The sequence below is a fragment of the Scandinavium sp. genome, from assembly GCF_036271055.1.
Lineage (GTDB): Bacteria > Pseudomonadota > Gammaproteobacteria > Enterobacterales > Enterobacteriaceae > Scandinavium.
On the sequence record NZ_DATBBJ010000063.1, the window covers coordinates 1 to 57671 of the forward strand.

The window sequence follows — 57671 nt, forward strand, 5'->3', positions numbered from 1 at the left end:
ATAGTGCAGGTTTTACGCTGCCGGAAAACCAGAAACAACAGCTGGTGGACTATGTTGAACTGCTCCACAAATGGAACAAAGCCTATAACCTGACCTCTGTGCGCCGTCCTGAGGAAATGTTGGTGCGCCATATCCTCGATAGCATTGTCGTGGAGCCGCATTTGCAGGGTTCGCGATTTATCGATGTAGGGACCGGACCTGGATTACCGGGCATTCCGTTGGCGATTGTACGCCCTGACTCGCATTTCACGTTGCTGGACAGCTTAGGTAAGCGTGTTCGCTTCCTGCGCCAGGTTCAGCATGAACTTCACCTTGAAAATATCACGCCGGTACAGAGCCGTGTGGAAGAATTCCCGGCAGAGCCGCCATTTGATGGAGTGATCAGCCGTGCTTTTGCTTCTCTGACCGACATGGTGACCTGGTGTAAGCATCTGCCAGCGGAGAATGGCCGTTTTTATGCACTCAAGGGTTTACGCCCGGATGATGAAATAGCCGTCCTGCCAGCGAACTTTAGTGTTGAAGATGTGATTCGTTTACAGGTGCCTGAACTTGATGGTGAACGCCATCTGGTGATGATTAAGACAAACAAAAATTAATATTTATCAAAAAAAAGTGAGAAAGGATTGTTTCTTTAACGTTAAAAATACAGCAGGAAAACGCTGACATCCCTGGTTACATTTAACGTTAATTTAACCTTAAAACACAAAGATGTTAACGATAAGAGCATTGTTGATATTGAAAGTAGTCAACTACGAAAATATAACCCTGCTAAATATTATGCAGAAATGAGATCGGCATACTTGTTAAAATATTAATAAAAATGTCAATGAAATGTTTTTATGATGTTTCGGGTTATTTTAAATAGAGTAGACAATAATCAGCTTACTTATCAGACATCTGTGTTTCGCACTTTATGATGCAGACAAATTCATAATGACTATGAGATGTTTGAATTGTGATCTGGTGCACGCTTTATTATATGGCTATTTCGGTTGTTGAGGCTTTTTAGGAAAATAACCCGTATTCAGCAAAAGTTGAAAAATAAGTGTGCAGGAAAATATTTAAACATTTGTTCACCTTTTTGCTACTTATTGTTTGAAATCACGGGGACGCACCGTATAATTTGCTCGCTTTTTGAGGCTTGACTCAAAGTCCTAAAGGCAGTTTTATACCAGCGCGACATACCCCGAAGGGAGCAGGAGTTAGAATACGCCATGTCTGTGTCGCTATTGAGTAGAAACGTTGCTCGTAAGCTTCTGTTCCTTCAGCTACTTGCAGTGATAGCAATTGGATTGCTGTTTTGCCTCAAAGACCCCGCGTGGGGTGCTTCTGCTTTTGGCGGAGGCCTGGCAGCCTGGTTGCCAAATGCAGTATTTATGAATTTCGCCTGGCGTCACCAGGTGCACACACCGTCAAAAGGCCGCATGGCCTGGACCTTCGCTATTGGTGAAGTGTTGAAGGTGGTTGCGAGCTTTACCATACTGGTGGTGGCGTTAGCTGGTTTTAAGGCGGTCTTATTGCCGCTTATTGTGACGTGGGTTTCGGTGCTGGTTGTGCAGATACTCGCACCAGCTGTAATTAACAACAAAGGGTAAGAGGCATCATGTCTGCAGGAGAAATCTCTACACCGCAGGAGTATATAGGCCACCATCTGAATAACCTTCAGCTGGACCTGACTACTTTCTCGCTGGTGGATCCGCATAACCCCCCGGCCACCTTCTGGACGCTCAACATTGACTCCATGTTTTTCTCAGTGGTCCTGGGTCTCTTATTCCTGGCTATCTTCCGTAAAGTAGCTAAAACCGCTACCAGTGGTGTACCAGGGAAATTCCAGACAGCAGTAGAAATGGTGATTGAGTTTGTTAATGGCAGTGTCAAAGACATGTACCATGGCAAAAGCAAAGTCATTGCTCCGCTTGCCCTGACAGTGTTTGTCTGGGTACTACTGATGAACCTGATGGACTTACTGCCAATCGATTTCCTGCCGTATATCGGCGAACATATCTTTGGCTTGCCTGCCCTGCGTGTGGTGCCGTCTGCGGACGTGAATATCACCCTCTCTATGGCACTTGGCGTGTTCATCCTGATTCTTTTCTACAGCATCAAAATGAAAGGCATTGGCGGCTTCACGAAAGAGCTGACGCTGCAGCCGTTCAATCACTGGGCATTTATTCCTTTCAACTTAATCCTTGAAGGGGTAAGCCTGCTTTCCAAGCCTGTATCACTTGGTCTGCTACTGTTCGGCAACATGTATGCCGGTGAATTGATTTTCATTCTGATTGCTGGTCTGTTGCCGTGGTGGTCACAGTGGATTCTGAGTGTGCCTTGGGCCATTTTCCACATCCTGATCATTACACTGCAAGCCTTTATCTTCATGGTTCTAACGATCGTTTATCTATCGATGGCGTCTGAAGAACATTAATTTTCACACAACACTACTACGTTTTAATTGAAACAAACTGGAGACTGTCATGGAAAACCTGAATATGGATCTGCTGTACATGGCTGCCGCGATTATGATGGGCCTTGCGGCAATCGGTGCGGCGATCGGTATCGGCATCCTCGGTGGAAAATTCCTGGAAGGCGCAGCGCGTCAACCTGATCTGATTCCTCTGCTGCGTACTCAGTTCTTTATCGTTATGGGTCTGGTGGATGCTATCCCGATGATCGCTGTTGGTCTGGGTCTGTACGTGATGTTCGCCGTCGCGTAGTAAGCATTGCTTAATATAATTAGCAATATCAGAACGTTAACTAACAAAGAGGCATTGTGCTGTGAATCTTAACGCAACAATCCTCGGCCAGGCCATCGCGTTTGTCCTGTTTGTTCTGTTCTGTATGAAGTACGTATGGCCGCCATTAATGGCAGCCATCGAGAAACGTCAGAAAGAAATTTCTGACGGATTATCTTCCGCAGAACGTGCTAAGAAAGATTTGGACCTTGCACAGGCCAACGCGACCGACCAGCTGAAAAAAGCGAAAGCGGAAGCCCAGGTGATCATTGAACAGGCAAACAAACGCCGTTCTCAGATCATGGACGAAGCTAAAGCTGAAGCAGAACAGGAACGTAGCAAAATCGTTGCCCAGGCGCAGGCTGAGATCGACGCCGAGCGTAAACGTGCTCGCGAAGAACTTCGTAAGCAGGTTGCGATTCTGGCTGTTGCTGGTGCCGAGAAGATCATCGAACGTTCCGTGGATGAAGCTGCTAACAGCGACATCGTGGATAAACTTGTCGCTGAACTGTAAGGAGGGAGGGGCTGATGTCTGAATTTGTAACGGTAGCTCGCCCCTACGCCAAAGCAGCTTTTGACTTTGCGGTCGAAAACCAACGCGTAGACAGCTGGCAAGATATGCTGGCGTTTGCTGCCGAGGTCACGAAGAACGACCAAATGGCAGAGTTACTTTCTGGTGCTTTAGCACCGGAAACGCTCGCAGATGCGTTTATCGCAATCTGCGGTGAGCAGTTAGATGCCACGGGCCAAAACCTGATTCGGGTAATGGCTGAAAATGGTCGTCTGAAAGCGCTCCCGGATGTTCTCGAGCAGTTCGCGCATTTACGCGCGCTGAGTGAAGCGACCGCTGAAGTCGAAGTGACTTCTGCATCCGCACTGAGTGACGAACAGCTCGCGAAAATTACTGCCGCGATGGAAAAACGTCTGTCACGCAAAGTTAAGCTGAATTGCAAAATCGATAAGTCTGTAATGGCAGGTGTCATCATCCGTACGGGTGATACAGTGATTGATGGTAGCGTACGCGGCCGTCTTGATCGCCTTGCAGACGTATTGCAGTCTTAAGGGGACTGGAGCATGCAACTGAATTCCACCGAAATCAGCGAACTGATCAAGCAGCGCATTGCTCAGTTCAATGTTGTGAGCGAGGCTCACAACGAAGGTACTATTGTTTCTGTAAGTGACGGTGTTATCCGCATCCACGGCCTGGCCGATTGTATGCAGGGTGAAATGATTTCCCTTCCGGGTAACCGTTACGCTATCGCACTGAACCTGGAGCGCGACTCCGTAGGTGCCGTTGTGATGGGTCCGTATGCTGACCTTGCCGAAGGCATGAAAGTTAAGTGTACTGGCCGTATTCTTGAAGTGCCGGTTGGCCGTGGCATGTTAGGCCGCGTGGTGAACACCCTGGGTGCGCCAATTGACGGTAAAGGTCCGGTTGATAACGATGGCTTCTCGCCAATCGAAGTTATCGCACCGGGCGTAATCGAACGTCAGTCCGTCGACCAGCCTGTTCAGACCGGTTACAAATCTGTCGATGCAATGATTCCAATCGGCCGTGGTCAGCGTGAGCTTATCATCGGTGACCGTCAGACCGGTAAAACCGCGATGGCGATCGATGCAATCATCAACCAGCGCGATTCGGGCATCAAATGTGTGTACGTGGCTATCGGCCAGAAAGCGTCCACCATTTCTAACGTGGTTCGTAAGCTGGAAGAGCATAACGCGCTGGCTAACACCATCGTTGTTGTTGCGACTGCATCTGAATCTGCTGCACTGCAATACCTGGCGCCATATGCCGGTTGCGCAATGGGCGAATACTTCCGCGACCGCGGTGAAGATGCGCTGATCGTATACGATGACCTGTCCAAGCAGGCTGTTGCTTACCGTCAGGTTTCCCTGCTGCTCCGTCGTCCACCAGGACGTGAAGCATTCCCGGGCGACGTGTTCTACCTCCACTCCCGTCTGCTGGAGCGCGCATCCCGCGTTAACGCTGAGTACGTTGAGAAATTCACCAATGGTGAAGTTAAAGGTAAAACCGGTTCCCTGACTGCGCTGCCGATCATCGAAACGCAGGCGGGTGACGTTTCCGCGTTCGTTCCGACTAACGTAATTTCGATTACCGATGGTCAGATCTTCCTGGAAACCAATCTGTTTAACTCCGGTATTCGTCCGGCGGTTAACCCAGGTATCTCCGTATCTCGTGTGGGCGGTGCAGCTCAGACCAAGATCATCAAGAAACTGTCCGGTGGTATTCGTACCGCGCTGGCACAGTATCGTGAACTGGCTGCGTTCTCTCAGTTCGCATCCGATCTGGACGAAGCAACCCGTAAACAGCTGAGCCACGGTCAGAAAGTGACCGAGCTGCTGAAACAGAAACAGTATGCCCCAATGTCTGTAGCACAGCAGGGCCTGGTGTTGTTCGCGGCTGAACGCGGTTACCTCGAAGATGTGGAACTGGCGAAAATCGGTAGCTTCGAAGCCGCTCTGCTGGCTTACGTCGACCGTGACCACGCTCCGCTGATGCAAGAAATCAACCAGACCGGTGGCTATAACGACGAAATCGAAGGCAAGCTGAAAGGCATCCTCGATTCCTTCAAAGCAACCCAGTCCTGGTAACGTCTGGCGGCCTGCCTTAGTGCAGGCCGTTAGGCATTGAGGAGAAGCTCATGGCCGGCGCAAAAGAGATACGTAGTAAGATCGCAAGCGTCCAGAACACGCAGAAGATCACTAAAGCGATGGAAATGGTCGCCGCGTCCAAAATGCGTAAATCGCAGGAACGCATGGCAGCCAGCCGTCCTTATGCTGATACGATGCGCAAAGTGATTGGTCACCTTGCCACCGGTAATCTGGAATATAAGCACCCTTACCTGGAAGAACGCGAAGTTAAACGCGTGGGCTACCTGGTAGTGTCCACTGACCGTGGTCTGTGCGGTGGCTTGAACATCAACCTGTTCAAAAAAGTGCTGGCGGATATGAAAGCATGGTCCGATAAAGGCGTTCAGAGCGAACTCGCGATGATCGGCTCAAAGGGCGTGTCCTTCTTTAGTTCCGTTGGCGGCAACGTGGTTGCTCAGGTAACCGGTATGGGGGATAACCCTTCCCTGTCCGAACTGATCGGCCCGGTAAAAGTGATGTTGCAGGCCTACGATGAAGGCCGTCTGGACAAGCTTTACGTTGTCAGCAACAAATTTATTAACACCATGTCTCAGGTTCCGACGATCACTCAGCTGTTGCCATTACCGGCATCAGAAGATGATGATCTGAAGCATAAAGCCTGGGATTACCTGTATGAGCCCGATCCGAAACCGCTGCTGGATACCCTGCTGCGTCGTTATGTCGAGTCTCAGGTTTATCAGGGCGTGGTAGAAAACCTGGCCAGCGAGCAGGCCGCACGTATGGTGGCGATGAAAGCCGCGACCGACAATGGCGGCAGCCTGATTAAAGAGCTGCAGTTGGTATACAACAAAGCTCGTCAGGCCAGCATTACTCAGGAACTCACCGAAATCGTCGGTGGTGCATCCGCGGTATAACCAGGTTAATTCGTAGAGGATTCAAGATGGCTACTGGAAAAATTGTCCAGGTAATCGGCGCCGTGGTTGACGTCGAATTCCCTCAGGATGCCGTACCGCGCGTGTACGATGCTCTTGAGGTTCAGAATGGTAACGAGAGCCTGGTGCTGGAAGTTCAGCAGCAGCTCGGTGGTGGTATCGTGCGTACCATCGCAATGGGTTCTTCCGACGGTCTGCGTCGTGGTCTGGAAGTTAAAGATCTCGAGCACCCAATCGAAGTCCCGGTAGGTAAAGCAACGCTCGGCCGTATCATGAACGTCCTGGGCCAGCCAATCGATATGAAAGGCGACATCGGCGAAGAAGACCGTTGGGCTATTCACCGTGCAGCACCTTCCTACGAAGAGCTGTCAAGCTCTCAGGAACTGCTGGAAACCGGTATCAAAGTAATGGACCTGATCTGCCCGTTTGCGAAAGGCGGTAAAGTCGGTCTGTTCGGTGGTGCGGGTGTAGGTAAAACCGTAAACATGATGGAGCTTATCCGTAACATCGCGATCGAGCACTCCGGTTATTCAGTGTTTGCGGGCGTGGGTGAACGTACTCGTGAGGGTAACGACTTCTACCACGAAATGACCGACTCCAACGTACTGGATAAAGTATCCCTGGTTTACGGCCAGATGAACGAGCCACCGGGAAACCGTCTGCGCGTTGCTCTGACCGGTCTGACCATGGCTGAGAAATTCCGTGATGAAGGTCGTGACGTACTGCTGTTCGTCGATAACATCTACCGTTATACCTTGGCCGGTACTGAAGTATCAGCGCTGCTGGGTCGTATGCCTTCTGCGGTAGGTTATCAGCCAACGCTTGCGGAAGAGATGGGTGTTCTTCAGGAACGTATCACCTCGACCAAAACCGGTTCTATCACCTCCGTTCAGGCGGTATACGTACCTGCGGATGACTTGACTGACCCATCACCAGCCACCACCTTTGCTCACTTAGATGCAACCGTGGTACTGAGCCGTCAGATCGCGTCTCTGGGTATCTACCCGGCCGTTGACCCGCTGGATTCCACCAGCCGTCAGTTGGATCCACTGGTGGTTGGTCAGGAACACTACGACACCGCGCGTGGCGTTCAGTCCATCCTGCAGCGTTACCAGGAACTGAAAGATATCATCGCGATCCTGGGTATGGACGAACTGTCCGAAGAAGACAAACTGGTGGTAGCACGTGCGCGTAAGATCCAGCGCTTCCTGTCCCAGCCGTTCTTCGTTGCAGAAGTCTTCACCGGTTCTCCGGGTAAATTCGTATCGCTGAAAGATACCATCCGTGGCTTTAAAGGCATCATGGACGGCGAATACGATCACCTGCCAGAGCAGGCGTTCTATATGGTTGGCACCATCGACGAAGCTGTCGAGAAAGCCAAAAAACTTTAACGCCTTAATCGGAGGGTGATATGGCAATGACTTATCACCTGGATGTCGTCAGCGCAGAGCAACAGATGTTCTCTGGTCTGGTCGAGAAAATCCAGGTAACGGGTAGCGAAGGTGAACTGGGTATTTTCCCGGGTCACGCCCCGCTGCTCACCGCCATTAAGCCTGGTATGATTCGCATCGTGAAGCAGCACGGACATGAAGAGTTCATCTACTTGTCCGGCGGTGTGTTGGAAGTTCAGCCAGGTAACGTAACTGTACTGGCTGATACCGCCATCCGCGGCCAGGATCTCGACGAAGCGCGAGCCCTGGAAGCGAAACGCAAAGCGGAAGAGCACATTAAGAGCTCTCACGGCGATGTGGATTACGCTCAGGCGTCTGCGGAACTGGCCAAAGCGATCGCCAAACTGCGCGTTATCGAGTTGACCAAAAAAGCGATGTAACACCGGCTTGAAAGCACAAAAGCCAGTCTGGTTTCCAGGCTGGCTTTTTTCTTGCCCGCACGTTTGATGTAACCCGAAAGTATGATGTGTGTCACAAAATTGTTGCGAAGGTCAAAATCCCGGCGTAGACTTTGTTTTGTGAGTTAGATCACATAACAAGACTGCTATGCAGGGAATCAAATGAAACGCTTTCATAAAATCATCGCACTGTTCAGCAACCTGAGCCTCTAAGTCTCTGTATTGTTGTACAAAATGAATTGAAAAAGGTCGCTGAAAAGCGGCCTTTTTGTTTTTCTAGTCAGCTATTGGCTTGATTCATGTGTCAAAAGAATAACTAAAGCAGCAACATAGCGACCCATCTTCAGATTATGGGGCTTTTTTTCGAGACAAAGCAGGTTACGATAGCTGAAAATAGCGTCATAAAGTCCGTTTTAACTTTCACGTTGAGCGTTTTCTCTGCATTCCATTTCATGATGAAAAATATGTAGAAATTTCAATGCGAAAGGTTTTAACTTCTCACTCAAACTACTGTCAGGATGCGTATGTCAAACAGTGCGATGAGCGTAGTAATCCTTGCCGCTGGCAAAGGTACTCGCATGTATTCCGATCTCCCGAAGGTGTTGCACACCCTGGCGGGCAAGCCAATGGTTCAGCATGTCATTGATGCAGCTGATGAATTAGGTTCAACGCAGATCCATCTGGTCTACGGCCACGGCGGCGAATTGCTGAAGCAAACGCTCAGTGAAGGCAATCTGAACTGGGTGTTACAGGCTGAGCAGCTCGGCACCGGTCACGCGATGCAGCAGGCTGCACCGTTCTTCGGCGATGATGAAGACATCATGATGCTGTATGGCGACGTACCGCTGATTTCGGTTGAAACGCTGGAACGTCTGCGTGCCGCCAAACCAAAAGGCGGGATTGGCTTGCTGACCGTTAAGCTCGATGATCCAACGGGTTACGGGCGTATTACCCGTGAAAACGGGCAGGTTACGGGCATCGTGGAACACAAAGATGCGACGGACGCACAGCGTGAGATTCAGGAAATCAATACTGGCATCCTGATTGCGGGTGGCGCAGACCTTAAGCGCTGGCTCGGTAAACTCGATAACAACAATGCGCAGGGTGAGTTCTATATCACCGATATTATCGCCATGGCGTATCAGGAAGGGCGTGAAATTGCCGCCGTGCATCCCGATCGTTTAAGCGAAGTGGAAGGGGTGAACAACCGTCTGCAACTTTCCCGTCTGGAGCGCGTGTACCAAAGCGAGCAGGCAGAAAAACTGCTGCTGGCAGGTGTAATGCTGCGCGACCCACAACGTTTTGATCTGCGTGGCAGCCTGACACACGGGCGCGACGTAGAAATTGATACTAACGTTATCTTTGAAGGGAACGTGACGCTCGGCCATCGCGTCAAAATTGGCGCGGGCTGCGTGATTAAAAACAGCGTCATCGGTGACGATTGCGAAATCAGCCCGTACAGCGTGGTAGAAGATGCCGAGCTGCACGCCGCTTGTACCATTGGTCCGTTCGCGCGTCTGCGTCCAGGTGCAGAACTGCTGGAAGGTGCGCACGTCGGCAACTTTGTCGAAATGAAAAAAGCGCGTCTGGGTAAAGGGTCCAAAGCCGGTCACCTGAGCTATCTCGGCGATGCTGAAATTGGCGATAACGTGAATATCGGCGCAGGCACCATAACCTGTAACTACGATGGTGCGAATAAATTCAAAACCATTATTGGCGATGATGTGTTTGTCGGTTCCGATAGCCAGTTGGTTGCACCGGTCAGCATTGGCAAAGGCGCAACGATTGCCGCCGGAACGACCGTAACCCGCAACGTGGGTGACAACGAACTGGTGATAAGCCGTGTGCCGCAGGTGCAAAAGCAAGGCTGGCAGCGTCCGGTGAAGAAGAAGTAACACAGTGGCGGGTAGAGTTTGCCTACCCGCCCAACCCATTTTGTAGGCCGGATGAGCGTGAGCGACATGCGGCAGACAGGGATGAGGGGATAACATAATCCTCCGCCCACCAGCAGTAACCAAAACAATAACCCCACTCTCTACAAGGCTCGGGGCCCGGAAAATCCGGATATACAGATCAGCGACAACGCATGGCATCGTGCCATATCAGGAAATCTAACTATGTGTGGAATTGTTGGCGCAGTCGCGCAGCGTGATATTGCTGAAATCCTTCTCGAAGGGCTTCGTCGTCTTGAATACCGTGGCTATGACTCTGCCGGTCTGGCAGTGGTCGATAACGAAGGGCATCTGACCCGTCTGCGTCGCCTCGGTAAAGTACAAATGCTGGCTCAGGCGGCGGAAGACCATCCGCTGCATGGTGGCACCGGTATCGCGCATACCCGCTGGGCGACTCACGGTGAGCCGTCGGAAGGTAATGCTCACCCGCATGTGTCCAGTCACATCGTGGTGGTGCATAACGGCATCATCGAAAACCATGAACCGCTGCGCGAGTTGTTGCAGTCCCGTGGCTATGTGTTCGTTTCTGAAACCGATACCGAAGTGATTGCTCACCTCGTTCACTGGGAACTGGAACAGGGCGGCACACTGCGTGAAGCGGTATTGCGTACCATCCCGCAACTGCGTGGCGCTTACGGTACGGTAATCATGGATACGCGTGACCCGAGCACTTTACTGGCGGCCCGTTCCGGCAGCCCGTTGGTGATTGGTCTGGGTATGGGCGAAAACTTTATCGCGTCCGATCAACTGGCACTGTTGCCGGTGACCCGTCGCTTTATCTTCCTCGAAGAGGGTGATATTGCGGAAGTGACTCGCCGCAGCGTGACCGTGTATGCCAAATCCGGCGAACAGGTGAAGCGTCCGGACATCGAATCTAATTTGCAGTACGACGCGGGCGACAAAGGTATTTACCGCCACTACATGCAAAAAGAGATTTACGAGCAACCGAACGCCATCAAAAACACTCTGACCGGACGCATCAGCCACGGTCAAATCGATCTGAGCGAACTGGGCCCGAACGCCAACGAAATGCTGGCGAACGTGGAGCATATTCAGATTGTTGCCTGTGGTACGTCCTACAACTCCGGGATGGTGTCTCGCTATTGGTTCGAGTCTCTGGCAGGCATTCCGTGCGATGTCGAAATTGCCTCTGAATTTCGCTATCGCAAATCGGCGGTACGCCGAAACAGCCTGATGATCACCCTTTCTCAGTCGGGCGAAACAGCGGATACGCTGGCGGCGCTGCGGCTGTCAAAAGAGCTGGGCTATCTCGGATCGCTTGCGATTTGTAACGTGGCAGGTTCGTCGCTGGTGCGTGAATCCGACCTGGCGCTGATGACCAAAGCGGGTACCGAAATCGGTGTGGCGTCGACCAAAGCGTTTACCACGCAGTTAACTGTTCTGCTGATGCTGGTGGCGAAACTGGCGAATCTGAAAGGTCAGGACGCGGCGATTGAGCACGATATCGTTCACGGCCTGCAAGCGCTGCCAAACCGCATCGAGCAGATGCTGTCGCAGGACAAACGTATTGAAGCGCTGGCGGAAGACTTCTCCGACAAGCATCACGCACTGTTCCTCGGGCGTGGCGATCAGTATCCGATAGCGCTGGAAGGCGCGCTGAAGCTGAAAGAGATCTCTTATATTCATGCAGAAGCGTATGCCGCAGGCGAACTGAAACATGGCCCGCTGGCGCTGATCGACGCAGATATGCCGGTAATCGTCATCGCTCCGAACAACGAACTGCTGGAAAAACTGAAATCCAACATCGAAGAAGTGCGCGCCCGTGGCGGCGTGTTGTATGTCTTCGCCGATCAGGATGCCGGTTTCAACAGCAGCGACAACATGCACATTATCGAGATGCCGCATGTGGAAGAAGTGATTGCGCCTATCTTCTACACCGTGCCGCTGCAATTGCTGGCCTATCACGTGGCGCTGATCAAAGGCACCGATGTTGACCAGCCGCGCAACCTGGCGAAATCCGTCACGGTTGAATAATGCTCAAAGGCCCTGCACCCGCAGGGCTTTTTTCCCTTCACTCACTTCCCGCATAAAGATGACAATCTGTCATATTCAGCTAACGTTTGCTGTGTCATAAAAAGAAAATTTTACTGACAAGTAAATGTCATGTTTATATTCAATTTGTTGATATTTATAGAGAAAACAGAAAATACCTAACGCAAATTTTCAGTGTCACAAAACTGTCATAATTCGTACATTTAACTGTCACCTGTTTGTCCTATTTTGCTCAACGTAGCCACTTAAACAACGATTTACGAAATCCTGCAGGAGACATTATGAAAGTTATGCGTACCACTGTCGCAACTGTTGTCGCCGCGACCTTATCGATGAGCGCTTTCTCTGCCATGGCAGCAGCAAGCCTGACTGGCGCTGGTGCAACCTTCCCGGCGCCAGTGTATGCCAAATGGGCGGATACCTACCAGAAAGAGACCGGTAACAAGGTCAACTATCAGGGTATCGGTTCCTCCGGTGGTGTGAAGCAGATTACCGCAAACACCGTGGATTTCGGTGCGTCTGATGCGCCGCTGTCTGATGAAAAACTGTCTCAGGAAGGTCTGTTCCAGTTCCCTACCGTGATCGGCGGTGTGGTACTGGCGGTGAACCTGCCAGGTTTTAAATCCGGCGAGCTGGTGCTTGACGGTAAAACGCTGGGTGACATCTATCTCGGCAAAATCAAGAAGTGGGATGACGAAGCGATTGCTAAGCTGAACCCGGGCAAGAAACTGCCTTCTCAGAACATCGCGGTCGTTCGTCGTGCTGACGGTTCCGGTACTTCCTTCGTGTTCACCAGCTACCTGGCGAAAGTGAACGAAGAGTGGAAATCAAAAATCGGCGCAGGCTCTACCGTTAACTGGCCGACCGGTCTGGGCGGTAAAGGTAACGACGGCATCGCGGCCTTCGTTCAGCGTCTGCCTGGCTCAATCGGCTACGTAGAATACGCTTACGCTAAGCAGAACAACCTAGCGTACACCAAACTGGTTTCTGCTGACGGCAAATCTGTCAGCCCGACCGAAGAGAGCTTTGCCAACGCAGCCAAAGGCGCTGACTGGAGCAAATCTTTCGCGCAGGACCTGACAAACCAGAAAGGTGACGATGTTTGGCCAATTACGTCCACCACCTTCATCCTGGTACATAAAGATCAGAAGAAACCTGAGCAGGGCACTGAAGTGTTGAAGTTCTTCGATTGGGCCTACAAAAATGGCGCGAAAGAAGCGAACGCTCTGGATTATGCGTCACTGCCGGACAGCGTGGTTGAGCAGGTTCGTGCTGCATGGAAAACCAATGTAAAAGACAGCAGCGGTAAAGCTCTGTATTAAATACCCGTCATACTTCGAGCTGCAGGTGTGTTGGCTGCGCATGTTCACCCCAGTCACATAGTTAATCTATGCTCCTGGGGATTCACAAGCTTGCCGCCTTCCTGCAGTTCGAATTATTTAGGGTATGGCATTACGTTAGCGTGGAAGAAAGGTAGAATCCGACCTTCCGGGCCCAAACAAGAAGAGTAATTTATGGCTGCAACCAAGCCTGCATTTAACCCACCGGGTAAGAAAGGTGACATCATTTTCGGCGTGCTGGTAAAACTGGCGGCGCTGATTGTGCTATTGATGCTGGGTGGCATCATCCTGTCCCTGATTATCTCCGCCTGGCCAAGCATCCAGAAATTTGGTTTTTCCTTCCTGTGGACCAAAGAGTGGGATGCGCCGAACGATATTTACGGTGCTCTGGTGCCGATTTACGGCACGCTGGTCACTTCCATTATCGCCCTGCTGATTGCCGTTCCGGTCAGTTTCGGTATCGCCCTGTTCCTGACGGAGTTGGCACCGAACTGGCTGAAGCGTCCGCTGGGTATTGCCATCGAACTGTTAGCCGCCATCCCGAGTATTGTGTACGGCATGTGGGGCCTGTTTATCTTTGCGCCATTGTTCGCGACCTATTTCCAGGAGCCGGTGGGCAATGTGCTTTCCACCATTCCGTTTGTCGGGGCGCTGTTCTCTGGCCCGGCGTTTGGGATCGGCCTGCTGGCAGCCGGTGTTATCCTCGCGATCATGATTATTCCTTACATCGCAGCGGTTATGCGTGATGTGTTCGAACAAACTCCGGTGATGATGAAAGAGTCGGCCTACGGCATTGGCTGCACCACCTGGGAAGTTATCTGGCGTATCGTTCTGCCGTTCACCAAAAATGGTGTTATTGGCGGCGTCATGCTCGGCCTGGGTCGTGCATTGGGTGAAACCATGGCGGTGACCTTTATCATCGGTAACACCTACCAGCTCGACAGTGCCTCACTGTATATGCCAGGCAACAGCATCACCTCTGCGCTGGCGAATGAGTTCGCCGAAGCGGAATCCGGGCTGCACGTGGCGGCACTGATGGAACTGGGCCTGATCCTGTTTGTGATCACCTTTATCGTGCTGGCGATTTCCAAACTGATGGTAAGACGCCTCGCGAAAAACGAGGGGGCACGCTAATGGCTACTTTAGAAATGCAAACCAGCGCCGAGTTGCTTGAATCGCGCCGCAAAATGCAGGCACGTCGTCGGTTGAAAAACCGCCTGGCGCTGACGCTTTCGATGGGCACCATGGTCTTCGGCCTGTTCTGGCTGGTGTGGATCCTGTTTTCAACCGTGACGCGTGGTATCGATGGTATGTCGATTGCGCTATTCACCGAAATGACGCCGCCACCGAACACGGCAGGTGGCGGCCTGGCAAACGCCCTGGCAGGTAGCGGTCTGCTGATCCTGTGGTCGACCGTCGTCGGTACACCACTGGGCATCATGGCGGGGATTTGGCTGGCGGAATACGGCCGCAAATCCTGGCTTGCCGAAGTGATTCGCTTCATCAACGACATTCTGCTTTCTGCCCCGTCTATCGTCGTCGGTCTGTTCGTTTACACCATTGTAGTGGCGAAGATGCAGCACTTCTCCGGTTGGGCGGGTGTGATTGCGCTGGCGCTGTTGCAGGTGCCGATTGTAATTCGAACCACCGAGAACATGCTGAAACTGGTGCCGGACAGCCTGCGCGAAGCGGCTTACGCGCTGGGCACGCCGAAATGGAAGATGATTTCCGCCATCACGCTGAAAGCCTCCATTTCCGGGATTATGACCGGCGTCCTGTTGGCCGTCGCGCGAATCGCAGGCGAAACCGCTCCGCTGCTGTTTACCGCGTTGTCGAACCAGTTCTGGAGCACCGACATGATGCAGCCGATTGCCAACCTGCCGGTGACCATTTTCAAATTTGCCATGAGCCCGTTTGCCGAATGGCAACAGCTGGCCTGGGCCGGGGTATTGATCATTACCCTGTGCGTACTGTTGCTGAACATTCTGGCGCGCGTCGTTTTCGCGAAGCAGAAACACGGTTAAATTTTTACGGTGCGGCTGCGTGCGGCACCGGATAAGGAAGAGATTGAGATGAGTATGGTGAATACAGCCCCAGGTAAAATTGCCGTTCGCGATTTGAACTTCTATTACGGCAAATTCCATGCCCTGAAGAACATCAACCTGGATATCGCTAAAAATCAGGTCACAGCCTTTATCGGCCCGTCGGGTTGCGGCAAATCGACGCTGCTGCGTACGTTCAACAAAATGTTTGAGCTGTATCCGGAGCAGCGTGCAGAAGGCGAAATTCTGCTGGATGGCGATAACATTCTGACTAATACCCAGGATATCGCCCTGTTGCGTGCGAAAGTTGGGATGGTGTTCCAGAAACCAACGCCGTTCCCGATGTCGATTTATGACAACATCGCCTTCGGCGTGCGCCTGTTTGAAAAGCTGTCACGTGCGGATATGGATGAGCGCGTGCAGTGGGCGTTGACCAAAGCCGCGTTGTGGAATGAAACCAAAGATAAGCTGCATCAGAGCGGGTATTCTCTCTCCGGTGGTCAGCAACAGCGTCTGTGTATCGCGCGTGGTATCGCGATTCGCCCGGAAGTGCTGCTGCTTGATGAACCATGTTCAGCGCTGGACCCGATTTCAACTGGACGCATTGAAGAGCTGATTACCGAACTGAAGCAGGACTACACTGTGGTTATCGTGACCCACAACATGCAGCAGGCAGCGCGTTGTTCCGACCACACGGCGTTTATGTACCTGGGCGAACTGATTGAATTCAGCAATACCGACGATCTGTTCACCAAGCCTGCTAAGAAGCAAACTGAAGATTACATTACTGGCCGCTACGGTTGATTTGGAGCGCACATGGATAACCTCAATCTTAACAAACACATTTCCGGCCAGTTCAACGCAGAGCTGGAACATATCCGCACCCAGGTGATGACCATGGGCGGGCTGGTGGAGCAGCAACTTTCCGACGCTATCACCGCAATGCACAATCAGGATCAGGAACTGGCGAAGCGCGTTATCGACGGCGACAAGCAGGTCAACATGATGGAAGTGGCGATTGATGAAGCCTGCGTGCGCATCATCGCTAAACGTCAGCCGACGGCGAGTGACCTGCGTTTAGTGATGGCGATCATCAAAACCATCGCTGAGCTGGAACGTATCGGTGACGTCGCGGATAAAATTTGCCGCACTGCGCTGGAAAAATTCTCGCAGCAGCATCAGCCGCTGTTGGTCAGCCTGGAATCCCTGGGCCGTCATACCGTGCAGATGCTGCATGATGTGCTCGACGCGTTCGCGCGTATGGATCTGGATGAAGCGGTGCGTATTTACCGTGAAGACAAGAAAGTGGACCAGGAATACGAAGGCATTGTGCGTCAGTTAATGACTTACATGATGGAAGATACCCGAACTATTCCGAGCGTCCTGACCGCGCTGTTCTGCGCCCGTTCTATCGAGCGTATCGGCGACCGCTGCCAGAACATTTGCGAATACATCTTCTACTTCGTGAAAGGGCAGGATTTCCGTCACGTGGGCGGCGATGAGCTGGACAAGCTGCTGGCGGGTCGTGATCCGAAAGAGTGATAGTGTGGCGGGCGCGTAATGCTGACCCGCCAGACTTATTTTGCATGCCGGATAAGCCTAAGTAGTATCCGGCATGTTTTCATTAACGTGTTACTTCCCAACCGCGCGCTTTCCACAAACCTGGTAACTGATCCAACGAGGTAAACGTCGTCACCTTCGGGTGGTCTATCGGCTGATTGTGCGGATCGGCGCAGAAATAATACACTTCCATGCCCGCCGCCACGCCTGACATCGCCCCAGCAGTAGAATCGTCCACCAGCACACAGTTCACCGGGTCAACGTTCATCGCCTTCGCTGCGTGATACATCAGCGCCGGATCGGGTTTCCACGCCTGAATGTCATAGCCGCTGAACAGTTTGTCCGGGAAATGATGCAACAGACCGGTGTTGCCTAAAGAGTGCTGCATTTTGCTGACCGGCCCGTTCGACACAATACACATCGGGATGGTCATGGCATCCAGCAAATCATTCGCGCCAGCAATGACTTCCAGCTCGCTGTCGAACAGCCGTGCGACCTCGGCGCGATAGACGGGTTCTAAGGTCTCTTTCACCAGATTCACGCCGTGCTCAGCGTTGATGGTGTCGATAATCTCGTACAGCTTCACCCCTTTAAAGCGCTTAAAAATCTCTTCAAGTTCAAGGGTAATGCCAAATTCCCGGAACATATGAACGTAGGCCCGGGAGCAAATCACTTCACTGTCGACCAGCGTGCCATCACAGTCGAAAAATACCGCTTCAATTCTGGACATGCCGTTTCCTGTTGTCACAAGTTTAACGTTTACGTAAACCAATTTGCCCGACGCAATCGTTGCCGTATAAGCAAAATCAATGAAAAAAAGTGTGTCCTGACTCTCCCTATTGTCGCATTTTGGTATAGGATAGCGACGAATTTTCCCCTCCATAGTTTGGAACCAGAAGATGAGCGAACAACAAACCACCCCGACATCAGGTCAGGGTCTGCTTCAGCGCGTGTTTAAACTGCGCGAGCATGGAACGACGGCACGCACGGAAGTGATTGCCGGTTTTACAACGTTCCTGACGATGGTGTACATCGTTTTTGTGAACCCGCAGATTCTGGGTGCCGCAGGCATGGATACCAGTGCGGTCTTCGTAACCACCTGTCTTATTGCCGCGTTCGGCAGCATCCTGATGGGTCTGTTCGCTAACCTGCCTGTCGCGCTTGCGCCAGCAATGGGTCTGAATGCTTTCTTTGCCTTCGTTGTGGTCGGAGCCATGGGCTTGTCCTGGCAAATCGGTATGGGCGCGATTTTCTGGGGCGCTGTCGGTCTGCTGCTGCTGACCATTTTCCGCGTCCGCTACTGGATGATTGCCAATATCCCAATGAGCCTGCGCGTGGGTATCACCAGCGGCATCGGCTTGTTCATCGGCATGATGGGCCTGAAGAATGCGGGCGTGATCGTCGCCAACAAAGAAACGCTGGTGACCATCGGGAACCTGACCTCTCATAGCGTGCTGTTGGGTGTGCTGGGCTTCTTTATTATCGCCATTCTCGCCTCGCGTAATATCCACGCGGCGGTGCTGGTATCTATCGTGGTGACCACCCTGCTGGGCTGGATGCTGGGCGATGTACACTATGGCGGGATTGTTTCCACGCCGCCGGATGTGACCTCCGTTATCGGTCATGTCGATCTGGCTGGCTCATTTAATATCGGCCTCGCGGGTGTGATTTTCTCCTTCATGCTGGTCAACCTTTTCGACTCCTCCGGCACCTTAATCGGCGTGACCGATAAAGCGGGCCTGACCGATGATAAAGGCAAATTCCCGCGCATGAAGCAGGCACTGTATGTCGACAGTATCTCTTCTGTTGCTGGCGCGTTCATCGGGACATCTTCTGTTACCGCCTATATCGAGTCCTCTTCCGGCGTGTCCGTGGGTGGCCGTACCGGTCTGACCGCTGTAGTCGTTGGTCTGCTGTTCCTGCTGGTGATTTTCCTTTCACCGTTGGCTGGCATGGTGCCGCCGTACGCTGCTGCGGGTGCGCTGATTTATGTCGGTGTGCTGATGACGTCAAGCCTTGCGCGCGTGAAGTGGGATGACCTGACAGAAGCCGTTCCGGCATTTATTACTGCGGTGATGATGCCCTTCAGTTTCTCGATTACCGAAGGTATCGCGCTGGGCTTCATCTCTTACTGCGTGATGAAAATCGGTACAGGTCGCTTCCGCGATCTCAGCCCCTGCGTGATTGTCGTGGCGCTGCTGTTTGTATTGAAGATTGTGTTTATCGACGCGCACTAAAATGCGGTGTTGAACTGAGCACGAGAAAACCCGGTAAGCGCATGCTACCGGGTTTTTTTATTACGCTTTTACACGCTGAATATAATCACCGAAGGCGGTCAACTGGCCGGTGAGGTGATCGAGCGTGCTTTGATCCACAACCTGACCCGACTGTGGGTCTACCTTGTTCTGAATCACACCGCCCATGAATTCCGGCTTGTTCATCACCATCGCGTCGAGGAACACCAGAATCTGACGCAGGTGATACTGGCAGCGTGCGCCACCAATGGCGCCCATCGAACTGGTTTGAATCAGCACCGGTTTACCCGCCAACGGCTGCTCCGGCAGACGTGACAGCCAGTCGATGGCGTTTTTCAGGCCACCTGGCACCGAGTAGTTGTACTCTGGTGTCACAATCACCACGCCATCGGCTTCGCGAATCTGGGCCGCCAGCGCTTCGACGCTCTGCGGGAAACCTTCTTCCTGCTGGATATCCGCATCGTACAGTGGGATGTCACCAATCGACGGCAGGGCAGAAATCGCCATCCCCGCCGGGGCGATATTGGGCAGGGTATTCGCAACCATACCGTTAAATGAACCTTTGCGCAGGCTTCCCAATAACGTAACAACTTTCAACGCTTCAGACATGATTACTCCTTTATTTTTCATCATGATGGGTCAACTCAGTATAAGGGCTTTTTCCGCAGGCAGGCTGGTAAAACGCATCAGGCGTGCTTCGGGTTCGCTGGCGCGGAACGGAATATCGGGTAAGCCCCGCCAGCCGGATTTGCTGTCAAACTCCCACACTTTCAGGCGCTCAATCGCAGGCGTTGCCGCGATGGACCACACCAGCACGTCCTCTGCATCGCAAATGGCTTCTATCTGCATCATTTTTGCGGCGCGCAGGCGGCCTGATCCTGGCAACAACTGGAGAAGCTGGGGTGAATCGCTCTGGATTTCACCCGTGAGTTTCAGAACGCTTTGTCGCAGAGTCAAAAGCTGACAACGGGCTTCGTGCGGGTCGTTCTGATTTTTGATCCACAAATTTTCATTGTTGCTAAAAGGATAGATTTCCGAGGCACTCGGGTTGTGATAACGGCGAGTCAGGCGCTGGAGTTCCATATCCAGACCGCATTCACCTTCAGTGGTTAGCACCACGCCGACAATGTTTCCGGCATAGGCAATAGAAAAGCGCGGTTGGCTGCTGTCACGAAAAGCCGGTTTGCCGTCCTGTTGATGGGTAATTTCCGGAAGCTCACTGATGCCGTAAAGCATAAACAGCAGCTCGGCAAGCAACCCCCGTGAGGCCAGGAAACGCGCCCGGCGATGCTGGGGCATCTGGCGTGCCTCGTTATGACAGGTTGACGAGAGTCGTATCGAGTGAAGATGCCCGTCGTTAAGGATCCCTCTGGCAAAATGTGTCGCCATTATGTCGCTCCGTGATTAATGGTCTATGAAACTGAGGACAAAATACATCATCAGAACGCATTATAGATTGTTCCAGGTAAATAAATGTCTACTCTGCGAGCCCTTTATCCTTTTTTTCGTTGTCAAAATGGATACCAGCGAACACTCGCCTATCATCTGAATATCGTAGATATACGACGTTATTCTATGCATTGATATTTAAAATATCCGCATGCAGAATTTTTAGCGGATTCTTCTTTAAATAATACTAATACAGCATGGTCTGTTGAGTGATGTGATTTGCGTGTCTTATGGTTTCATCCCAAATTTTCTCTTTGGCCATTAATAGAATGATTCAAAAATTTGATTTAGGTCTCTATTTTTCACGTTATGCACAGGAACTGTGCGGTAATTAATAGCCGCCGATCATATTTTGAAACTCATTCTCTTGACTCTATACTATCCGCAAAGTTTACGTCACGTTTACATCTCAGTGATTACCTCTCTTCGGTGAATTTTCGCCGTGTAGTTATTGCTCTGTTTTTATCATTTGATAATTCCTGCCGCATGGACAACACATTAACAAAACAACAGCCAAAGGGCTGTTCTGGATAATATATGATTTTAATGACCTGGTTTTCTAACATAAAAGTGAGCAAAAAATTATTCATCAGTTTTGCTATTATTATTTCCTTGATAATTATCGTGTTGGTTTCGGGTGTTTACGGCTATAAGCAAATTAAAGATAAAGCATACAAAAGTGCTTTAAGCGTCGAACTGTTTCAACAGTTGTCCGATGCCAGGGCTGCCCGTATCAGTTATCAATTTACTATGGACCCTGCGTTTATGATTAAAACGCAGGATACCGCACGGAAAATGCAGGATATTCTGGCTACGTTGAAAACGCTGAGCTGGTCTGGACAAGGTCATCAGACATTGAGTGATACAGAACAGTCCGTGGCTAATTATATCTCCAGCACCGAGCCGTTCATGCAAGCCCTGAAAAGGAAAAATGAAATTGGCAAGGTTATTGAATCAAGCGATCTTTATGATAAATCGGGGATTGCCGATCAGATAAGCCGCAGCACCACAGTCACAACTCAAAATGCTCTGGATGCTTCTCAGGTCGCATTTGTGTTAAGTGATATTGATTCGAAGGTGAGTTATTTTAAAGAAAACCCGACCAGGGAAGAAGAGCAGATACTGATTCAGCGTCTGGCGTCAGGAAAGGTTGATGCTGAACAGGTGAAGTCATTTTTACCCGCCGATCAGCAGACATGGATAGATCAGGTCATTAAAAAGATTGAGGTTATTAATGACGGGCTCGATGATTATCGGGCAGCCTGGGATAATCAGAATATTCAGTCGGCCAATTTAGCGAAAGAAGGGGATGTGTTATCGAAAAACATCAATGCCCTGTTTGATCTTGAGCAGTCGCTGCTGACGGTGGTGGTGGATAGTTCTGAACAACAAATGGTGATTATTTCGTTGATTGGGATCTTACTGGGTATTTCCCTCGCACTGGCAATAACCCGAATGATCACACGTCCGCTTAATGAAACATTGGCCGTGGCGGAGAAAATTGCACAGGGTGATCTTACCTGTGAACTGCAATCTTCTCGCCGGGATGAACCCGGTTTATTGATGCAAGCGGTGTCGGTCATGAATGAGAATCTGAAAGATATTATCAGTCAGGTACGTTCAGGCGTCGACAGCGTAGCGAGAGCGTCGTCGGAAATCGCAGCAGGGAACATGGATTTATCATCAAGGACGGAGCAACAGTCGGCGGCGGTGGTTGAAACGGCAGCGAGTATGGAGCAAATGACCTCTACCGTCGCGCTTAACGCTGAGAACGCTCGCCACGCGCGCCAGCTTTCTGAGTCCGCATCGAATAAAGCCAGCGAAGGCAGCGAAATTTCGAAGCAGGTTATCGACACCATGAAGAGCGTGCGCACCAGTTCGCACCGAATCTCTGAGATCACGACGGTGATTAACAGCATCGCGTTCCAGACAAATATTCTGGCGCTCAATGCTGCGGTTGAAGCGGCCCGCGCAGGCGATCAGGGTAAAGGTTTTGCCGTGGTGGCCGGGGAAGTGCGTAATCTTGCTCAGCGCAGCGCGCAGTCGGCTAAAGAGATTGAAAGCTTGATTCGCGAATCCGTTTCTTACGTCGACAAAGGCTTCGGGCTGGTCGAAGGCGCGGGCGTGGCGATGGCTGAAATTGAAGACTCCGTGACGCAGATGCGCGATATCATGGGCGAAATCGCGGCGGCGACTGATGAACAAAGCCGTGGGATCACGCAAATTGCCCAGGCGATGACGGAAATGGATACCACCACGCAGCAAAATGCGGCGTTGGTAGAAGAATCGTCATCCGCCGCCAATTCACTGGAAGAGCAGGCGGTTCAACTGGAGAAAACGGTCGCCATTTTCCGTATTCCAGGCAACTTCAAGGCCACGGCGGCGCGTCAGTCTAACGTCGGTAAAGTTGTGGTGGGCGCAGCGGTAAGGAAAAGCGGGACGGATAACGATCACGACTGGACCAGTTTCTAGCTTTCTAAAAAACAAAACCCGCATTAACAAGCTGTTAATGCGGGTTAGTTAGTGCTCACCAGGTTGGCTTATTTACCGATACAGAAGCTTGAGAAGATGCGTCCCAACAGATCGTCAGAGGTAAATTCACCGGTAATTTCGCTTAACGCCTGCTGTGACAGGCGCAGTTCCTCGGCCAGCAGTTCACCGGCCCACGCCCCCAACAGTTGGGCTTTACCCTGCTGCAGATGCTCTGCGGCGGTTTCCAGCGCCTGCAAATGACGACGACGGGCGAGGAATCCACCTTCCATATTGGTATCGAAGCCCATGCTCTGCTTGAGATGATCGCGAAGAATATCGACACCTTCACCCTGACGCGCAGAAAGACGAATGAGTGAGTGACCATTCACATCGCTCAGACCCACGTCTTCGCCGGTCATATCCGCTTTGTTGCGCACGACTGTGATAGGTAATTTCGCCGGTAAACGGGCGATAAAGTCGGGCCAGATTTCTGCCGGATCGATGGCGCTGGTGGTGGTGCTATCGACCATGAACAGTACGCGGTCGGCTTGCTCGATTTCCTGCCAGGCGCGTTCGATACCGATACGTTCAACTTCATCGCTGGCATCGCGCAATCCCGCAGTATCAATGATATGTAGCGGCATCCCGTCGATATGAATGTGCTCGCGCAGCACGTCACGAGTGGTTCCGGCGATGTCGGTGACGATCGCTGCTTCACGACCCGCCAGCGCGTTCAACAGGCTCGATTTACCGGCATTTGGGCGTCCTGCAATGACCACCTTCATGCCTTCACGCAGCAGGCTGCCCTGACGCGCTTCGGCACGTACCGCGTCGAGGTCATCAATAACGGTGTTCAGCTGAGCTTCGATTCTACCGTCGGAAAGGAAATCAATTTCTTCATCCGGGAAGTCGATCGCCGCTTCGACATAAATACGCAGGTGCGTCAGCGCTTCCACCAGATGATTAACGCGCGCAGAAAACGCACCCTGTAGTGAGTTCATCGCCGAACGTGCGGCTTGCTCGGAACTGGCATCAATCAAGTCGGCAATCGCTTCGGCCTGAGCCAAATCGAGCTTATCGTTGAGGAAGGCGCGTTCAGAAAACTCCCCCGGATTGGCAATACGAATGCCCGGCAGTGTCAGAATGCGTTTAAGAAGTAAGTCGAGAATAACCGGCCCGCCGTGCCCCTGAAGTTCCAACACGTCTTCGCCAGTAAAGGAGTTCGGCCCGGGGAACCATAAGGCAATGCCCTGATCCAGCGTATTGCCTTCGACATCACGAAACGGCAAATAATCGGCGTAGCGCGGCTTGGGCAGCTTGCCGAGCAATGCCTGCGCAACGTCGCGCGCTTTCAGGCCGGAAATACGCAGGATACCCACGCCGCCGCGTCCTGGCGGTGTGGCCTGGGCAACAATCGTGTCGTTATGGCTCATGGTTACTCTCTTTTTCAAAATATAAAAAAGGCGGTCAGATGACCGCCCTTTCTTTACCGTTCCGTTTGCCGGGTGGTGCTTTGCTTTACCCGGCGTCTACCGAATCAGGACTTTTTCTTTTCGCGGCTATGCAGGCCACGTTTTTCCAGACCACGGTAAATCAGCTGCTGCTGGATAATCGTCACCAGGTTGCTGACGATATAGTACAGCACCAGACCTGACGGGAACCACAGGAAGAACACGGTGAAGATGACCGGCATGAAGGTCATGATCTTCTGCTGCATCGGGTCGGTCACGGTGGTCGGCGACATCTTCTGGATGAAGAACATCGTCACGCCCATCAGGATCGGCAGGATGTAGTACGGGTCTTGTGCGGACAAGTCGTGGATCCACAGAGCGAACGGCGCATGACGCAGTTCAACGGAGCCCATCAGCATGTAGTACAGCGCAAGGAAGATTGGCATCTGGATAACCAGAGGGAAGCAGCCGCCGAGCGGGTTCACTTTCTCTGCTTTATACAGGGCCATCATTTCCTGGCTCTGACGCTGTTTATCATCGCCCAGACGCTCACGCATCGCCGCAATTTTCGGCTGCAGCATACGCATCTTCGCCATGGAGGTGTACTGCGCTTTGGTCAGCGGGTACATGATGCCACGAACGATGAAGGTAATAACGATGATTGAGAAGCCCCAGTTTCCGAGGAAGCTGTGGATAAACTTCAGCAGTTTAAACAGCGGCTGAGAGATGAACCACAACCAGCCGTAGTCAACGGTTAAATCCAGGTGTGGCGCAACGGCTGCCATTTTGTCCTGAATTTCCGGGCCAACCCACAGGGTGCTTGCAAGGTTTGCGGCCTGACCTGGCTGAACCAGAACGGGCTGAGACTTATAACCAATAGCCGCAACGCCGTTACCGAGGTTGGTGGTGTAGAAGTTGTTCGAACCGTCGTTGTTCGGCACCCATGCGGTAGCAAAGTACTGCTGCAGCATCGCAACCCAACCGCCTTTAGAACTGATGTTCAGGTTCTCGTTATCGGCGATTTTGTCGAACTTATACTTTTCATACTTCTCGTCTGGCGTGGAGTAAGCCGCACCACGGAAGGTATGCATTGTAGAGAGACCGCCGCCTTTGGTGTCGAGTGCCGCTGGCAGATCGATAGATTGTTTCAGCTGACCGAAGGTGGAGACTTCCAGTGGTTTATCACCGGCATTCTTCACGTTATAGCCCACGTTCACCGCATATCCACCGCGTTTCAGGGTGAAGGTTTTGGTGAAGGTGTTGCCAGCTTTATCGGTGTAAGTCAGCGGAATAGTCAGTTCATTCTGTCCATCAGCCAGAACAAACGCATCTTTATCAATGTCGTACAGCGGACGTGAGCCATTAGCCGGGTTATCCGGGCCATCACGACCGGTCAAACCGCTCTGAGCCTGGTAGATAAACTGCGGTGAGGTGTCCAGTAACTTAAACGGCTCGTCAGAGTTCTGCGTTTTCGGATACGTTAACAGCAGTGCTTGCTCAACATCACCACCACGGGTGTTGATGACGAGTTCCAGCACGTCGGTTTTCACCGTAATCAGTTTTCCCTGGCCACTGGCCGGAACGCCCTGGTCGGCGGCGCTGCCCGCAGCGGTGGTCGTAGTCTGCGTAATCTGTTGCTTAGGCTGAGGATTATTATCCTGCTCCCATGCCTGCCAGATCATGAAAGACACGAACAACAAAGCGATGATAAAGAGATTGCGTTGCGAATCCATCGTTAGTGTTCTCTGGTATTTGTTGGTCCTGGTGGGACAGGATCGTCACCACCCGGGTGTAAAGGATGGCATTTTAATACGCGTTTCACCGTCAACCAACTGCCTTTTATCACTCCAAACCTGCGCAATGCCTCAATTCCGTATTGTGAACAGGTGGGGGTGAAACGGCAGTGCGGCCCGAGTAACGGACTAATCAGGCGCTGATAGACCCGGATAAGGGCTATCAGGACCCGTGAGCCAGGCGACAGTGACGACGCCATAATTTTTCCAACGCTTCCGTGAGTGCCCGGTTGTCGAGGTCAGCAACCCCTTTCTTTGCCACCACCACGAAATCCATTGCTGGAAGTTCATGTTGACGTAAACGGAAGCTCTCACGCGTCAGACGTTTAATCCGATTGCGTTCATGGGCGCGTTTTACGTTTTTCTTGGCGACAGTAAGACCGATGCGGGGATGCCCCAGCGAATTTAGGCGGCCGAGGATGGTGATTTGCGGCGTGCCAGCCCGTTGCGGCTGCTGGAAGACGAATGTGAAATGATTGGGAGTTAACAAACGTAACTCCCTGGGAAATGCTAGCTTAACCACTCAGGGGTTAGCTTTATTACTTGGAAACGGTCAGACGAGAACGGCCTTTAGCACGACGACGTGCCAGAACCTGACGACCATTTTTATTAGCCATACGAGCACGGAAGCCGTGAGAACGGTTGCGCTTCAGTACAGACGGTTGAAAAGTGCGTTTCATGGCGATTTCTACCTAAACTTGAATAAATTCACTGACTTTTGCGTATACCCGAACGAGTTTCGAACGACTTCCGCTTCAGTGTGGGTGATTAAAGAGGCCGGATTGTAATAATTGTACACTCCGGAGTCAATTCTCTTTACCTTCTTTCCCGCGTATTTCCGCACGATTTCGCATGGAAAATGACCGGTTCCGGTACCTGCCAACGAGTAACACGCACCGGGTGGGGGATTATAAAGCCTGTCGATTAAAGCGCAAGGATCCCCCGGGATCTTTATTAGATCGATTACGCAAAAAATTGTCGCGACGCATTAATTTTTCCAATATGCGGGTGAAATCGGATCTCACTCCAGCCAGGATCGATTACACTTAGCCGGTCTCGATCTTCCTGTGGATAAATCGGGAAGAATCTGTGAGAAACACAAGATCTCTGACTCAGTTTAGGCTATGATCCGCGGTTCCGATCGGGGATCCTGAGACCTGAAAGGAGTAACAACCGCTGATAGCGGTTCGCACGTCACCCTCACCGAGCTGTGGGCTGTCCGACGTGTGCCAACAATCATTAATTCAGTTTCACCTTTTTTTCGTTCGAGTGGAGTCCGCCGTGTCACTTTCGCTTTGGCAGCAGTGTCTTGCCCGATTGCAGGATGAGTTACCAGCCACAGAATTCAGCATGTGGATCCGCCCGTTGCAGGCGGAACTGAGCGATAATACGCTGGCTTTGTATGCACCAAACCGTTTTGTACTCGATTGGGTCAGGGATAAGTACCTTAATAACATCAATGGATTGCTGAATGATTTCTGCGGTGCCGATGCCCCGCAACTGCGATTTGAAGTCGGTGCCAGGCCTGCTGCGACGCAAGTTGTCAGAGAAACCGCCCAGGTCGCCGTTCAGGCACATGCTCAGCAGGTTCACGCCCCGCGCGTTGCCCCTGTAGCGCGTCAGGGCTGGGATAATGTACCCGCTCCGGCAGAGCCATCCTACCGTTCCAACGTCAATGTAAAACACACGTTTGATAACTTCGTCGAAGGTAAATCGAACCAGCTGGCCCGCGCTGCGGCTCGTCAGGTGGCCGATAACCCAGGCGGCGCCTACAACCCGTTGTTCCTTTATGGCGGCACGGGTCTGGGTAAAACGCACCTTTTACATGCGGTCGGCAACGGCATCATCGCCCGTAAACCGAATGCCAAAGTGGTTTACATGCACTCCGAACGCTTTGTGCAGGACATGGTAAAAGCCCTGCAAAACAATGCTATCGAAGAGTTCAAACGTTACTACCGTTCCGTTGATGCCTTGCTTATCGATGACATTCAGTTCTTTGCGAATAAAGAACGATCCCAGGAAGAGTTCTTCCACACCTTCAATGCCCTGCTGGAAGGCAATCAGCAGATTATTCTGACGTCGGATCGCTACCCAAAAGAGATCAACGGCGTGGAAGATCGTCTGAAATCTCGTTTTGGCTGGGGATTAACCGTCGCGATCGAGCCGCCTGAGCTTGAAACGCGCGTCGCGATCCTGATGAAAAAGGCCGATGAGAACGATATCCGTCTACCGGGTGAAGTGGCGTTTTTTATTGCTAAGCGTCTGCGTTCGAACGTGCGTGAGTTAGAAGGCGCACTGAACCGCGTGATCGCCAACGCCAACTTTACCGGTCGTGCCATCACCATTGATTTCGTGCGTGAAGCGCTGCGCGATCTGTTGGCGCTGCAGGAAAAACTGGTCACCATCGATAATATTCAGAAGACGGTGGCGGAGTACTATAAGATCAAAGTGGCGGATCTGCTGTCCAAGCGTCGTTCCCGCTCTGTGGCGCGTCCGCGCCAAATGGCGATGGCGCTGGCCAAGGAACTTACCAACCACAGTCTGCCGGAAATTGGCGATGCGTTTGGTGGCCGCGACCACACGACCGTGCTGCATGCGTGCCGCAAGATCGAACAGTTGCGTGAAGAAAGCCATGACATCAAAGAAGATTTCTCAAACTTAATCAGAACATTATCTTCGTGACGCTATGAAATTTACCGTTGAACGTGAACATTTATTAAAACCGCTGCAGCAGGTGAGTGGCCCATTAGGTGGTCGCCCAACGTTGCCGATTTTAGGCAACCTGTTATTGCAGGTTTCAGAAGGTTCCTTGTCGCTGACCGGGACTGACCTTGAAATGGAAATGGTCGCCCGTGTCGCGCTGTCTCAGCCACACGATCAGGGTGCAACCACCGTGCCGGCGCGCAAATTCTTCGATATTTGCCGTGGTTTGCCGGAAGGTGCAGAAATTGCCGTGCAGCTCGAGGGTGACCGTATGCTGGTCCGTTCGGGTCGCAGCCGTTTCTCGCTCTCCACGCTACCGGCTATCGATTTCCCGAATCTTGACGACTGGCAAAGCGAAGTCGAATTCACCGTTGCCCAGGCGACGATGAAACGCCTGATTGAAGCCACGCAGTTCTCGATGGCGCATCAGGACGTTCGCTACTACTTAAACGGCATGCTGTTCGAAACCGAAGGTGAAGAACTGCGTACTGTTGCCACCGACGGCCACCGTCTGGCGGTCTGTTCGATGCCGATTGGCGAAACATTGCCGAACCATTCGGTGATCGTGCCGCGTAAAGGCGTTATCGAGCTGATGCGTATGCTGGACGGCGGCGAAAACCCAATGCGTGTGCAGATTGGCAGCAACAACATCCGCGCTCACGTGGGGGATTTCATCTTCACCTCGAAACTGGTGGATGGTCGCTTCCCGGATTACCGTCGCGTATTGCCGAAAAATCCGGACAAACATCTGGATGCGGGCTGCGATATCCTGAAACAGGCATTTGCCCGCGCGGCGATTCTCTCTAACGAGAAATTCCGTGGCGTGCGTCTGTATGTCAGCGAGAATCAGCTGAAAATTACCGCCAATAACCCGGAGCAGGAAGAAGCAGAAGAAATTCTGGATGTCACCTACGCCGGAACCGAAATGGAAATCGGCTTCAACGTTAGCTACGTGCTGGATGTACTTAACGCACTCAAGTGCGAAAACGTCCGCATTCTGCTGACCGATTCTGTTTCAAGCGTTCAGATTGAAGATGCAGCCAGTCAAAGTGCGGCCTACGTCGTTATGCCAATGCGGTTGTAGTGAAAAATATCGGGCTATCTTACTTGCCATTTTCAACCTGGGCTGTGCTCGCCCCTGTCACGTACTTCGTGTACGCTCCAGGGTCTGCGCGCAGTCCGCGTTGAAACTGGCTGCGCCGATGACGCCCTGGCCTAAAGAAACCCTGATATGTCACTGACGCGTTTGCTGATCAAAGACTTCCGCAATATCGAGAATGCGGATCTGGCTCTATCCCCTGGCTTCAATTTTCTGGTAGGCGCAAACGGCAGCGGCAAAACCAGCGTGCTGGAAGCTATCTATACGCTCGGCCATGGTCGGGCGTTTCGCAGTTTGCAGATTGGTCGCGTGATTCGCCATGAGCAAGAGTCTTTCGTGTTACACGGGCGATTGCAGGGCGAGGAACGCGAAACATCCATTGGCCTCTCCAAAGACAAGCAGGGCGACAGTAAAGTCCGTATCGACGGCACTGACGGTCACAAAGTGGCTGAACTGGCGCTGCTGATGCCGATGCAGCTCATTACCCCCGAAGGGTTTACTTTACTCAACGGCGGCCCCAAATACAGAAGAGCCTTCATCGATTGGGGATGCTTTCACAATGAAGCCGGCTTCTTTACCGCCTGGAGCAATCTCAAGCGTTTGCTGAAACAGCGTAACGCCGCATTGCGTCAGGTCACCCGCTACGCGCAGCTGCGTCCGTGGGATCTCGAACTGATTCCGCTGGCGGAACAAATCAGCCGCTGGCGCGCGGAATACAGCGCGGGTATCGCCAAAGACATGGCCGACACCTGCAAACAGTTTCTGCCTGAATTTAGTCTCAGCTTTTCTTTCCAGCGCGGCTGGGAAAAAGAGACTGATTATTCTGAGGTGCTTGAACGGAGTTTCGAGCGCGATCGAATGCTGACTTACACCGCTCACGGACCGCATAAAGCGGATTTCCGTATTCGCGCCGATGGCGCTCCGGTGGAAGACACACTATCGCGCGGGCAGCTCAAACTGCTGATGTGCGCCTTACGTTTGGCGCAAGGTGAGTTTCTGACCCGTGAAAGCGGGCGACGCTGCCTGTACCTCATAGATGATTTTGCCTCTGAACTGGATGATGAACGTCGCGGTCTATTAGCAAGCAGACTCAAAGCGACCGAGTCACAGGTTTTTGTCAGTGCGATCAGCGCTGAACACGTAATGGACATGTCGGACAAAAATTCGAAGATGTTCAGCGTGGAAAAAGGTAAAATAACGGATTAACCCAAGTTTAAATGAGCGAGAAACGTTGATGTCGAATTCTTATGACTCCTCCAGTATCAAAGTCCTGAAAGGACTGGATGCGGTGCGTAAGCGCCCGGGTATGTATATCGGTGACACGGATGACGGCACCGGTCTGCACCACATGGTATTCGAGGTCGTGGATAACGCAATCGACGAAGCGCTCGCGGGTCACTGTAAAGACATCGTGGTCACCATCCATGCCGATAACTCCGTTTCCGTAACGGATGATGGTCGTGGTATTCCGACCGGTATTCACCCGGAAGAGGGTGTGTCAGCGGCGGAAGTGATCATGACCGTCCTGCACGCAGGCGGTAAATTCGATGATAACTCTTATAAAGTGTCTGGCGGTCTGCACGGTGTAGGTGTTTCGGTGGTAAACGCCCTGTCGCAGAAACTGGAACTGGTGATTCGCCGCGAAGGCAAAGTTCATCAACAGATTTATGTGCACGGTGTGCCGCAGGCGCCACTGGCCGTTACCGGCGATACCGAAGCTACCGGGACGCAAGTGCGTTTCTGGCCGAGCTATGAAACCTTTACTAACGTCATCGAATTCGAATACGAAATCCTGGCGAAACGTCTGCGTGAGCTGTCATTCCTGAACTCCGGCGTCTCTATTCGCCTGCGTGACAAGCGCGACGGCAAAGAAGATCATTTCCACTACGAAGGCGGTATCAAAGCGTTCGTTGAGTATCTGAACAAAAACAAAACGCCAATTCACCAGAATATCTTCTATTTCTCCACCGAAAAAGACGGTATCGGCGTGGAAGTGGCATTGCAGTGGAACGACGGTTTCCAGGAAAACATCTACTGTTTCACCAACAACATTCCACAGCGCGATGGCGGGACTCACTTAGCGGGCTTCCGCTCGGCGATGACCCGTACGCTGAACGCGTATATGGAAAAAGAAGGCTACAGCAAAAAAGCCAAAGTCAGCGCTACGGGTGATGATGCCCGTGAAGGCCTGATTGCCGTTGTTTCCGTGAAAGTGCCTGATCCGAAGTTCTCCTCGCAGACCAAAGACAAACTGGTCTCTTCCGAAGTGAAAACAGCGGTTGAGCAGCAGATGAACGAACTGCTGGCGGAATACCTGCTGGAAAACCCATCCGATGCGAAAATCGTCGTGGGCAAAATTATTGATGCGGCGCGTGCCCGTGAAGCGGCGCGTAAAGCCCGTGAAATGACCCGTCGTAAAGGCGCACTGGATTTAGCAGGCCTGCCAGGCAAACTGGCCGACTGTCAGGAACGCGACCCGGCGCTCTCCGAACTGTACCTCGTGGAAGGGGACTCTGCGGGCGGCTCTGCAAAACAAGGTCGTAACCGTAAGAACCAGGCGATCCTGCCGTTGAAAGGTAAAATCCTCAACGTTGAGAAAGCCCGCTTCGACAAAATGCTCTCTTCTCAGGAAGTGGCAACGCTCATTACTGCGCTGGGCTGCGGCATTGGCCGTGACGAATACAACCCGGACAAGCTGCGTTATCACAGCATCATCATCATGACCGATGCCGACGTCGATGGCTCGCACATCCGTACGCTGCTGTTGACCTTCTTCTATCGTCAGATGACTGAAATCGTAGAGCGTGGGCATGTGTATATTGCCCAGCCGCCGCTGTACAAAGTGAAGAAAGGTAAGCAAGAACAGTACATTAAAGATGACGAAGCGATGGATCAGTATCAAATCGCTATCGCGCTTGACGGTGCCACTCTGCATACCAACGCCAGCGCGCCAGCCTTGTCAGGCGAAGCGCTGGAAAAACTGGTTGCTGAATTCAACGCGACTCAGAAAATGATTGTTCGTATGGAGCGTCGTTTCCCACGTTCACTGCTGAAAGAACTGATTTATCAGCCAACGCTGGTGGAAGCCGATCTCAGCGACGAGCAGAAAGTCACGCGTTGGGTGAATCAACTGGTTAGCACGCTCAACGAAAACGAGCAGCACGGCAGCATGTGGCAGTATGACGTTCGTGAGAATTCCGAACAGCATCTGTTCGAGCCGATTATCCGCGTACGTACTCACGGTGTGGATACCGATTACCCGCTGGATCAAGAGTTCGTAACCGGGGGTGAATACCGTCGCATCTACACGCTCGGCGAGAAACTGCGCGGTCTGATCGAAGAAGATGCATTTATCGAACGTGGCGAACGTCGTCAGCCAATTGCTAACTTCGAGCAGGCACTGGAGTGGCTGGTGAAAGAGTCGCGTCGTGGTCTGTCTATCCAGCGTTATAAAGGCCTGGGTGAGATGAACCCGGATCAGCTGTGGGAAACCACGATGGATCCAGAAAGCCGTCGTATGCTGCGCGTCACCGTAAAAGATGCCATCGCCGCCGATCAGCTGTTCACCACCCTGATGGGTGATGCCGTTGAGCCGCGTCGTGCATTTATCGAAGAGAACGCCCTGAAAGCAGCGAATATCGATATCTAAGCCGTTTGTTCTCCGGTGGCGCGATGCTTACCGGAACGATGGAACCAAAAAGCCCGGTACAGCGTCAGCTTCACCGGGCTTTTTTTGCCTGCAAAAGAGGACATCCCGCTTCATTCTCCATCCCCCTTTTTCCCCAACGCTTTTGCTGTTTTTTGAGCTAAATCGCGTTAGCATGAGTAAGAACTCACTTATCTCGGGGATCCTATGGCTATCAAACTCATTGCAATCGACATGGACGGAACGTTGCTGCTGCCCGACCATACCATTTCTCCGGCGGTCAAACAGGCCATCGCTGCGGCGCGTGAACGCGGTGTAAAGGTGGTGCTGTGTACCGGTCGCCCTTATGCAGGCGTACATAACTACCTGAAAGAACTGCATATGGAGCAGGAAGGGGATTACTGCATCACCTACAACGGGGCGCTGGTACAGAATGCCAGCGACGGCAGTACGGTGGCGCAAACGGCGCTGAGTTATGATGATTACCGCTATCTTGAACAGCTTTCCCGCGAGGTCGGCTCCCATTTCCATGCGCTCGACCGCAACACGCTGTACACCGCCAACCGTGATGTCAGCTACTACACCGTGCACGAATCTTTTGTGGCAACGATTCCGCTGGTGTTCTGCGAAGCGGAGAACATGGCCCGGGACATTCAGTTGCTGAAAGTGATGATGATTGATGAGCCAGCGATTCTCGATAAAGCCATCGCCCGTATTCCGGCAGAAGTGAAAGAGAAGTATACCGTGCTGAAAAGTGCGCCGTACTTCCTCGAAATCCTCGATAAACGCGTCAATAAAGGCACTGGCGTAAAAGCGTTGGCCGATACGCTGGGCATCAAACCAGAAGAGATAATGACGCTGGGTGATCAGGAAAATGACATCGCGATGATTGAATACGCCGGTATGGGTGTCGCGATGGAAAATGCCATTCCAGCGGTGAAAGAAGTGGCGAACTTTGTTACCAAATCCAACCTGGAAGACGGCGTGGCTTACGCCATTGAGAAGTTTGTCCTGAACTGATCCTGTCCTTTTCCGAACAGAAGCCCGTTGCCTTGTGCGCGGGCTTTTTTGTTGCCTTCAGATTTTTCTCGCACTTTATTTCAATCTGGATTGTCGTTTTTGTGATCTAAATTGTAGTACAACACAATAACGCTGTACTACATTACAGCTCATGGAATGACGAATGGCATCACGTTTGTACTGCAAAATTGAGAGTAATTTCGGCGCGCACGTTAAAATGGTCAGGACTATCTGAGTGAAGGAAACCTTAATGAACCTGACCAAGACCGATCGCATCATCGTGGCGCTAGGCCGCCAGATTGTGAGCGGGAAATACGTTCCCGGTGCGGCGTTGCCCGCAGAAGCCGATCTCTGCGAAGAGTTTGAAACTTCGCGCAACATTATCCGCGAAGTGTTCCGTTCGCTGATGGCGAAACGGCTGATTGAGATGAAACGCTATCGCGGCGCGTTTGTGGCCCAACGCAACCAATGGAATTACCTCGACACCGATATTTTGCAGTGGGTGCTGGAAAACGATTATGACCCGCGCCTGATTGTGGCGATGAGCGAAGTGCGAAACCTGGTGGAACCCGCCATTGCACGCTGGGCGGCAGAACGCGCGACCTCCAGCGATTTGGCGCAAATCGAGGCGGCACTGAACGACATGGTTGCCAACAATCAGGATCGCGATGCGTTTAACGAAGCGGATATCCGCTATCACGAAGCGGTGCTGGAGTCGGTACACAATCCCGTATTACAGCAGCTTAGTGTGGCGATAAGTTCGCTCCAGCGGGCTGTTTTTGAACGAACCTGGATGGGGGATGAGGCCAACATGCCGAAGACTCTTCAGGAGCATAAAGCGTTGTTCGATGCCATCCGGCATCAGGACAGCAATGCGGCAGAGCAGGCGGCGCTCACCATGATCGCCAGCTCCACACGAAGGCTAAAGGAAAGCACATGACATCACGCTACATCGCAATCGACTGGGGATCGACCAACCTGCGCGCCTGGCTTTATCAGGGCGACGAATGCCTGGGTAATCGGCAGTCAGAAGCAGGCGTCACTCGCCTCAATGGGCGTTCTCCCGAAGCGGTGTTAGCTGAGATAACCGATGGCTGGCGCGATGCCACCACGCCGATAGTCATGGCGGGTATGGTCGGCAGTAATGTCGGCTGGAAGATTGCTCCTTACTTACCCGTTCCTGTTCATTTCGCTGCAATTGGCCAGCAGTTAACGCCCGTTGCCGACAATGTGTGGATCATTCCGGGTTTATCCGTCTCGCGTGAAGATAACCATAACGTGATGCGCGGGGAGGAAACCCAGTTGCTGGGTGCTCGCCATTTAGCCCCTGCCCCTTTGTACGTCATGCCCGGCACCCACTGTAAATGGGTGCTGGCCGACAACCAGCAAGTTTTTGATTTTCGGACCGTGATGACCGGTGAATTGCACCATCTTTTGCTGACACATTCGCTGGTGGGCGCAGGCCTGCCAGAGCAGGATGCGTCACCGCAGGCGTTCGCCGCCGGTCTGGACAAAGGGCTTTCTGAGCCTGTGCTGCTGCCGCAGTTATTCGAAGTTCGCGCTTCCCATGTGTTGGGCAATTTGCCGCGCGAACAGGTGAGTGAGTTTTTATCCGGCCTGTTGATCGGCGCGGAAGTGAGCAGCATGTGCGAGCGCTTCCCCGGTGAGCAGGCGATAACGATTGTCGCAGGAAAATCCCTCGCCGACCGCTACCAGCAGGCGCTCAGCGCCGTGGGTCGCCGTTCGACGTTCGTTTCCGGCGACGCGGCATTCCAGGCAGGTATAAGGAGCATCGCCCATGCAGTGGCAAACTAAACTTCCGCTGATCGCCATTTTACGTGGCATCAAACCAGAAGAAGCGCGCGATCACGTCGCCGCCATTCTCAATGCCGGTTTCGACGCGGTTGAAATCCCTTTGAATTCCCCGCGGTGGGAAATCAGTATTGCGGCGATGGTCGCAGAGTTTGGCGATAAAGCGCTGATTGGCGCGGGTACGGTGCTGAAGCCGGAACAGGTCGATACGCTTGCGGCGATGGGCAGCAAACTCGTGGTCACGCCGAATACCAACGCTGACGTGATTCGTCGCGCGGTGGCGCACGGCATGACGGTGTGTGCCGGTTGTGCGACGGCGACTGAAGCCTTCGCCGCGCTGGAAGCCGGCGCGCAAACGCTGAAAATCTTCCCGTCATCGGCGTTTGGTCCTGATTACATCAAAGCGCTGAAAGCGGTGCTTCCGGCAGATGTTCCGGTGTTTGCCGTCGGCGGCGTTACGCCAGAAAACCTTAATGTGTGGCTGAATGCAGGCTGTGCAGGAGCCGGGCTTGGCAGCGATTTGTATCGCGCCGGGCAGACGGTCGAACGTTCTGCACAACAGGCTGCGGCCTTTGTGAAAGCCTGGCAGGAGGCCACCCAATGAAAATTACCAAACTGACGACCTACCGCTTACCCCCGCGCTGGATGTTCCTGAAAATCGAAACGGATGAAGGTGTTTTCGGTTGGGGCGAACCGGTTATCGAAGGTAAAGCCCGCACGGTTGAAGCGGCGGTTCATGAGCTGGGCGAATATCTTATTGGTCAGGATCCGGCGCGCATTAACGACCTCTGGCAGGTGATGTATCGTGGTGGTTTTTATCGCGGCGGCCCGATCTTGATGAGCGCGATTGCCGGTATCGATCAGGCCCTGTGGGACATCAAAGGCAAAGTGCTGGGCGCGCCGGTATGGCAGCTGATGGGCGGCCTGGTACGCGACAAAATTAAAGCCTACAGCTGGGTGGGCGGTGACCGTCCGGCAGATGTTATCGACGGCATTAAAACACTGCGCAAAATCGGTTTCGACACCTTCAAACTGAATGGCTGTGAAGAGATGGGCATCATCGATGATTCCCGCAGTATTGATGCGGCGGTGAATACCGTGGCGCAAATCCGCGAAGCGTTCGGTAAAGAGATTGAGTTTGGCCTCGATTTCCATGGTCGCGTCAGCGCGCCGATGGCGAAAGTGCTGATAAAAGAACTCGAACCGTATCGCCCGCTGTTTATCGAAGAACCGGTGCTGGCCGAGCAGGCGGAATACTATCCGAAGCTGGCAGAACAAACGCATATTCCGATTGCCGCTGGCGAACGGATGTTCTCGCGCTTCGAATTCAAACGTGTGTTGCAGGCAGGCGGTCTGGCGATTCTCCAGCCCGATCTCTCGCACGCAGGCGGTATCACCGAGTGCTACAAAATTGCTGCGATGGCAGAAGCCTACGATGTGTCAGTCGCACCGCATTGCCCGCTTGGCCCCATTGCGCTGGCGGCCTGTCTGCACCTCGACTTTGTCTCCCGCAACGCCGTGTTGCAGGAACAGAGCATGGGCATTCACTACAACAAAGGCGCGGAATTGCTCGATTTCGTGGTCAACAAAGAAGACTTCAACATGGAAGGCGGTTTCTTCAAACCGTTAATGAAGCCGGGTCTGGGCGTGGAGATCGACGAAGCCAAAGTCATCGAAATGAGTAAACAGGCACCGGACTGGCGCAATCCGTTGTGGCGATATGCCGATGGTTCAGTAGCCGAGTGGTAAATGCTCGTCATATTTCGCGCTGCGGGGGTGTTGGCTGCAATTGCGCACCCCAGTCACTTACTGATGTAAGTTCCTGGGGATTTGCAATCTTGCCGCCTTCCCGCAACACGAACTATTTAGAGCATTAGAAAGCTAAAAAATAAATTTTTACACACCCTCTGTATTATTACAGGGCATGGTGGCAGGTATCGCCATGCCCAAAATCTGGAGACAGATGAATGGATATTTCTGTGACTACTGCAAAAACCGGGCGTCGACGCTATGTGACGCTCCTGATGATTTTTATTACCGTGGTGATTTGTTACGTTGACCGCGCCAATTTGGCAGTGGCTTCCGCGCATATTCAGGAAGAGTTCGGTATTTCCAAAACCGAAATGGGTTATATCTTCTCGGCGTTTGCCTGGATGTACACGATTTGCCAGATCCCTGGCGGCCGCGTGCTGGACCGTTTAGGTTCGCGCACCACTTATTGCATTGCGATTTTCGGTTGGTCAGTCGCAACCCTGTTCCAGGGTTTCGCCACCGGACTGCTGTCGCTGATTGGTTTGCGTGCGATCACCGGTATTTTCGAAGCACCTGCGTTCCCGACCAATAACCGCATGGTGACCAGCTGGTTCCCTGAACATGAACGCGCCTCGGCGGTGGGTTTCTATACGTCCGGACAGTTCGTGGGTCTGGCGTTTCTGACACCACTGCTTATCTGGATCCAGGAGGCGCTGAGCTGGCATTGGGTGTTCATTGTGACCGGCGGTATCGGTATTGTCTGGTCATTCATTTGGTTTAAGGTGTATCAGTCACCGCGTAAAACCAAAGGCATCACTCAGGCCGAACTGAGCTATATCGAACAGGGCGGCGGCCTGGTGGATGGCGATGCACAAATCGAAAACAAAGTGCGCACGCCGCTGACCAAAGCCGACTGGAAACTGGTGTTCCACCGTAAGCTGGTGGGCGTTTATCTGGGCCAGTTCGCGATTGCGTCTACGCTGTGGTTCTTCCTGACCTGGTTCCCTAACTATCTGACCCAGGAAAAAGGCATCACGGCACTGAAAGCCGGATTCATGACCACCGTGCCTTTCCTGGCGGCGTTCGTGGGTGTGCTGTTGTCGGGCTGGATTGCCGACAGGCTGGTACGTAAAGGCTACTCGATTGGCTTCTCGCGCAAACTGCCGATTATCTTTGGTCTGTTGATTTCCACCTGCATCATGGGCGCGAACTACACTAACGACCCGGTGTGGATCACGGTGTTGATGGCAGTGGCGTTCTTTGGTAACGGCTTTGCATCAATCACCTGGTCGCTGGTTTCTTCGCTGGCACCGATGCGCCTGATTGGCCTGACCGGTGGCGTGTTCAACTTTGCGGGCGGTTTGGGCGGCATCACGGTTCCGTTGGTGATTGGTTATCTGGCACAGGCGCATGGCTTTGCGCCAGCACTGACTTACATCTCTGTTATCACCCTGATTGGCGCACTCTCTTACATCCTGCTGGTCGGTGATGTGAAACGTGTAGGCTAAATTCCTGCCTTGCTATACCCTGATGCGACCAATGCGCATCAGGGTACTTCCATGAAACAAATCACTTTTGCCTCCCGCCATCACCAATTAACCAACACCCAAACCTGGACACCAGACAGCCAATGGCTGGTCTTTGACGTGCGCCCTTCCGGCGCGTCGTTTACCGGGGAAACCATCGAACGGGTCAATATTCACAGCGGTGAGACGGAAGTGATTTATCGGGCGAATGACGGCGCGCACGTCGGCGTGGTGACGGTCCATCCGCAGGAAGATCGCTATGTCTTCATTCATGGCCCGGAAAACCCAGATGCCTCATGGCAGTACGATTTCCACCATCGTCGCGGTGTCGTGACTTGGCAGGGCGAAACCCATAATCTTGATGCGATGGATATTACGCCGCCGTTCACGCCAGGCGCGCTGCGCGGCGGCAGTCATGTTCACGTTTATAGCCCGAACGGTAAGTTCGTCAGCTTCACCTATAACGACCATGTATTGCATGAATACGATCCCGCGCTGGATTTACGTAACGTCGGGGTTGCAGCACCGTTTGGGCCGGTTACGCCATCAGGGGATCATCCGCGTGAATATTCGGGCAGCCATTGGTGCGTGTTGATAAGTCAGACAACCGCCACGCCGCAGTCGGGCAGTGACGACATCAATCGTGCCTACGAAGAGGGCTGGGTCGGCAACACTCAGTTGGCTTTTATCGGCGATACGTTATCGCTGGGCGGCGAAAAAGTGCCGGAACTGTTTATCATCACGCTGCCCAAAGACGAAGCGGGCTGGAAGCAAGCGGGCGATGTACCCCTGTGCGGAACGGAAAACACAATGCCAGCGCCACCCGCAGGCGTGTTTCAACGCCGCCTGACATTCACCCACGACCGTGCTTATCCCGGCCTGGTAACCGCGCCGCGCCACTGGGTGCGCAGCAATCCGCAGGGCGACCAAATCGCGTTTCTGATGCGTGATGATACGGGTGTTGTTCAGCTATGGTTAATTGCGCCAGACGGCAGTGGGCTGCGTCAGTTAACGCATTGCGACGGCATTCAGTCGGCATTTAACTGGCATCCGTCAGGAGAATGGCTGGGCTTTGTGCTGGAAAACAGAATTGCCCTTTGCGATGCGAAAAACGGTGAGATTCGCTTTTTGACGGCCGATCATGAAAATCCGCCGTCAGGCGATGCGGTAGTATTTTCCCCGGACGGACATGCCGTCGCGTGGATGCAGGAAACGCTTGGCTTCCGTCAGCTTTGGGTCACTCACGTCGTGGGCTGAATTATGGCGCGGGCATCGCCGCAGGCGGAATAACTGCGTTCATGGCCTGTGTTTCCTGTTCGCTCTTTTGTACACGAGAGCGAACGGACGTATCTTTGCGGAAAAAATCCCACGGCAGCAACAGCGTATCCGCCACAGCGGTGAGCGGCATATCGAGCGCCACCAGGGATTTCGTTCCCCAACCGGTGGTGTCGTCGCCCAGCATTTCTGCGCTGGCGCGCGTGCCCGGGTATGTCCCCTCTTTACCGCCAGTATGAGACATCACGCTGGAGCAGCCTGCCAGAACCATCATCCCTGTGGTTAAAACGGGTATCAAAAATAGCTTTTTCATCATGCGTTATCATCGTTGTCGGCACACAGAGTACCTGTCTATCGGGTTATAACGGCCCGCTGAAAAAATAAATAGTCCGGAAACAGCGCTCTGTGGCGCTTGTCGCACTTTCCCTTCCGGTGCAGTACTCCAGTCTAAGCCCTACAGCCGAAAGTGCAAAAAAGTAAGACCGTTACCCTTGATAAACGTTCCACCGATCCCATTTTAAGAATGTAGCCAGTGAGCAAACATGCCTGAGGGGTGTTTGCGGCTACGATGACCTGTCCATTGTGGAAGGTCTGTGTAAATTCTCGCTGATTTCAGGAGCTTTAGATTATGCGTAACTTCGATCTTTCCCCGCTGTACCGTTCCGCCATCGGTTTCGACCGTCTGTTTAGCCTGCTCGAAAACAACCAGAGCCAAAGCAACGGCGGCTATCCTCCGTACAACGTTGAATTGGTGGACGAAAACCATTACCGCATCGCTATCGCGGTAGCCGGATTCGCCGAAAGCGAACTGGAGATCACCGCGCAGGACAACCTGCTGGTGGTGAAAGGTTCTCACCCTGATGAACAAAAAGAACGCACTTATCTGTATCAGGGCATTGCTGAACGTAATTTCGAACGCAAATTCCAGTTGGCAGAAAATATTCACGTAAAAGGTGCAAACCTGGTGAATGGCCTGCTGTATGTCGATTTAGAGCGTGTGGTTCCGGAAGCCAATAAACCGCGCCGGATCGAAATTAACTGATTCTGACGGGCGGCAAGTCGCCGCCCAAAATAACCCCGTGCTCGCCGTAAGGGAGCCACTGCGAGTTCAGTACTTGCAGGCATACACTCGCTTCTTAGAAGGAGAAACACCATGCGTAATTACGATTTAACCCCAATGTTCCGTCAGTGGATTGGCTTCGACAAACTGGCTAACGCCATGCTCAATACCAGCGAAACACAAGGCTTCCCGCCGTATAACATCGAAAAAAGCGACGATAACCACTATCGCATCACCCTGGCGTTGGCGGGATTCCGTCAGGAAGAACTGGATGTGCAGTTGGAAGGCACCCGGTTGACCATCAAAGGTGCACCAACGAAACCTGAAAAAGAGCCTTCGTTCCTGCATCAGGGCCTGGTGACGCAAGCGTTCACTCTGAGCTTCACTTTGGCAGAGCATATGGAAGTGTCCGGCGCGACCTTTACCAACGGCCTGCTGCACATTGATTTAACCCGCAATGTACCGGACGCCATCGCCCCGCAGCGTATCGCCATCAGCGAACGCCCGGCGTTAAACAGTTAATACTTTATTAACGCCAAAGCCCCGCTGAGTCGGGGCTTTTTTGTGCGTAATGATTTCGCTGTGAGTGGCGTTACTGTGCTTCGCTCTGCGTTAACGGATTTTCCGGGTGCAGGCGTCGTAAATGGTAATCCACCTGATAATCCCGCGCATTGCGGAACATAACCGAGTAATTAAGAAACTCCCCACTGTCGCTGTAAGACAAGGATGTAATGCACAGCATGGGCGTCCGCTCTTCCAGGTTCATCGACATCGCCAGTTGTTTGTCTGCCAGTATCGGGGCCAGACTTTCGTAATTGCCGCTGATGGTAATACCGCATTCTTTTTCGATGTAATCAAACTTTGACCCTTCCAGATGCGCCAACGACAGGGTTCGGAAAAGCTTCACTGGCATATAACTGTCCTCGAGCATCAGTGGCTTACCATCGACATAACGGATCCGGCGGGAGAAGTGGACTTGGGTATCAACCGGGATCCGCAACTGGCTGGCAATTGCCGGCGGTGCAGGGATAACTTCAAACGCCAGCACTTTGCTGATCACCGTTTTCCCCTGGGTCATCATCACTTCAACCATGCCCGTTAGATTCGTCGTTTGCTGATAAATATCTTTTTTCAGTACATAGGTGCCGCTGCCATGACGCCGTTCCACCAGCCCCCATTCAATCAACAATTCCACGGCTTTGCGGATGGTCATGCGCGCCACGCCAAATTCCAGCGCCAATATTTTTTCACCCGGCAGCGGATTCCCCACGCTGTAATCGGATGAATTGAGACGAAGACGGAGTTTATCGGCAATGGATTTGTAGATCATAACTAGACCTCTTATGCGCTTTCACCGGAACAATGCCTGCTCAGGATGTCTGATTTTTAAACAAAAAGTAGACATCATGGTTCTTTTTTAAACCATGAACACGGTCACGAATCGCAGCGGCAGATTCTGTTCACAGACCCACAACTTCATATTCTCATCGCAGGCCAGTGCATAACTCTAATAAGGCACGCTTTCGATGAGGATGTAAAAATGCTCAGTCAGATACAACGTTTTGGTGGCGCAATGTTTACCCCTGTTCTGCTCTTTCCGTTCGCAGGGATTGTGGTGGGCATTGCAATTATGTTGCAAAACCCCTTATTTGTAAGTGAATCACTCACTGCACCGGACAGCTTATTTCATCAAATTGTTCATATTATTGAAGAGGGCGGCTGGACGGTATTTCGTAATATGCCGCTGATTTTTGCGGTGGGCCTGCCGATTGGCCTTGCGAAACAAGCGCCGGGTCGCGCATGCCTGGCGGTGATGGTCAGTTTTCTTACCTGGAATTATTTTATCAATGCCATGGGGATGACCTGGGGGCCTTATTTTGGCGTCGATTTTTCCCTTGATACCGTGGCCGGAAGTGGTTTAACGACCATCGCCGGAATTAAAACGCTCGATACCAGTATTATCGGCGCGATCGTGATTTCCGGAATTGTGACCGGTATTCATAATCGCTATTTCGACAAAACATTACCGGTATTTCTCGGCACCTTTCAGGGTACGTCATTCGTGGTGATGATCGCTTTTATCGTGATGATCCCCTGCGCCTGGCTCACTTTATTAGGTTGGCCGAAAGTGCAAATGGGCATTGAGTCCCTGCAGGCATTTTTGCGCAGCGCTGGTGCAACAGGCGTCTGGCTATATACCTTTCTCGAAAGACTGCTAATCCCAACCGGATTGCATCACTTTGTTTATGGACCTTTCATCTTTGGACCGGCTGCGATTGAAGGCGGGATCCAGGTTTACTGGACTCAGCATCTGCTCGAATTCAGCCAGTCTACAGAATCGATAAAAACGCTGTTCCCGGAAGGGGGCTTCGCCCTGTTCGGCAATTCAAAGATATTTGCCGCGCCTGGGATTGCGATGGCGTTGTATTACACCGCCGCACCTGAGAACCGTAAGAAAGTGGCCGGTCTGCTTATTCCGGCGGCATTAACCGCTGTACTGGTGGGCATCACCGAACCGCTGGAGTTTACCTTCCTGTTTATTTGTCCACCGCTGTTCGCGCTGCATGCGGTGCTGGCGGCCACCATGGCGACCGTAATGTACATGGCGGGCGTGTCCGGCAACATGGGCGGCGGTCTTATCGACACTATTCTGCCGCTGGACTGGATCCCGATGTTCCATAACCACGCGACGATGATGTTCACCCAAATTGCCATCGGGCTGGCCTTCACCGTTCTCTACTTCGTGGTTTTCCGGTCGATCATTCTGCGCTTCAACATCAAAACGCCAGGCCGTGAAGAGAGCGAAATCAAGCTCTACAGCAAGGCGGATTACCAGGCTGCACGGCAGAAAACCCCGGCTACGGGAATGAAACAACCCCAACCAAGCCAGGCGGCAGGTTTTTTGAATGCACTGGGTGGAGCTTCAAATATTCTCAGCGTCAATAACTGCGCGACCCGCTTACGCATCACGCTCGCTGACCCGGCGTTAGCGGAAAGCGATGACATCTTCAAAGCGCTGGGCGCTCACGGTGTAGTGCGGCGTGGCGATGCAATTCAGGTGATCGTCGGTCTTAACGTGCCCGTGGTTCGTGAACAACTGGAAACCCTAATGAAAGACAACCTATCCACGCCCAAAATGACATCCATGACGGAGGCAGTATCATGAAGCAATTTTCTGTAGTTGTTGCCGGTGGCGGCAGTACATTTACCCCCGGTATTGTGTTGATGTTGCTGGCAAATCAGCACCGTTTCCCTCTTCGTAGCCTCAAGTTCTATGACAACGACGGGGCGCGGCAAGAAACCATCGCTGAGGCCTGCAAAATCATCCTCAAAGAACAGGCGCCGGAGATCGAATTTAGCTACACCACGGACCCGAAGGAAGCCTTCACCGATGTTGATTTCGTGATGGCGCATATCCGTGTCGGCAAATATCCGATGCGTGAAAAGGACGAAAAAATCCCGCTACGTCACGGCGTGCTGGGCCAGGAAACTTGCGGACCAGGCGGTATTGCCTACGGGATGCGCTCCATTGGCGGTGTGCTGGAGCTGGTGGATTATATGGAGAAATATTCGCCAAATGCCTGGATGCTCAACTATTCCAATCCGGCGGCGATTGTAGCGGAAGCGACGCGTCGCCTGCGTCCAACAGCCAAAATCCTTAATATCTGCGATATGCCTATCGGCATCGAAAGTAGAATGGCGCAAATTGTCGGCCTGAAAGACAGAAAGCAGATGCGCACTCGCTATTACGGGCTGAATCACTTCGGCTGGTGGTCGTCGATTGAAGATCTGAACGGTAATGATTTAATGCCTAAATTGCGTGAACATGTCGCGAAATTTGGCTATGTACCGCCGACTGACGATCCCCACACCGAAGCGAGCTGGAATGACACGTTTGTTAAAGCTAAAGATGTACAAGCGCTGGATCCCGAGACGCTGCCGAATACTTATCTCAAATATTATTTATTCCCTGATTACGTCGTGAAGCATTCCAATCCGCATCACACCCGTGCCAATGAAGTCATGGAGCATCGTGAAAAGCATGTGTTCGGTTCTTGTCACGCAATTATTCAGGCCGGGAAATCGTCGGCAGGAGAACTGGAAATTGACGAACACGCGTCATATATCGTCGATTTGGCGGCGGCCATCGCCTTCAACACCCAGGAGCGGATGTTATTGATAGTGCCGAACAACGGGGCTATCCATAATTTTGATGCAGACGCGATGGTGGAAATTCCCTGCCTGGTCGGTAAAAACGGGCCAGAACCGCTAGTGGTCGGCGATATTCCGTTATTCCAGAAAGGGTTGATGAGCCAGCAAGTGGCCGTAGAAAAACTGGTCGTGGACGCATGGGAACAGCAGTCTTACCAAAAACTGTGGCAGGCCATTACGCTGTCGAAAACCGTGCCAAGCGCCTCGGTGGCGAAAGCGATCCTTGATGATTTGATTGACGCCAATAAGGACTACTGGCCGCCATTGAGATAATAAACATGCTTACCTTGCGTCTTCCTGGTTATGGAAGACGCAAGGCCAAAAGGGATCACCCGACAGGCTGCTGTCTCTGATTAAACCGCGCCGCGAGCGGCAGCCAGCACAGCAGAATCAATATCCCCATCAGGGTCATCAGCAAGCCAAGACTGCTTTGCCCGTTCTGTGGAAGCATTGCGGAAAACCAGGCCAGCGCGCCGGAACCGATGTTTTGCAAGCCGCCGACCAGTGCGCCTGCGGTTCCCGCGAGAAACGGGAAGGGTTCCATTGCCCCGCTGGTGGCAAGCGGGAATAGCATGCCTGCACCGAAGAAGAACAGCGCGGCGGGCACCAGTAGCGTCCAGACGTTCATCACGCCGAGCAGGCCCGGGATCCACATCATTAACCCTGCCAGCAGGCAGCTAATCACCGATTGCCACATCAGACTGGAGAAACGTTTGTTCTGACGTCCGGCAAACCACGCCCCGAAAAACGCGGCCGGAATAGGCAGAATAAACAGAATGCTGACGACCATGCTGCTGAGCCCAAGCCCAGCGCCTAACAGAACGCCGGAGCAGGCTTCAAACACCGCAATACCCGCCAGACCGCCAACGAGCATCAGCAGATAACAGGTGAAGGCGCTATTGCCGAACAGCGTTTTGTAACGGGTGATCAGTCGGGTCGGTGGCGCATTTTCCGGGCGCGTTTCCGGCATCCAGCGCGCCATGCTGAATGTCACGACGATGCACAGCACTAGCAAGAACCCGTAACAAGCACGCCAGCTCCAGACGGTATCCAGCATGCCGCCAATCAGCGGCGCCAGCAGAGGGCTAACCAGAATCCCCATATTCAACAGACTGTTCGCATGACGCAGCTGGGTGCCTTCGTACAGGTCACGTGGGAGCGTTCGCGCCATCACGCCGCCGACGCCAGTACCCATGCCCTGTAACGCGCTGGCGGCAATCAGTATCGTCAGGCTATGAGTGGTCATGGCGATAACCGTCGCCAGCATAAAAATCGTCATGCCAACCAGGATAACCGGTCGACGGCCCACACGGTCCGACAGCGGTCCGTAGAACAGTTGTGACACCCCGTAGGTCAGCAGATAGGCAGCCATCACGCTTTGTACCGCGCCTTCGCGCACGTTAAGCTCGCGAGCCATATCGGCAATCGCCGGAATATAAATGGTCTGCGCCATCTGCCCGACGGCGACCAGCAGCACCAGCATTAACAGCAAACTGACGTTCTTATGCCTTTTCATTCGATGAATACTTTGTAGAAAATGGAAAAGAAAGAATATGTGACTGGCACATCCCTTAAACGAGGGAGGAATCTACCACAGTAAAATGACAGAACAACCGTGAAGAGAAGATTGGCAAAGCGGTGCGGGGCAGGTTTTGTAAACAATTCTCGGCAACAATAGTTGCCAGAGCAGGGGCGCAGAATGTTGGAAAAGAGGGGCGGTTGCCCGCCCCTCTTTGGTACGGCCTGAACCTGATTACCGGAAGGTTTTCAGGACTGCATCAAGCAGTTGCAGCAACGCAACCATGAGTTTCAGGACTAATAAGGCCAGTTCCATTCCACCCATACGTTTCTCCTGTGGTGCAAGGAGAACTTCCGACTGACTTACCTATCCGCTGCCTGTCATCAGCCGTATTGTTGACGTAACACAGTGCGCTCTCCCGGGGGTTAAGGCGCTGACGGCACCACCCGTTTCAGCCAGGACTTTTTGTGCGCCGGTCGAACATGCGGCCCCCAAATGGCTCACTGCGAACAAATCCAGTATAGATAAATACTGTATGCATGAACAGTTGTTTTGTCGACAAGTTCTCGTGACTGCCCCACTCGCAATAACGCCGCAATCCAGGGCTGAAATTGCGCGAACGCCGCCGATCGCGTATACTTTTTCGGTTGACGTAACACAGTGTGCTTGGCGGTTACCCACCGTAAAACCACTGGCAAAACCTCGCTCCGGCGGGGTTTTTTGTTTTCTGATGTTTTGCAACGAAATGTGATCGTTAACGCAGAATTTTACGGAAAATGATAAAGATCTTGCTGTATATGGCTGGCTATGCTTGTATAAATCCAGTCAATCATTCAACGTCATGGTCCCTAATGAACGCTACCCTTAACGCACTGAACCTACTACCAACTGCGCTACCAGCCGCAGTGGTCGTCGTGCGTGTGGTGGTCGTCGTCGGCAATGCGCCGTAGGGTCCGGAACGCACGATTCCAAACCCCGCCGGCGCAAACCGGGCGGGGTTTTTTGTTTAAGCCTCCCCGGAAAGTCGGCCCAGAAGAAGAAGGACTGGAACATGGCAACTTCGGGCAAGGCTATGTCATCACAGGCGCCGTCACAGGCTAAGCGTTTTACCGGCGCGCAGTTAATCGTTCACCTGCTGGAACGTCAGGGCATCACTACCGTGACGGGCATTCCCGGCGGTACGGTTTTGCCGCTGTACGATGCACTCAGCCAAAGCAAACAAATACGCCACGTGCTGGCTCGCCACGAACAAGGCGCAGGGTTTATCGCCCAGGGCATGGCGCGCACGCAGGGCAAACCGGCTGTGTGTATGGCCTGTAGCGGTCCGGGTGCGACTAATCTCGTCACCGCCATCGCCGATGCACGCCTCGATTCCATTCCGCTGGTGTGCATTACCGGGCAGGTTCCCGCTTCAATGATCGGCACCGACGCGTTCCAGGAAGTGGACACCTACGGCATCTCCATCCCCATCACCAAACACAACTACTTAGTGCGCGATATCACCGAGCTCCCACAGGTGATCAGCGATGCGTTTCGTATTGCACAATCAGGCCGTCCAGGCCCGGTGTGGGTGGATATTCCGAAGGATGTTCAGACCGCCGAAATCGATATCGACGACCTGCCGATGCCGGGCTGCAAAGCGCCAGCGCCGGTATTTAGCCTGACCGACGTGCGTGATGCGGCGGCGATGATCAATGCCGCCCAGCGTCCGGTGCTGTATTTGGGCGGTGGCGTGATAAACGCCCCGGAGCACATCCGTAAACTGGCGGAAAAAGCCAACCTGCCGACCACGATGACGTTGATGGCGCTGGGGATGTTGCCGAAAGCGCATCCGTTGTCGCTGGGTATGCTTGGCATGCACGGCGCGCGTAGCACTAACCATATTCTGCAAGAGTCTGATTTACTGATCGTTTTAGGGGCGCGTTTTGATGACCGGGCGATTGGCAAAACCGAGCAGTTCTGCCCGAACGCCAAAATCATTCACGTCGATATCGACCGCGCTGAACTGGGTAAAATCAAACAACCGCACGTGGCGATTCAGGCCGATGTCGGTGAAGTGCTCGATCAGTTAATTCCATTGATCGAAGCCCAGCCGCGCACCGAGTGGCGTCAACTGGTAGCGGATTTGCAGCAGGAGTTTCCTTCTGCCATACCGCAGGCAAGCGATCCGCTGACCCATTACGGCCTGATTAACGCCGTGGCGGCCTGCGTGGATGACGACGCGATTATTTCCACCGACGTAGGGCAACATCAGATGTGGACGGCGCAGGCATACCCGCTCAATCGCCCGCGCCAGTGGCTGACCTCCGGTGGCCTCGGTACTATGGGCTTTGGCTTGCCAGCCGCAATTGGTGCCGCGCTGGCGAACCCGCACCGTAAAGTATTGTGCTTCTCCGGCGACGGTAGCCTGATGATGAATATTCAGGAGATGGCGACGGCAGCGGAAAATCAGCTCGACGTAAAAATTATCCTGATGAACAACGAGGCGCTGGGGCTGGTGCATCAGCAGCAAAGCCTGTTCTACAAGCAGGGCGTGTTTGCGGCGACGTATCCGGGCATGATTAACTTTATGCTGATTGCGCAGGGCTTTGGTCTGCAAACCTGTGACCTGAACGCGGAAGAAGACCCACACGCAGCGCTGCAGGCGATCATTTCCCGCCCGGGGCCTGCGTTAATTCACGTGCGAATCGACCCTGAACAAAAAGTCTGGCCGATGGTGCCGCCGGGCGCTGCAAATACTGAAATGGTGGGGGAATAAGCCATGCAAAACGCAATTCATGACAACGTCATCCTGGAACTCACCGTGCGTAACCATCCGGGTGTAATGACGCACGTGTGTGGCCTGTTTGCTCGCCGCGCGTTCAACGTCGAAGGCATTCTTTGCCTGCCAATTCAGAACAGCGATAAAAGCCGCATCTGGCTGCTGGTGAACAACGACCAGCGTCTGGAGCAGATGATCAGCCAAATCGACAAACTGGAAGATGTCAGCCAGGTGACCCGCCACCAGAGCGATCCGGGCGTGTTCAACAAGCTAGGCCTATTTTTTGAGTGATTCAGCGGCGGCTGGTTTCCAGTAATAAATTGCGCAGCCACTGGACGGTGGCTGTGTTCATTTTGCAAATCCCGTAAGCAATAAATCACATTATGGTATGTCTGGCTGTCGACATCACCGTGGATGCCATTATCATGTGCGAGCTGAAGTAAGTTGAGAGGACACATGATCTGGTTGACGTTAGCCACGCTGGTGGTGGTATTTGTGGTGGGATTTCGGGTCTTAACCTCGGATTCGCGCCGGGCGATCAGACGCCTGAGCGAGCGGCTGGGGATCACGCCCATGCACGTAGAATCGATGATCGATCAGATGGGTAAAACCATGGGCGAGGAGTACCTGCGCTATTTGCACCGCCCAAACGAAGCGCATTTGCAGAACGCTGCGCAGATTTTGCTTATCTGGCAGGTGGCGGTCGTGGATGCCAGCGAGTCCAATATGCTTTTCTGGCACCGTCAGTTACAAAAAGCGCGTCTTGCCGCTCCGGTGACCGATGCACAGATTCGTCTGGCGCTGAGTTTCCTGCGTGAGGTGGACCCCGATGTGTCAGAGTTCAACGCCTTCCAGCGTCGCTATAACCAGCTGTTTATGCCGCAAGACGGCGTGACCTGGCTGCACTGATATCACGATGAATGATGATTGCTATCAGCGATTGTCATTCACCCTCCACGATGAAACCTGTTCTCAGTTCGTGGCTATTTGTACCTATTTTCCGCAACCTGTTCCGCTTTCCCGCGCCGCTTGTTATAACTTCCTCACTGGAAGTGCACACCAATAATTAAAACGCCCCTACAAATAAAGGAACAGTCATTATGTCTGGAGTACGTCAACGTATTCTGGAGAATATGCAAACGTTCTCCAGAGCAATGATCGGCGCAGTCCTGTTTTTACCCGTTATTGGTTTAATATTGGCATTAAGTTCAGTATTAACTAATCCGACACTTATTTCTGAAACCAGTTTTTTGCATAACTTAGGGCAACTGCTGGGTGATACTTTCTGGCCGTTGTTTGGCAATCTTGGGTTATTATTCTGTATTGGCGTGAGTTACGGTCTGGCAAAGGACCGAAAAACCGAAGTCGCATTAGTTTCGGTGATGTGCTTTATTATGTTTCTCGGGGCTAACCACTCGTGGCTTGAATTTACACATCGCATTGCAGAAAAAATTAACGGTGAATACTACGGCACCGGGCAAACGCAATTACTCGGGTTTGTCGTCGTCGATATGGGCGTATTTCTCGGGATTATTCTCGGGTGTACCATCGCCTGGGTTCACAATAAAGTCGCCAGCATTGAATTACCCGGTGCATTGTCCATGTATGGCGGTGCAAAGCTGACGCTGGTGGCCATGACACCCGTAATCATTTTCTACGCCATCGCCTTTACCTGGATCTGGCCGTTTATGACTCACGGCATCACGGCGCTCACCGGTTTTATGAAGAACGCTGGCGTGGCAGGGGTCTTCGTCTACGGATTCTTTGAAAAATTCCTTATTCCTACCGGGCTGCATCACTTTGTCTGGTCACCGTTCCAGCTGACGCAAATTGGCGGCACGCTGAGTGTAGATGGACAAACTGTCTCCGGCACACAGGCTATTTTCCTTGCCTATATGCGCCACCCGGATTTAACGCCGGTCATGAACGAAGCGCTGCGATTCTCGCAGCAGGGGATGACCACGATATTCGGTCTGGCGGGCGCGTCCCTGGCGTTCTATCACACCGCGAAGCCTGAGAAAAAGCGCCTGGCGAAAGCGATTTTACTGCCCGCAATTATCACCTCAATGCTGACCGGGATTACCGAGCCGATTGAGTTTACCTTCCTGTTTATCTCGCCACTACTGTGGGTCATCCATGCCACACTGACTGCGGCCTCGCAGGCGATTTGCGACATCTTTACCGTGCGCCCTTGGGGGGCCGCTGGCCTGATTGAGTTTCTCATTTACAACCTGCCGCTGCCGGTTTCGCTAACCCGCTGGCCGCTGTATATCGTGATTGGTATCGGACAATTCGCCGCCTATTACGCGATATTCCGTACGCTGGTGGTGAAGTTAAATCTGAAAACACCGGGCCGTGAAGATGACGACGAGGTGAAGCTGTATAACAAAGCGGATTACCGCGAGAAAATTAAAAATAAAGCCCACGCCAATGATGCCGTGACCGACGATATTATTCTGGGCTTGGGTGGCAAAGAGAATATTGTTTCTGTCGATAACTGTTTTACTCGCTTACGTGTCGTTATTCGTCACCCCGAGAGCGTGGACGACGCAATATTAAAAAGCACCGGAGCAAATGGTGTGGTGCATAACCGAAATGAGGTTCAGGTGATATATGGCGTGCGGGTCGGTCAAGTCCGTACCCACGTCGATACCTGGCTGGCAACGCATTAATCAGGAGGAATAATGAAATTAACCGTATTAGGTGGCGGCGGTGTTCGCTCGGCCTTTCTGGCAAAATCACTGGCTTATAATGCGCACCGGATTGGCTTAAAAGAAGTCGTCTTTCTCGATAATTCAGAGCACAACCTGGCGATATTTGGCGAAATTGCGCGCTATGTGTTTAAGACCATTCGCCCGGATATTCATTTCAGCCTGACAACCGACCCGGTTGCAGCGTTAAAAGGCGCGGGATTTGTTATCACTACTTTGCGCGTTGGCGGCGATGAAAGCCGTATTCACGATGAGCGTGTGGCTCTTGAACATAACACACTCGGGCAGGAAACGACCGGCGCTGGCGGCTTTGCGATGGCAATGCGCTCCATTCCGGCGATCCTCGACTACTGCCGTCTGATTGAAGAGCATGCTGCGCCGGATGCGATCCTGTTCAACTTTACGAACCCTTCTGGGCTTGTGACCGAGGCCATTATTAAGTCTGGCTTTAAACGTCGGGTTTACGGCATCTGCGATGCGCCGTCGGAACTGATTCGCGAATTGCCGTCGATTCTGGGCTGCGACGAACGCGATTTGCAGGTGGAATGCTACGGCCTGAACCACTTCTCGTGGTTCACCAACTTTACCGTTCGCGGCGAAGATGTGACGGAAAAGCTTATTGCCAGCCCTGAGCTGTACAGCCACACCTGCATGCAATATTTCTCGCCGGAGTTGGTAAAGCAGTGCGATAACCAATTACTCAATGAATATCTGTATTACTACTACTATCGGGAAGAAGCGCTGGAAGCTATTCAGAAAGCCCCAGAAACGCGCGGTGAGCAGATTGCGCGTATCAACCACGCTATGCGGGAGGAACTGGCTACCATTGATGTCAAAGCCAACCCGGCGGCGGCCTTTGATATCTGGATGAAACACTATTTACAGCGTGAAAACAGTTACATGCAGAGTGAATCTCAGCAGGAGAAATTCAACCCCCGTGAGCCGCTTACGCTGCAGCAGTTTATCGAAGAGCCGGATACCGGCGGCTATGCCGGCGTGGCGCTGGATATTCTGGAGGCAGTAAACAGCGACACCAGCAAAAGAATTGTCGTGTCGCTTTCCAATAATGGCACGCTCGATTTCCTCCAGCCTGACGACGTGATTGAGATCAGTTGTGATCTCAGTAAAACCGGGCTCCAGCCGGTCACGCCGAAACATGTTCCCGTCGCGCAGAAGAACATGATCGCCTGTGTGAAAGAGTACGAGCGGCTCGCTGTGGCGGCAATCCTCAACCGCGACCGTCAATTGGCCGTGCGTGCGTTGATGGCGCATCCGCTAGTGGGCTCCTGGTCGCTGGCGAATAAACTGGTTGCGGCCTACCACAGCGATACCTATGGCAAAGGCTGGTAATTAAGCTCTGGGGGCATCGTGGGATGCCCCCAAGCCGCTCTGGCGAAACCACATTTTCAGCAGGTGCTCAAAACCTAAAATGCAGTAGCCGAAGAACGGGTTACTCCAGTAAATATCATCATCGTATTTCTGTGGATCGTGAATAATCAGTGCGGTATCGGCCGCCTGCGCCAACGGGCTTTGATAATCGCCAGTAAAACAAATGAGATCGATCTCTTTGCCGTCGAGCGCTTTCACCCAATTGAGCGCCGAACTGCTGCGACCTGATTTTGAAATAATCCAAATGGCATCAAACTTCGTGGCATTCTTTTGTTCAAGAATTTCGTAGTCTGGCCACAGCGCCAGGCTGGCATTCACGCCAATCACCAGGAATTTATTATAAATATATTGTGCAATAAGCTGAGAAAAACCGCTGCCATGAATCAAAATACGCTGTTGTTGTAAGCCTTGCAGCATCGCAGGTAAACGTTCTGGCGGCTGAATTTTCATAAAATCTACGTCATTCGTCACATCCAGTTTCGGCATGGTGATATTAAATTTGATAAAATAAACCAGCTCCAGCCATCCGCTGAATTTCAGTTTTTTGGCGAGGCGGATAATAGATGACGGGTTGCTGTAACAGCGTTCTGCCACAGAACGAATACCTTCACGCAGACAGTGTTCGGGATCGCTCTGAATACAACGCAGCACGGTTATTTCGGTTTTACTTAATTTGACTTCACGAAAAACATTTTCCAGTTCCATGCCTTCTCCTCAAATTCATGACAAGGACGGTAACAGATATGCAGAAAATAATATGTGTGAACAATCACTCATTTATAATAATGATTCAAGGAAGGTGACATGAAGCGCAACTTCGTTTTGCTGGCGATGGTCTTCTTTTTATGGGGCAATATCACCGCCGTTAATAGCGTTATTATTCTTTTCTTCTATCACTATTTTCAGATTAGCTGGCAGCAGGCCATGCTGGTGACCGTGCTGTTTTACATTGCGCCGTTTGTGAGCTGCATTCCCTGCTCCCTGTTGATCGCCCGTTACGGTTATCGCCGTATGCTGCAAAGTGCACTGATGCTCAGTGCAACGGGATGTACGGTGCTTGCCGCAACGCTTCATGAAGGATTGTTCATTGGTGCGCTGATCGCGGTATTCGTTGTGGCAGTGGGCGTTGCTGCAATGCAGGTGGTGGCGAATCCCTACCTGGCGTTGCTCAGTCCACCCGAACGGCGAGTGAGTCAGTTGAGTCTTGCTTCTGCGGTCAACTCGTTGGGAACGACGCTCGCACCTGCCTGTATCGCCTTGTTATTACAAGCCTATCCGGCGATCCCTGAACTCCATCAGGAACCTATGAGCGGGATGTGGCTGGTTTTAGCATTGTTCTCTTTGCTTTTACTGCTCGGCTCGCAGGTTATTCGGCTGCCCGATGTCGCGGTTCCGGCAACCGTTGCGCACGCTTCCTCTGGCTTATGGCGAAACCCGCAGGTGGTGTTCAGCGTCGTGGCTATTTTCGTTTACGTCGGCGTTGAAGTAAGCCTTGCCACCAATCTGCTCAAGTATTTAACCCTCAGCGCGGGATGGTCCGCTGATATCGCCATGTCGTTAATTACTCTCTACTGGGGCGGAGCATTGGTCGGGCGACTGATGTTTGGTTTATTTGGTCGCCAGGCGCACAGTGCTGCGGTTTTCAAGGGCGCAACGTTGTTGTGCGCGCTGTTGGTGGCAGTGGGAATGTGGCTGAATAACGGAGTCGGTGGTGGATTGTTGTTACTGGCCGGGATCGGCAACTCCGTGATGTACCCGATTATTTTCTCACATGCTATAAGCCAGCAGCCGCAACGGGCAAACATACTGGCGGGTGCGATGGTGATGGCGGGTATTGGCGGCGCACTTTTCCCTTGGCTACAGGCGCTGATCATTGACACTTTAAGCCTGAGATTGAGTTTTTTGCTGCCGTTGGGAATGTATTTGTCGCTGGCTATGTGGGGCGTTTATTTCTTGCGTCCTCGGGCAGATGTCTCTCTGGTTACGCAGTAACCTTTCTCTTTCGCCTGACCCTCTCCCTTATGAGAGAGGGTCAGGAAAACGAGAACCTCTTTCCCTTAGACCGTAATCACCAGTGAATTACCCTGAGCAGTAACCACTACACCCCATTCGCTGCCGGACTGCGTTCCACCCTGAATGCCTGCCAACTGCTGAACGTTACGCAGACACAGTGTCCAGTCGCGGGCATCACCTTCACCTTGCACGCTGATGGTGTTCCCCAGGCGTTTCGCTTTCAGCGTGAAAAGCGTTGAACCGTCAGCCGCGGGAACCTGGCAAACCGCTTCACGCCCGTCTTCCAGATGGAACAACTGGAACGCTGTACCTTCATGCCAGGCGTAATCGGGTTTCTGAGTATTGTTACCCAACGCCAGCAGCGTGTTGTCGCGTACGTACACCGGCAGACTCAGCGCATCGTGTTGCTGTTTATGCCAGCGGCTGCCCTGGATTTCATCGTTGTGCCACAGGTGGGTCCAGCGACCTTCTGGCGCATAGAACTGCACCTCGCCCGCCTCACTGAACACCGGAGCCACCAACACGGCATCGCCCAGCATGTACTGACGGTCGAGATAATCGCAGGTTGGGTCTTGCGGGTATTCCAGCATCATCGAGCGCAGAACCGGCGTGCCGGTTTCATTGGCGATGGCTGCCTGGCGATAGAGATACGGCATCATCCGACATTTCAGTTCGGTGAAATGACGCACCACATCGCAAGATTCATCGTCGTACGCCCAA

General features: G+C 52.6%; 55 protein-coding genes, 1 pseudogene and 1 other annotated feature (1 of these 57 running past the window's edge). Of the genes and pseudogenes, 41 read left to right on the forward strand and 15 right to left on the reverse strand.

The window, feature by feature from the left end; translation table 11 throughout:
- The 17 genes from rsmG to phoU form a co-directional block, all read left to right on the forward strand.
- The coding region (gene rsmG, locus VH187_RS10500; RefSeq protein ID WP_329701401.1) for a 16S rRNA (guanine(527)-N(7))-methyltransferase RsmG at positions 1–596 on the forward strand (596 nt) is incomplete at its 5' end.
- 618 nt (positions 597–1214) lie between these two features.
- Positions 1215–1595 carry a F0F1 ATP synthase subunit I gene (gene atpI / locus VH187_RS10505; protein ID WP_329701402.1) on the forward strand — a complete coding sequence of 127 codons (381 nt, stop codon included), beginning with the start codon at positions 1215–1217 and terminating at the stop codon, positions 1593–1595.
- Positions 1596–1603: 8 nt separating this feature from the next.
- Positions 1604–2422 (forward strand): F0F1 ATP synthase subunit A, encoded by an 819-nt coding sequence (gene atpB, locus VH187_RS10510; RefSeq protein WP_329701403.1) that lies wholly within the window; start codon positions 1604–1606, stop codon positions 2420–2422.
- A gap of 49 nt (positions 2423–2471) precedes the next feature.
- Complete coding sequence (gene atpE / locus VH187_RS10515; protein ID WP_004393045.1) at positions 2472–2711, forward strand: F0F1 ATP synthase subunit C; 240 nt, start codon at positions 2472–2474, stop codon at positions 2709–2711.
- 61 nt (positions 2712–2772) lie between these two features.
- Complete coding sequence (gene atpF, locus VH187_RS10520) at positions 2773–3243, forward strand: F0F1 ATP synthase subunit B (RefSeq protein WP_329701404.1); 471 nt, start codon at positions 2773–2775, stop codon at positions 3241–3243.
- Between the two features lie 14 nt (positions 3244–3257).
- Positions 3258–3791 carry a F0F1 ATP synthase subunit delta gene (gene atpH, locus VH187_RS10525; RefSeq protein ID WP_329701405.1) on the forward strand — a complete coding sequence of 178 codons (534 nt, stop codon included), beginning with the start codon at positions 3258–3260 and terminating at the stop codon, positions 3789–3791.
- Positions 3792–3803: 12 nt separating this feature from the next.
- Entirely contained in the window at positions 3804–5345 is a 1542-nt protein-coding gene (gene atpA, locus VH187_RS10530) for a F0F1 ATP synthase subunit alpha (protein WP_319627310.1), read from the forward strand.
- Positions 5346–5395: 50 nt separating this feature from the next.
- The gene (gene atpG, locus VH187_RS10535) at positions 5396–6259 is read left to right on the forward strand and encodes a F0F1 ATP synthase subunit gamma (RefSeq protein WP_329701406.1); all 864 of its coding nucleotides are present in this window, start codon (positions 5396–5398) and stop codon (positions 6257–6259) included.
- Positions 6260–6285: 26 nt separating this feature from the next.
- The gene (gene atpD, locus VH187_RS10540; RefSeq protein ID WP_154161134.1) at positions 6286–7668 is read left to right on the forward strand and encodes a F0F1 ATP synthase subunit beta; all 1383 of its coding nucleotides are present in this window, start codon (positions 6286–6288) and stop codon (positions 7666–7668) included.
- A gap of 20 nt (positions 7669–7688) precedes the next feature.
- Positions 7689–8108, forward strand: coding sequence for a F0F1 ATP synthase subunit epsilon (locus tag VH187_RS10545; protein WP_329701407.1), 420 nt, complete (start codon positions 7689–7691; stop codon positions 8106–8108).
- Positions 8109–8650: 542 nt separating this feature from the next.
- Positions 8651–10021: a bifunctional UDP-N-acetylglucosamine diphosphorylase/glucosamine-1-phosphate N-acetyltransferase GlmU gene (gene glmU / locus VH187_RS10550; protein ID WP_329701408.1), complete on the forward strand. Its 1371-nt coding sequence runs from the start codon at positions 8651–8653 to the stop codon at positions 10019–10021.
- A 222-nt stretch (positions 10022–10243) separates the two neighbouring features.
- Entirely contained in the window at positions 10244–12073 is a 1830-nt protein-coding gene (gene glmS, locus VH187_RS10555; protein WP_329701409.1) for a glutamine--fructose-6-phosphate transaminase (isomerizing), read from the forward strand.
- 299 nt (positions 12074–12372) lie between these two features.
- Positions 12373–13413, forward strand: coding sequence for a phosphate ABC transporter substrate-binding protein PstS (gene pstS / locus VH187_RS10560; protein ID WP_329701410.1), 1041 nt, complete (start codon positions 12373–12375; stop codon positions 13411–13413).
- A gap of 192 nt (positions 13414–13605) precedes the next feature.
- On the forward strand, positions 13606–14565 hold the full coding sequence (gene pstC, locus VH187_RS10565) for a phosphate ABC transporter permease PstC (RefSeq protein ID WP_329701411.1): 960 nt from the start codon (positions 13606–13608) through the stop codon (positions 14563–14565).
- The gene (gene pstA, locus VH187_RS10570) at positions 14565–15455 is read left to right on the forward strand and encodes a phosphate ABC transporter permease PstA (protein ID WP_329701412.1); all 891 of its coding nucleotides are present in this window, start codon (positions 14565–14567) and stop codon (positions 15453–15455) included. Before pstC ends, pstA begins: the two co-directional genes overlap by 1 nt.
- Before the next feature lie 48 nt (positions 15456–15503).
- The gene (gene pstB / locus VH187_RS10575; protein ID WP_110512435.1) at positions 15504–16277 is read left to right on the forward strand and encodes a phosphate ABC transporter ATP-binding protein PstB; all 774 of its coding nucleotides are present in this window, start codon (positions 15504–15506) and stop codon (positions 16275–16277) included.
- Between the two features lie 12 nt (positions 16278–16289).
- Positions 16290–17015: a phosphate signaling complex protein PhoU gene (phoU, locus tag VH187_RS10580; RefSeq protein WP_329701413.1), complete on the forward strand. Its 726-nt coding sequence runs from the start codon at positions 16290–16292 to the stop codon at positions 17013–17015.
- Between the two features lie 82 nt (positions 17016–17097).
- On the opposite strand, the gene yieH is transcribed toward phoU, so the two are convergent.
- Positions 17098–17763: a 6-phosphogluconate phosphatase gene (gene yieH, locus VH187_RS10585; RefSeq protein WP_329701414.1), complete on the reverse strand. Its 666-nt coding sequence runs from the start codon at positions 17761–17763 to the stop codon at positions 17098–17100.
- 169 nt (positions 17764–17932) lie between these two features.
- Between yieH and VH187_RS10590 the strand changes: the two genes are divergently transcribed.
- Positions 17933–19270, forward strand: a complete 1338-nt coding sequence (locus VH187_RS10590) for an NCS2 family permease (RefSeq protein WP_329701415.1) — start codon at positions 17933–17935, stop codon at positions 19268–19270.
- Between the two features lie 60 nt (positions 19271–19330).
- Here the strand turns inward: VH187_RS10590 and VH187_RS10595 are convergent, their stop codons facing one another.
- Together VH187_RS10595 and VH187_RS10600 are read right to left on the reverse strand one after the other, a co-directional pair.
- Positions 19331–19897, reverse strand: coding sequence for an NADPH-dependent FMN reductase (locus VH187_RS10595; RefSeq protein ID WP_329701416.1), 567 nt, complete (start codon positions 19895–19897; stop codon positions 19331–19333).
- A gap of 30 nt (positions 19898–19927) precedes the next feature.
- On the reverse strand, positions 19928–20677 hold the full coding sequence (locus tag VH187_RS10600) for a 4'-phosphopantetheinyl transferase family protein (protein ID WP_329701417.1): 750 nt from the start codon (positions 20675–20677) through the stop codon (positions 19928–19930).
- 606 nt (positions 20678–21283) lie between these two features.
- Here VH187_RS10600 and VH187_RS10605 point away from each other — a divergent pair.
- On the forward strand, positions 21284–23209 hold the full coding sequence (locus VH187_RS10605; RefSeq protein WP_329701592.1) for a methyl-accepting chemotaxis protein: 1926 nt from the start codon (positions 21284–21286) through the stop codon (positions 23207–23209).
- A 68-nt stretch (positions 23210–23277) separates the two neighbouring features.
- Here VH187_RS10605 and mnmE read toward each other — a convergent pair whose 3' ends face one another.
- The 6 genes from mnmE to VH187_RS23540 all read right to left on the reverse strand — a co-directional run bounded on the left by mnmE (position 23278) and on the right by VH187_RS23540 (position 27442).
- Positions 23278–24642 carry a tRNA uridine-5-carboxymethylaminomethyl(34) synthesis GTPase MnmE gene (gene mnmE / locus VH187_RS10610; protein WP_329701418.1) on the reverse strand — a complete coding sequence of 455 codons (1365 nt, stop codon included), beginning with the start codon at positions 24640–24642 and terminating at the stop codon, positions 23278–23280.
- 104 nt (positions 24643–24746) lie between these two features.
- Positions 24747–26393: a membrane protein insertase YidC gene (gene yidC / locus VH187_RS10615; RefSeq protein ID WP_329701419.1), complete on the reverse strand. Its 1647-nt coding sequence runs from the start codon at positions 26391–26393 to the stop codon at positions 24747–24749.
- A gap of 2 nt (positions 26394–26395) precedes the next feature.
- Positions 26396–26653, reverse strand: a complete 258-nt coding sequence (yidD, locus tag VH187_RS10620) for a membrane protein insertion efficiency factor YidD (RefSeq protein ID WP_329701420.1) — start codon at positions 26651–26653, stop codon at positions 26396–26398.
- Positions 26617–26976: a ribonuclease P protein component gene (gene rnpA / locus VH187_RS10625; RefSeq protein ID WP_042393473.1), complete on the reverse strand. Its 360-nt coding sequence runs from the start codon at positions 26974–26976 to the stop codon at positions 26617–26619. Before rnpA ends, yidD begins: the two co-directional genes overlap by 37 nt.
- A 16-nt stretch (positions 26977–26992) precedes the next feature.
- On the reverse strand, positions 26993–27133 hold the full coding sequence (gene rpmH, locus VH187_RS10630) for a 50S ribosomal protein L34 (RefSeq protein WP_003023858.1): 141 nt from the start codon (positions 27131–27133) through the stop codon (positions 26993–26995).
- Between the two features lie 228 nt (positions 27134–27361).
- The gene (locus VH187_RS23540) at positions 27362–27442 is read right to left on the reverse strand and encodes a hypothetical protein (RefSeq protein ID WP_422663482.1); all 81 of its coding nucleotides are present in this window, start codon (positions 27440–27442) and stop codon (positions 27362–27364) included.
- A 292-nt stretch (positions 27443–27734) separates the two neighbouring features.
- Here VH187_RS23540 and dnaA point away from each other — a divergent pair, with 292 nt between their 5' ends.
- The 11 genes and pseudogenes from dnaA to VH187_RS10685 all read left to right on the forward strand — a co-directional run bounded on the left by dnaA (position 27735) and on the right by VH187_RS10685 (position 41268).
- Positions 27735–29135 (forward strand): chromosomal replication initiator protein DnaA, encoded by a 1401-nt coding sequence (gene dnaA, locus VH187_RS10635; protein WP_329701421.1) that lies wholly within the window; start codon positions 27735–27737, stop codon positions 29133–29135.
- A gap of 4 nt (positions 29136–29139) precedes the next feature.
- Positions 29140–30240, forward strand: coding sequence for a DNA polymerase III subunit beta (gene dnaN, locus VH187_RS10640; RefSeq protein ID WP_329701422.1), 1101 nt, complete (start codon positions 29140–29142; stop codon positions 30238–30240).
- Positions 30241–30387: 147 nt separating this feature from the next.
- Positions 30388–31461 carry a DNA replication/repair protein RecF gene (recF, locus tag VH187_RS10645; RefSeq protein ID WP_329701423.1) on the forward strand — a complete coding sequence of 358 codons (1074 nt, stop codon included), beginning with the start codon at positions 30388–30390 and terminating at the stop codon, positions 31459–31461.
- 28 nt (positions 31462–31489) lie between these two features.
- On the forward strand, positions 31490–33904 hold the full coding sequence (gene gyrB / locus VH187_RS10650) for a DNA topoisomerase (ATP-hydrolyzing) subunit B (protein ID WP_329701424.1): 2415 nt from the start codon (positions 31490–31492) through the stop codon (positions 33902–33904).
- A gap of 204 nt (positions 33905–34108) precedes the next feature.
- Positions 34109–34921: a sugar-phosphatase gene (gene yidA / locus VH187_RS10655; RefSeq protein ID WP_329701425.1), complete on the forward strand. Its 813-nt coding sequence runs from the start codon at positions 34109–34111 to the stop codon at positions 34919–34921.
- A gap of 250 nt (positions 34922–35171) precedes the next feature.
- The gene (dgoR, locus tag VH187_RS10660) at positions 35172–35861 is read left to right on the forward strand and encodes a D-galactonate utilization transcriptional regulator DgoR (RefSeq protein ID WP_329701426.1); all 690 of its coding nucleotides are present in this window, start codon (positions 35172–35174) and stop codon (positions 35859–35861) included.
- On the forward strand, positions 35858–36736 hold the full coding sequence (locus VH187_RS10665; protein ID WP_329701427.1) for a 2-dehydro-3-deoxygalactonokinase: 879 nt from the start codon (positions 35858–35860) through the stop codon (positions 36734–36736). The genes dgoR and VH187_RS10665 overlap by 4 nt, the downstream gene beginning before the upstream one ends.
- Positions 36720–37337, forward strand: a complete 618-nt coding sequence (locus VH187_RS10670; protein ID WP_329701428.1) for a 2-dehydro-3-deoxy-6-phosphogalactonate aldolase — start codon at positions 36720–36722, stop codon at positions 37335–37337. The genes VH187_RS10665 and VH187_RS10670 overlap by 17 nt, the downstream gene beginning before the upstream one ends.
- Positions 37334–38482 carry a galactonate dehydratase gene (dgoD, locus tag VH187_RS10675; protein WP_329701429.1) on the forward strand — a complete coding sequence of 383 codons (1149 nt, stop codon included), beginning with the start codon at positions 37334–37336 and terminating at the stop codon, positions 38480–38482. Before VH187_RS10670 ends, dgoD begins: the two co-directional genes overlap by 4 nt.
- Positions 38483–38657: 175 nt before the next feature.
- Positions 38658–39993, forward strand: a pseudogene (locus tag VH187_RS10680) (MFS transporter).
- Between the two features lie 51 nt (positions 39994–40044).
- Entirely contained in the window at positions 40045–41268 is a 1224-nt protein-coding gene (locus VH187_RS10685) for a YidR family protein (protein ID WP_329701430.1), read from the forward strand.
- A 1-nt stretch (position 41269) separates the two neighbouring features.
- On the opposite strand, the gene VH187_RS10690 is transcribed toward VH187_RS10685, so the two are convergent.
- On the reverse strand, positions 41270–41602 hold the full coding sequence (locus VH187_RS10690) for a YceK/YidQ family lipoprotein (protein WP_329701431.1): 333 nt from the start codon (positions 41600–41602) through the stop codon (positions 41270–41272).
- A gap of 242 nt (positions 41603–41844) precedes the next feature.
- Positions 41845–41921, forward strand: a sequence feature (ROSE (Repression Of Heat Shock gene Expression) occurs in the 5'-region of heat shock genes and acts as an RNA thermometer to modulate expression.).
- On the opposite strand from VH187_RS10690, the gene ibpA reads away from it, so the two are divergent.
- The gene (gene ibpA, locus VH187_RS10695; RefSeq protein ID WP_329701432.1) at positions 41915–42328 is read left to right on the forward strand and encodes a small heat shock chaperone IbpA; all 414 of its coding nucleotides are present in this window, start codon (positions 41915–41917) and stop codon (positions 42326–42328) included. (Overlaps the previous feature by 7 nt.)
- A 111-nt stretch (positions 42329–42439) precedes the next feature.
- Positions 42440–42868, forward strand: coding sequence for a small heat shock chaperone IbpB (gene ibpB, locus VH187_RS10700; protein WP_329701433.1), 429 nt, complete (start codon positions 42440–42442; stop codon positions 42866–42868).
- A gap of 70 nt (positions 42869–42938) precedes the next feature.
- Here ibpB and VH187_RS10705 read toward each other — a convergent pair whose 3' ends face one another.
- On the reverse strand, positions 42939–43676 hold the full coding sequence (locus VH187_RS10705) for a GntR family transcriptional regulator (protein WP_329701434.1): 738 nt from the start codon (positions 43674–43676) through the stop codon (positions 42939–42941).
- A gap of 210 nt (positions 43677–43886) precedes the next feature.
- Between VH187_RS10705 and VH187_RS10710 the strand changes: the two genes are divergently transcribed.
- Both VH187_RS10710 and VH187_RS10715 read left to right on the forward strand, forming a co-directional pair.
- Complete coding sequence (locus VH187_RS10710) at positions 43887–45512, forward strand: alpha-glucoside-specific PTS transporter subunit IIBC (RefSeq protein ID WP_329701435.1); 1626 nt, start codon at positions 43887–43889, stop codon at positions 45510–45512.
- A complete protein-coding gene (locus VH187_RS10715; protein WP_329701436.1) occupies positions 45509–46831 on the forward strand; it encodes a 6-phospho-alpha-glucosidase in 1323 nt (440 codons plus the stop codon). Before VH187_RS10710 ends, VH187_RS10715 begins: the two co-directional genes overlap by 4 nt.
- Positions 46832–46886: 55 nt before the next feature.
- On the opposite strand, the gene emrD is transcribed toward VH187_RS10715, so the two are convergent.
- The gene (gene emrD / locus VH187_RS10720; RefSeq protein ID WP_329701437.1) at positions 46887–48074 is read right to left on the reverse strand and encodes a multidrug efflux MFS transporter EmrD; all 1188 of its coding nucleotides are present in this window, start codon (positions 48072–48074) and stop codon (positions 46887–46889) included.
- Between the two features lie 237 nt (positions 48075–48311).
- On the reverse strand, positions 48312–48401 hold the full coding sequence (tisB, locus tag VH187_RS10725; RefSeq protein WP_312627997.1) for a type I toxin-antitoxin system toxin TisB: 90 nt from the start codon (positions 48399–48401) through the stop codon (positions 48312–48314).
- 527 nt (positions 48402–48928) lie between these two features.
- Between tisB and ivbL the strand changes: the two genes are divergently transcribed.
- From ivbL to VH187_RS10755, 6 genes are all read left to right on the forward strand, one after another.
- The gene (ivbL, locus tag VH187_RS10730) at positions 48929–49027 is read left to right on the forward strand and encodes an ilvB operon leader peptide IvbL (RefSeq protein ID WP_329701438.1); all 99 of its coding nucleotides are present in this window, start codon (positions 48929–48931) and stop codon (positions 49025–49027) included.
- Positions 49028–49149: 122 nt separating this feature from the next.
- Entirely contained in the window at positions 49150–50835 is a 1686-nt protein-coding gene (gene ilvB, locus VH187_RS10735; protein WP_414713926.1) for an acetolactate synthase large subunit, read from the forward strand.
- Between the two features lie 3 nt (positions 50836–50838).
- Positions 50839–51129 carry an acetolactate synthase small subunit gene (gene ilvN, locus VH187_RS10740; protein WP_329701440.1) on the forward strand — a complete coding sequence of 97 codons (291 nt, stop codon included), beginning with the start codon at positions 50839–50841 and terminating at the stop codon, positions 51127–51129.
- A 165-nt stretch (positions 51130–51294) separates the two neighbouring features.
- The gene (locus tag VH187_RS10745) at positions 51295–51747 is read left to right on the forward strand and encodes a DUF1198 family protein (RefSeq protein ID WP_329701441.1); all 453 of its coding nucleotides are present in this window, start codon (positions 51295–51297) and stop codon (positions 51745–51747) included.
- A gap of 191 nt (positions 51748–51938) precedes the next feature.
- The gene (locus VH187_RS10750) at positions 51939–53510 is read left to right on the forward strand and encodes a PTS transporter subunit EIIC (RefSeq protein ID WP_329701442.1); all 1572 of its coding nucleotides are present in this window, start codon (positions 51939–51941) and stop codon (positions 53508–53510) included.
- Between the two features lie 12 nt (positions 53511–53522).
- On the forward strand, positions 53523–54899 hold the full coding sequence (locus tag VH187_RS10755) for a family 4 glycosyl hydrolase (protein WP_329701443.1): 1377 nt from the start codon (positions 53523–53525) through the stop codon (positions 54897–54899).
- Here the strand turns inward: VH187_RS10755 and VH187_RS10760 are convergent, their stop codons facing one another.
- Positions 54900–55643: a MurR/RpiR family transcriptional regulator gene (locus VH187_RS10760; protein ID WP_329701444.1), complete on the reverse strand. Its 744-nt coding sequence runs from the start codon at positions 55641–55643 to the stop codon at positions 54900–54902. It abuts the gene before it with no gap.
- Between the two features lie 99 nt (positions 55644–55742).
- Between VH187_RS10760 and VH187_RS10765 the strand changes: the two genes are divergently transcribed.
- Complete coding sequence (locus VH187_RS10765) at positions 55743–56930, forward strand: MFS transporter (RefSeq protein ID WP_329701445.1); 1188 nt, start codon at positions 55743–55745, stop codon at positions 56928–56930.
- Positions 56931–56995: 65 nt separating this feature from the next.
- Here VH187_RS10765 and yicI read toward each other — a convergent pair whose 3' ends face one another.
- Positions 56996–57671, reverse strand: the 3' end of a protein-coding gene (gene yicI / locus VH187_RS10770; protein ID WP_329701446.1) for an alpha-xylosidase. The gene runs 1643 nt beyond the window's last position; only the last 676 of its 2319 coding nucleotides appear in the window; its start codon lies off the right edge, out of view; the stop codon is at positions 56996–56998.

Bases quoted from the DNA above. Each gene is read 5' to 3' on its own strand.
- atpI (WP_329701402.1), top strand. From the start codon at position 1,215: ATGTCTGTGTCGCTATTGAGTAGAAACGTTGCTCGTAAGCTTCTGTTC.
- atpB (WP_329701403.1), top strand. From the start codon at position 1,604: ATGTCTGCAGGAGAAATCTCTACACCGCAGGAGTATATAGGCCACCAT.
- atpE (WP_004393045.1), top strand. From the start codon at position 2,472: ATGGAAAACCTGAATATGGATCTGCTGTACATGGCTGCCGCGATTATG.
- atpH (WP_329701405.1), top strand. From the start codon at position 3,258: ATGTCTGAATTTGTAACGGTAGCTCGCCCCTACGCCAAAGCAGCTTTT.
- atpA (WP_319627310.1), top strand. From the start codon at position 3,804: ATGCAACTGAATTCCACCGAAATCAGCGAACTGATCAAGCAGCGCATT.
- atpG (WP_329701406.1), top strand. From the start codon at position 5,396: ATGGCCGGCGCAAAAGAGATACGTAGTAAGATCGCAAGCGTCCAGAAC.
- atpD (WP_154161134.1), top strand. From the start codon at position 6,286: ATGGCTACTGGAAAAATTGTCCAGGTAATCGGCGCCGTGGTTGACGTC.
- VH187_RS10545 (WP_329701407.1), top strand. From the start codon at position 7,689: ATGGCAATGACTTATCACCTGGATGTCGTCAGCGCAGAGCAACAGATG.
- glmU (WP_329701408.1), top strand. From the start codon at position 8,651: ATGTCAAACAGTGCGATGAGCGTAGTAATCCTTGCCGCTGGCAAAGGT.
- glmS (WP_329701409.1), top strand. From the start codon at position 10,244: ATGTGTGGAATTGTTGGCGCAGTCGCGCAGCGTGATATTGCTGAAATC.
- pstS (WP_329701410.1), top strand. From the start codon at position 12,373: ATGAAAGTTATGCGTACCACTGTCGCAACTGTTGTCGCCGCGACCTTA.
- pstC (WP_329701411.1), top strand. From the start codon at position 13,606: ATGGCTGCAACCAAGCCTGCATTTAACCCACCGGGTAAGAAAGGTGAC.
- pstA (WP_329701412.1), top strand. From the start codon at position 14,565: ATGGCTACTTTAGAAATGCAAACCAGCGCCGAGTTGCTTGAATCGCGC.
- pstB (WP_110512435.1), top strand. From the start codon at position 15,504: ATGAGTATGGTGAATACAGCCCCAGGTAAAATTGCCGTTCGCGATTTG.
- phoU (WP_329701413.1), top strand. From the start codon at position 16,290: ATGGATAACCTCAATCTTAACAAACACATTTCCGGCCAGTTCAACGCA.
- yieH (WP_329701414.1), bottom strand. From the start codon at position 17,763: ATGTCCAGAATTGAAGCGGTATTTTTCGACTGTGATGGCACGCTGGTC.
- VH187_RS10590 (WP_329701415.1), top strand. From the start codon at position 17,933: ATGAGCGAACAACAAACCACCCCGACATCAGGTCAGGGTCTGCTTCAG.
- VH187_RS10595 (WP_329701416.1), bottom strand. From the start codon at position 19,897: ATGTCTGAAGCGTTGAAAGTTGTTACGTTATTGGGAAGCCTGCGCAAA.
- VH187_RS10600 (WP_329701417.1), bottom strand. From the start codon at position 20,677: ATGGCGACACATTTTGCCAGAGGGATCCTTAACGACGGGCATCTTCAC.
- VH187_RS10605 (WP_329701592.1), top strand. From the start codon at position 21,284: ATGACCTGGTTTTCTAACATAAAAGTGAGCAAAAAATTATTCATCAGT.
- mnmE (WP_329701418.1), bottom strand. From the start codon at position 24,642: ATGAGCCATAACGACACGATTGTTGCCCAGGCCACACCGCCAGGACGC.
- yidC (WP_329701419.1), bottom strand. From the start codon at position 26,393: ATGGATTCGCAACGCAATCTCTTTATCATCGCTTTGTTGTTCGTGTCT.
- yidD (WP_329701420.1), bottom strand. From the start codon at position 26,653: ATGGCGTCGTCACTGTCGCCTGGCTCACGGGTCCTGATAGCCCTTATC.
- rpmH (WP_003023858.1), bottom strand. From the start codon at position 27,133: ATGAAACGCACTTTTCAACCGTCTGTACTGAAGCGCAACCGTTCTCAC.
- VH187_RS23540 (WP_422663482.1), bottom strand. From the start codon at position 27,442: ATGCGTCGCGACAATTTTTTGCGTAATCGATCTAATAAAGATCCCGGG.
- dnaN (WP_329701422.1), top strand. From the start codon at position 29,140: ATGAAATTTACCGTTGAACGTGAACATTTATTAAAACCGCTGCAGCAG.
- recF (WP_329701423.1), top strand. From the start codon at position 30,388: ATGTCACTGACGCGTTTGCTGATCAAAGACTTCCGCAATATCGAGAAT.
- gyrB (WP_329701424.1), top strand. From the start codon at position 31,490: ATGTCGAATTCTTATGACTCCTCCAGTATCAAAGTCCTGAAAGGACTG.
- yidA (WP_329701425.1), top strand. From the start codon at position 34,109: ATGGCTATCAAACTCATTGCAATCGACATGGACGGAACGTTGCTGCTG.
- dgoR (WP_329701426.1), top strand. From the start codon at position 35,172: ATGAACCTGACCAAGACCGATCGCATCATCGTGGCGCTAGGCCGCCAG.
- VH187_RS10665 (WP_329701427.1), top strand. From the start codon at position 35,858: ATGACATCACGCTACATCGCAATCGACTGGGGATCGACCAACCTGCGC.
- VH187_RS10670 (WP_329701428.1), top strand. From the start codon at position 36,720: ATGCAGTGGCAAACTAAACTTCCGCTGATCGCCATTTTACGTGGCATC.
- dgoD (WP_329701429.1), top strand. From the start codon at position 37,334: ATGAAAATTACCAAACTGACGACCTACCGCTTACCCCCGCGCTGGATG.
- VH187_RS10685 (WP_329701430.1), top strand. From the start codon at position 40,045: ATGAAACAAATCACTTTTGCCTCCCGCCATCACCAATTAACCAACACC.
- VH187_RS10690 (WP_329701431.1), bottom strand. From the start codon at position 41,602: ATGATGAAAAAGCTATTTTTGATACCCGTTTTAACCACAGGGATGATG.
- ibpA (WP_329701432.1), top strand. From the start codon at position 41,915: ATGCGTAACTTCGATCTTTCCCCGCTGTACCGTTCCGCCATCGGTTTC.
- ibpB (WP_329701433.1), top strand. From the start codon at position 42,440: ATGCGTAATTACGATTTAACCCCAATGTTCCGTCAGTGGATTGGCTTC.
- VH187_RS10705 (WP_329701434.1), bottom strand. From the start codon at position 43,676: ATGATCTACAAATCCATTGCCGATAAACTCCGTCTTCGTCTCAATTCA.
- VH187_RS10710 (WP_329701435.1), top strand. From the start codon at position 43,887: ATGCTCAGTCAGATACAACGTTTTGGTGGCGCAATGTTTACCCCTGTT.
- VH187_RS10715 (WP_329701436.1), top strand. From the start codon at position 45,509: ATGAAGCAATTTTCTGTAGTTGTTGCCGGTGGCGGCAGTACATTTACC.
- emrD (WP_329701437.1), bottom strand. From the start codon at position 48,074: ATGAAAAGGCATAAGAACGTCAGTTTGCTGTTAATGCTGGTGCTGCTG.
- tisB (WP_312627997.1), bottom strand. From the start codon at position 48,401: ATGGGTGGAATGGAACTGGCCTTATTAGTCCTGAAACTCATGGTTGCG.
- ivbL (WP_329701438.1), top strand. From the start codon at position 48,929: ATGAACGCTACCCTTAACGCACTGAACCTACTACCAACTGCGCTACCA.
- ilvB (WP_414713926.1), top strand. From the start codon at position 49,150: ATGTCATCACAGGCGCCGTCACAGGCTAAGCGTTTTACCGGCGCGCAG.
- ilvN (WP_329701440.1), top strand. From the start codon at position 50,839: ATGCAAAACGCAATTCATGACAACGTCATCCTGGAACTCACCGTGCGT.
- VH187_RS10745 (WP_329701441.1), top strand. From the start codon at position 51,295: ATGATCTGGTTGACGTTAGCCACGCTGGTGGTGGTATTTGTGGTGGGA.
- VH187_RS10750 (WP_329701442.1), top strand. From the start codon at position 51,939: ATGTCTGGAGTACGTCAACGTATTCTGGAGAATATGCAAACGTTCTCC.
- VH187_RS10755 (WP_329701443.1), top strand. From the start codon at position 53,523: ATGAAATTAACCGTATTAGGTGGCGGCGGTGTTCGCTCGGCCTTTCTG.
- VH187_RS10760 (WP_329701444.1), bottom strand. From the start codon at position 55,643: ATGGAACTGGAAAATGTTTTTCGTGAAGTCAAATTAAGTAAAACCGAA.
- VH187_RS10765 (WP_329701445.1), top strand. From the start codon at position 55,743: ATGAAGCGCAACTTCGTTTTGCTGGCGATGGTCTTCTTTTTATGGGGC.